Raw genomic sequence first — 56,372 nt, 5'->3', positions numbered from 1 at the left:
TAAGGAATGTAAATGATTATTCCCGCGTTAGATTTAATTGAAGGCCAAGTAGTTCGCTTATTCCAAGGAGACTACGGGCAAGTAACAGAATACAAAGTAGACCCAGCAGAGCAGTTTAATCTGTACCACCAAGCTGGCGCTGGCTGGCTGCACCTTGTTGACTTAACGGGCGCAAAAGACACAACGGCTCGTCAGTTAGACTTGATTGCTAAGCTCCTTGCTAGCACGCCTGCGAACATCCAGATTGGTGGTGGCGTGCGTAACGAACAAGATGTCTTTGATCTGCTAGAAGCTGGCGCACAGCGCGTTGTGGTTGGTTCTACAGCCGTTAAGCAACCTGAGTTGGTGAAAGGTTGGATGGAGAAGTATGGCGCGGAAAAAATCGTGCTGGCTCTAGACATCAACATTGATGAAAGCGGCACACGTAAAGTGGCGATTTCAGGTTGGCAAGAAGATTCAGGTGTGACTATTGAAGCGCTGATTGAAGACTACCTCACGGTTGGCCTTAAACACGTGCTGTGTACCGATATTTCACGTGACGGCACGCTAGAAGGATCAAACGTAGAGCTCTATGTTGATCTTTGTAAGCAGTACCCACAAGTGCAATTCCAATCATCGGGCGGCATTGGCAGCCTAGCTGATATCGAAGCGCTTAAAGGCAGCGGTGTTGCGGGTGTGATTGTGGGTCGTGCGCTACTTGATGGCAAGTTTACCGCAGAGGAGGCATTTGCATGTTGGCAAAGCGAATAATCCCTTGTTTGGATGTCCGTGACGGACAAGTGGTTAAGGGCGTTCAGTTCCGTAACCACGAAATTATTGGTGACATCGTTCCGCTAGCACAACGCTATGCAGAAGAGGGCGCCGATGAATTGGTATTTTATGACATCACCGCATCAAGTGATGGCCGTGTGGTCGATAAAAGCTGGGTGAAACGCGTAGCTGAAGTGATCGATATCCCTTTCTGTGTCGCTGGTGGTATTAAATCAGCAGAAGATGCAGCGCGCATTCTTGAGTTTGGTGCGGATAAAGTGTCAATCAACTCACCGGCATTGGCTAATCCACAGCTGATTACTGACCTTGCTGATAAGTTTGGCGTTCAGTGTATCGTTGTCGGTATCGATTCATACTTCGACAAAGAAACCGGTAAATATCAGGTTTACCAATTTACAGGCGATGAAGCGCGTACTAAAGCAACCAAATGGGAAACCAAAGATTGGGTGCAGGAAGTACAGAAGCGTGGCGCAGGTGAGATTGTGTTAAACATGATGAACCAAGATGGCGTTCGTAACGGCTATGATATCGATCAGTTAAACATGGTGCGTGAAGTGTGTAATGTGCCATTGATTGCCTCTGGTGGAGCTGGTGCAATGGAGCACTTTGCTGAAGCTTATAAAAAGACCAACGTGGATGGAGCACTTGCGGCTTCGGTATTCCACAAACAAGTCATCAATATTGGTGAACTTAAACAGTATTTAAAACAACAAGATGTAGAGGTGCGACTATGAGTTTTGAACCCGTAAGCTTATCAAAAACAGAAGTAGGCGCATTGTCAGAGCGTATTAACTGGGAAAAAGTAGATGGCTTAGTGCCAGCGATTGTTCAAGATTACCAGTCAAGCCAAGTGCTAATGATGGGATACATGAACCCAGCCGCACTTGAGAAAACGGGTGAAACTGGCAATGTGACGTTTTTCTCTCGCACAAAAGAGCGTCTTTGGACGAAAGGTGAAACGTCGGGCAATGTATTGCAACTGCAAAACATCGCCTTGGACTGTGACAGCGACACCTTACTGGTTAAAGTTAATCCCATTGGTCCAACGTGCCACACAGGTACAACAACGTGTTGGGATGGAGACAAGCAAGAAGAGTCTCAGATGGTGTGGCTTCATCAGCTTGAGCAGCTATTGGCTGCCCGCAAGGACGCCGATCCTGAATCTTCTTATACTGCCAGTCTATATGCCCGTGGCACCAAGCGTATTTCGCAAAAAGTGGGCGAAGAAGGCGTTGAAGTCGCGCTTGCGGCGACGTCGGGCGATAAGGCGGAGTTAGTGTGTGAATCAGCAGATTTGATTTACCACCTAATGGTTCTTCTTCAAGACCAAGGCTTATCGATGGATGATGTGGTAAACAAGCTGAAAGAGCGTCATAAGTAAGCTCTCTTTAGATTAATAGAACCGCGTAAAAGACAGACAAAAGCCCCGCAAACAAACATGTTTACGGGGCTTTTTAGTTTTTTAATTTTCAAGATTTCTAAGCCCTACGTCACTTTTCTAACCTCTGACTTTGCGTCATTCCGAGGAGCCTAAGCGACATCAGGAATCTCTTCTCTCAATCTGACTTCTTAGTCGAACGAGTTACCCGCAGCACTTCTTGTATTTCTTACCACTGCCACAAATACACGGATCATTACGGCCGATTTTAAAGCTCTCAACGGTTTGATTTAAGCGTGGGTCAATTTCTGGTTGTGTAGTTTGTTCCTGCTCTGGGAAGGTACCATCAATGTAGTACCAAAGACCGTCTTCACGTATAAAGCGAGAGCGTTCTTGCATGCAGTATTGTGCGCCTTCTTCATTGAAGTAAGCTTTAAACTCAACAAAGCCTTCGTCTTGGTGCGAGCCTACCGCAGTATCGATGACTTCTAGTCCTGCCCAATCACTGTTGATAGATTCGGCAATGCCTTCTCTTTGTGCTTCTGCATTGCAGCTAGGGTGGTAAGTCGCAACAACATAGTCAACCAAACCCAGCACGTGTGCTGAATAACGAGAGCGCATTAATTGCTCTGGTGTTTCAACGGCACTGTGGTTAAGGTGCGCTGATTCACAGCACTGTTGGTAAGTATTGTTGCTACCGCATGGGCATAAAGACATAGTCAGGTCCTGTAAAAATGGCCTCTATTAAGAGGCCATAAATGAATGCGTGGGAGTTTACCAAGAAACGATCGCTCACCAAAGCTTAGTTTCTATTGAAACTATTAAAGCTATAGTACGAAGTATGTTATTTCAGGGCTGGAGCCAATAGCTCTTGGGCCCAAGTTGTCGCTTCGTCATAAGCTTGACCAAGTTGAGCTTCACTCAGTTTGAGAAGCTGGCGAATACGAGTCGCTTCATCCCAACGAGCTTGTTCATAAGCAACGACCATCGCCAATACAGCACCTAACACGCCTTTACGTTGGATAAGGGCCTGTTTAATCTCATCGTCGATTGGCACTGAGTCCAGTACTTGCTTCAACGGTTGGTCAAACAGTGAATCCAGTAGCGAGAACATACCGGTCAAAAAGGCTTGTCCTGGCTCAACCTTCACATTCATCTTCTCGACTAAGAGCTCACATTGACGCGCGCGTAATACCGCTAAACCGTAGAGTGAGTCCGGCTTGTCTTCTTTCGCTGATGCGATCGCCACAAGTGAAACGAACTTACGCAGCTTTTGTTCACCAAGGTAAATAAGCGCTTGGCGGAATGAACGAATCGTTGTTGGTGAACCGCCAGCGGAGTTTACGTAGGTAAGTAGCTTATACGACATGGTCACATCGAGCGTAATCAAACGCTCTACTTCACCAAAGTCGATAGGGTCGTGCGCAATCTCTTTTAACAGCTGAACAGTCGTCAGGAATGCCGGGTTGAGCGCACGCGTTTGGATCATCTCTGGCTTGCTAAAGAAATAACCTTGAAAGTAGGTGAAGCCTGCTTTTTTCGCTTCTTGGTATTCTTCGTACGTTTCTACTTTCTCAGCAAGGAACTTGATATCTAGCCCTTTGAGAGAGTTCATAAACATCGCTGCTTTGGCAATTGGCGTCAAACGGATATCGAACTTGATAATTGAAACGTAGGGTAAGAAGCGCTTCCAAGCTTTACTTGGCACAAAGTCGTCTAGCGCAATGGTATAACCCGCGTCAAAGATGGTTTTGATTGCTTCAAGTAATTCGTCTGTTGGTTCGCAGTCTTCAAGAACCTCAACAACGAGGCTTTCTTTGGGGAACAGAGTAGGGACTAAGTTGATTAGGCTTGCATATGGGAAGTTCACGAACCCAAGCTTATCACCCAACGTATTATAGTGGGTCGATAAGAAGTGATCGGAAAGCAAACGGCTAGTAGCGAGCTCCGGCTCTACTTCAGGGAAAGTGTTCTTAGGACCATCCCTGAATAGCAACTCGTAACCTATGGTTTTCTTGCCTGTGTCGAGTATTGGTTGACGCGCTACGTATGAATATTTCAACTTGGTACTGTGTTCGGTTTATTTCTGGTAGAGAGATAATAGCTAATTCACTAGAAATTACCATACACTTTCTAAGAAAGTCTGACCGACAATAATAATCAAAGTGAAAGTTTAAGCGTGATGTTAAAAGCTATTGCTAAACGCTCGATTCTGTAGTTCAAAACTTTGCGGCGTGAACACCAGCACTGAGCCTTGCGTATACCAATCGCCAAGTACGATACGGGTTTTAGTGCAATTGTTAGCATTAAATGTATGGATGTCTGGGCGGTGAGTATGGCCGTGGATCATCAGATCGACATTGTTTCGTTCCATCACATCTTCGACTTCTTGCTGTGTCACATCCATGATGTCGAGAGACTTGGTCTGCTTGTCATCTTTGATATCTGATTGAACCTTTGAAACAATTTTCTTCTTGATGAAAAATGGAATTCGGTTGAAGACCCATTGTAACCATGGCTGATGCACTTTTTCGCGAAAGGCGAGGTACTTTACATCTTCAGTACATAGAGTGTCTCCATGCAATACTACCGCTTTTTGCCCGTAGATATCGATCGTAGAAACTTCGTCGAGAAGTTGTACGCCCGTTTGCTTAGCAAATTTTTTGCCGACTAAGAAGTCGCGGTTCCCTTGAGTAAAGTAACAAGGCACGCCTGTTTTCACTAAGTCGATAAACGCTTGGCGGATAGAAGTCGCGAATTCACTCTTATCATCGTCACCAATCCAGAATTCGAAAAGGTCACCTAATACGTAAAGTGCATCCGCTTCTACGGCTTCTTTCTTCATAAAGGTTAAGAAGCAGTCTGTGATGTCTTGTCGTGACGGAGAAAGGTGCAGATCTGATATAAAATATGTTTTCATAGGTCTAAAAAAAGGGAGCGATTCGCTCCCTATATCCTGATTTTATCGGCTCATCAATACTAACCGAAAGCGATGAATTAAGCTTCGATTGTAGTACCAGTGATGATCACTTCTTCTAGAGGTACATCTTGGTGCATACCCATAGAACCAGTGCTAACACCTTTAATCTTGTTTACGATGTCCATGCCTTCAACAACTTCTGCGAATACACAGTAGCCCCAACCGTCTAGGCTTTCGCTACGGAAGTTTAGGAAAGAGTTGTCGTTAACGTTGATGAAGAACTGAGAGCTGGCTGAATGCGGTTCCATAGTACGAGCCATTGCTAGCGTACCAACTTTGTTCGCTAGACCGTTGTTTGCTTCGTTCTTGATCGTTGCACGAGTTGCCTTTTCTTTAAGGCCAGAAGTCATGCCGCCGCCTTGAATCATGAAACCATCGATAACACGGTGGAATAGTGTGTTGTCGTAGAAACCGTCACGGCAATACTGTAGAAAGTTTGCGCTTGTTTCTGGTGCTTTTTCTTCGTTAAGTTGAACTTTGATATCACCAAAATTTGTGTGAAGGATGATCATGATTGTTACCTTACTGTCTTTTTAATATGAAGTTCGAATTCTAGCGCATGTTGGCGGACTTTCAAATCATCAAATCATTCACTTAACTCAGATGTTTAAAGTAATTCCTGCTTTTGGGGATTACCTATTAAGGTATGACTTGTTATACTGCGAGCTTATTTTGATTAATCCATAAAATAGATAGAGATCATGCTGAAGATATATAACACGCTCACAAGACAGAAAGAGGAATTCAAACCAATTACAGCTGGCAAAGTCGGCATGTATGTCTGTGGGGTAACCATATACGATCTCTGTCATATTGGTCATGGTCGTACGTTCGTTTCTTTCGACGTAGTAACTCGTTACCTTCGTTACCTTGGTTACGATTTGAACTTCGTTCGTAACATCACAGATATCGATGACAAAATCATCAAGCGCGCTAACGAAAACGGTGAGTCTTGTGACTCTCTGACTGAGCGTTTAATCGGTGAGATGCACGCTGACTTTGATGCATTGAACATGAAGCGTCCAGATGTTGAGCCTCGTGCGACAGAATACATCACTGAAATCATCGAGCTTGTTGAAAAGCTGATTGAACGTGGTTTCGCATACGTTGCAAGCAACGGCGACGTGATGTTTGAAGTAAAGAAATTCGACGAATACGGTAAGCTTTCTAAGCAAGACCTTGATCAGCTTCAAGCGGGTGCTCGCGTTGATGTTGAATCTGCAAAACGTAGTCCATTAGACTTCGTTCTTTGGAAGATGTCTAAACCAGGTGAACCTACATGGGAATCGCCATGGGGCCCGGGTCGTCCAGGTTGGCACATCGAATGTTCAGCAATGAACTCGTCTATTCTTGGTAACCACTTCGATATCCACGGTGGTGGTTCAGATCTGCAGTTCCCTCACCACGAAAACGAAATCGCACAGTCTTGCTGCGCGCACGGCACTCAGTATGTAAATACTTGGATGCACAGTGGTATGGTGATGGTAGACAAAGAAAAGATGTCTAAGTCACTAGGTAACTTCTTCACTATCCGTGACGTTCTAGCACATTACGATGCTGAAACGGTACGTTACTTCCTAATGTCTGGTCACTACCGTAGCCAGCTAAACTACAGCGAAGATAACCTAAACCAAGCTCGCGCATCACTAGAGCGTCTATACACGTCACTTCGTGGTCTAGACCTTACAGCAGCTCCTGCTGGTGGCGAAGAGTACGTGACTCGATTCTCTACAGCGATGAACGATGATTTCAACACACCTGAAGCTTATTCAGTACTGTTTGAAATGGCTCGTGAAATCAACCGTATCAAGCCTGAAAGCATTGAAAGAGCAAGCGGACTTGGTGCACTGATGCGTGAACTAGCAGACATCATCGGTATTCTTCACCAAGAGCCAGAAGCCTTCCTACAAGGCGATGCGGCAGGTAACGGCGACGAAGTGGCTGAAATCGAAGCGTTGATCAAACTGCGTAACGATTCTCGTGCTTCAAAGGATTGGGCAAACGCCGATCTTGCACGTGATAAGCTAAACGAGTTGGGTATTGTTCTGGAAGATGGCCCAGAAGGTACGACTTGGCGTCGTAAGTAAATCTTATAAAAAGGGCTGATTTTCAGCCCTTTTTTCTAGCACGAATTCTCTATTTTCACCTTTTCTATCTTCAACTTTTAATTAACAGGAATATTTCTGTGGCTCAGATGTATTTTTATTACTCGGCAATGAATGCGGGTAAATCAACAACGCTTCTTCAATCTTCATTCAACTACCAAGAACGTGGCATGACGCCAGTGATCTTTACGGCAGCGTTGGACGATCGCTATGGTATCGGTAAAGTGAGCTCACGAATTGGTCTGCAATCTGAAGCTCAGCTGTTTAAAAATGACACCAACATGTTTGATGCGATCAAAAAGCTCAATGAGGAAGAAAAGCGTCATTGTGTGTTGATCGATGAGTGCCAATTTTTATCGAAGGAGCAGGTGTACCAATTAACAGAGGTGGTTGATAAGCTGCATATCCCAGTACTTTGTTACGGCCTACGTACCGATTTCTTGGGTGAACTGTTTGAAGGTAGCCGTTACTTACTGTCTTGGGCAGATAAACTTGTTGAGCTTAAAACAATTTGTCACTGTGGCCGTAAAGCGAACATGGTCATTCGTACCGACGAGCATGGTGTGGCGATTGCTGAAGGTGACCAAGTAGCTATTGGTGGTAACGATAAATACGTTTCTGTTTGCCGTCTGCACTACAAAGAAGCGTTAGGTAAATAAGCTGACCTACAGATGCTGACATTGCTAACGCGAAAGAACGAAAAACGGTGACCAAGTGTCACCGTTTTTGTTTATTGGGCCTGTGTTTTGCTTTCTTCCAAGCCGAGCTTTTACTTTGTTCAAAATCTAACTTTTGCTTATTCGAAACCGAGCTTCTTCAATGCTTGATAGGCGTGGTCAACGTCGTCGGGGATCGGCATCTCAATCTGAAAGCCTTTCGCTGGGTAGATTTTGATTCGCTCATAATCAGCAATTAATGCGCCTAACACCATGTCTAACGGTAGCTCTTCGTTAAAGTAATCATCCCAAGTTTGCCATCGTGACGTCACGGTAATCTCGGAAGTTTCGTCAGGCCACTGTTTACTGAAGGTGGCGTAGGTACGTTTCTCCATGAAGGGCTTCTGAACTAAGGTTAACCTCTTCGGCGATAACCCTTTTTCTGTCAGCAACTCATGAGTGAATCGTACATTTTCCCCAGTATTTGTCGCGTGTTTCTCTATGATAATGTCAGAGTCAGGCACACCACAATCTCGTGCGATAGAAGCGAATGCTTCTGCTTCTGAGCGCTCAAAGCTTCCTTCGGTAAAGCGTCCAACACCGCCAGAAAAAACGATGTAAGGCGCGACCTTTTGGTGATAAAGCTCGGCTGCATATTCAGCGACGCGAGTATCGTTGCTACACAATACAAAGATACAGTCGGAAGGCGTAACCTTGTGACCCATAGACATAAAGTTCCAAAGGGTGTCGACTGAGCGATGCAGTTTTATGTTGGGATCTTTGTTAGCTATAGATTGTTCAGTCATGAAGTGCGTCCAGTGTGGATTCGAATTTAAATGAATAACCTAAGTCGAGAATCTTCTTCGAAGAGATTAACTTGTCTGGGGTATCAACAACAGCGGGCAGAGGCTCACTGCTGTTGGCGCTTTTCAGTGCCGCGGCATAAAACTCCGCCTTACTGACTGTATTTGGTGTGGTCACGTTAACTATTTCATTGTGCAGTTGACTGATAGCGAAATCGACAGCACCAATTGCATCATCAAGGTGCAGCATGTTGGCTGGAGCTTGAGTGCTGACTTGTTTTAACTTGCTTGCGAAGCGTGATGGGTGACGGCTTGGGCCGATTAAGCCACTAAAGCGAAGAATGGTGTAGTCGATACCGGAATCAATCACTGACTGTTCAGCTTGCAGCATGATTCGTGCGTTATCGGAAAATAAAGACGCGTGCTCGTTATCTGAGGTCGAAAGGGGGAGTGATGCATCCAGCTCGTTCAGCACACCCGGCTTAGTTGGGTATACCGTAGTTGAACTAACCATAATGAGCTTTTTAATGTTGGCCTTTTGGCATGCATTGGTGAGTTGCTGCCAGTAGTCGGCATACTCTTGTCCTGCTCCTTTTCTAAAGCCAGGAGGGAAGCTGCCAATCACAATTTCAGTGTTGTTTTCGAGTAACAATGAATAGAGTCGCCCGATAGTCTGTTGTGGATCGGATGAATCAAAGCTAAACACTTCACATGGAATTTGTTCGCTACCAATGGCATCTGCTCCCGCTTGGGTCGTTTTCGTGACCACTACTCGGTTACCATGTTTTTCTAAATGTTCAGATAAAGGTGCACCTACCCATCCTGCACCGACAATAAATATAGAAGCCATGTGTTCCTCACAACTGCAAATGACGAATTTACAATAAGCCTAACAAAGCTTTGCCCAAAAATGAAAAAACTCCACGGCCGAAGCAAGTGGAGTTTTTACTAGAACAATGGAGCTTTAGTTTAGTACGCGAAGAAGCTTGTCTGCGCGCTCTGCCATCTCGATACCTTCATCTGTTAGGTAACCGCCGTCTGGCTGAGTACAAAGGTTTTTTTCGAATAGGCGCTTAACAGCGTCTTGAGTTTCTTGAGCAGCCTCTTGATGGACTTTAATTCCAGTAGCTGCACTACTTACATCAAATTGAAGAAGGAGGTTTAAATCAGCAATATGTTCAGCGTTGTACTTCATAATTAACCTATATATTCATAACGTTCTCTACCTTCACCTTAGTGCGCATTCTCGGCTCAGGCAATAGCAAATAAAGAGAATTGATAAGTGATACCAAATTGATTGATTAATCATCGAGTGATGAGTTTATTTTGGTTATATTGGGTGATTTGCACCCACTTAAATCATCAGTGATGTTTATTGCTAAGTGGTTGTAATATATTGTGACTAGAAATAATTTGCATTGAGCGAATATTGTATAAAAAGGATATGCATAAGTGAGAGCGAACAAAGTAGCATTAACGATCAGTATGCTATTTGCTATCTCAGGTTGTCAAAGCACACCCTCAGAGCAGACAGACGCGAACCAAACCACAAACAACAATAATGAATCGACAATAGAGGTCCGTTCATTTCAGTCTGTCCAAAGCGTTTACTCCGAATGGGAAGTTAAGCTTGAAGATCATGATCAATTGTCTCTCTATGCACCAGAGAATTACAATGAACTATTAGACGCATGGGATGATGCTGAAAGCATTTATGCGGACTTACTTAAAGACGAAACTCGGATAACCAAGAGTTACTCCATTTTTTCGAGCCTAACTTACGCTGAAGCCTTCGATGAAAAAATCGCTTTGATCAAATCAAACTATGACTCGATCTTAGTGTTAAAGAAGAAGGCTGATCGAGTACTCGCGGATTCGATTGTCCAAATGGATTACCTGAAGTTTCTTGGCGCAGATACCATGTTTACCTCGAGCTACAAACGTTTGTATTCAGAATACAGCGAGTTGTTCGAGTATGTGCTGGTCGATGAGCTTGAATACGCTCAAGAAGCGCAGGTGGAATTTCTTAACAATGCTCGCTTATTAGAAGTTAAAGTGGCGCATAAGAAATACATCGAACCTTTGAAGAACGAATTAGAGTTCTTGGAAGATGAAGATTTTGATGACGTTGCTCCGCTTACCTTTGCTAAGGCAGCATCTCAAATTGCGTTGGCCGAAAGCCAAGTGAAAGCTAGCCCTCGTGAAAAGTCGATCATTGAAGACGCGGTTCACGCTGCAGAGTTTGAATTGAACCACGTGCGCAGTGTCGCTCATGAAGTCAAAGTGCTGGCGAGCGTAAAAGGCGACCAGTTCGAACAGTCGGTTTTGAATGCCGAGAACCAGCTACTGAGCATTTCACAAATCGTTAATGATGAAGATTACCGTGATGTTGGTTTACGTCAGCAATCACAGAAGATAGTAGCGAGTGTTAAGGCGTTAAAAAGCTCTGATATGACAGGGCTTTTAAAGTCAGAGATTGAAACTTTGACTGAGCAATTGGCTAAGCTGGAGTCTGAAAACCAGAAGCAAGCGCAGCAACTGTCTGAAGCAACCAAGCACAGTGAGTTGCTCGGTGAGCAGATTACCAAGAGTGATGCTCACATTAAAAGCTTAGAAGAGTTAGTGGATAGTTTGAAAAGCTTAGGTGGCAAAGTTGCCAACGAAAGTGACTCTGGTGTGATGTCCCCGGCTGTTGAATCTACTCTAGAGGATTCAACCCTAGAACAATCATCAGAAGAAGTGATTGAACCTTCGGTTTAGCATCACTAATTTCTTTATTTGTGATTGAGTTAAAAGCGCCTTAGGGCGCTTTTTTACGTTCTGTTGATCTATGTCAAAATCTAGAAATAAAAGCGCTCTGTGAGCCATTTTAGTGTACGTTATTCTTTTGGTTTTAACGTAACTTGTTGATATTTATAGGTGTGTTATTTTCTATGCTGATAACTAATCATTCAGCAGAGTTTTCTTTTTACTACTAAAGTCGTATGAATTTGGAATAACTCGGACTATTTGCTTTCAACAAGGCTGTTAGAGCTATTTTGTGCCTAAAATAGCTCTTGAATTCAGAAATGAAAGAGAGGATTATCGCGCTCCCGACGACATGTTTCAAAATGTAAATCATCATGAATCTAAACCAATTTGACTCATTATTACCGCCACAAATGGCTGAGCGCGCTGCAGATATTGGCGTAGGTAAAGCAACCAAAGATCCAATCAAATCTTTTCTCCTAGCGATTTCCGCTGGCATACACATCGGTATTGCGTTTGTGTTCTACACCATCGTAACGACTGGTGCTGGTGATTTGCCTTGGGGTATTACTCGCCTATTAGGTGGCCTTGCATTTAGCTTGGGTTTAATTCTCGTTGTTGTTACCGGTGGTGAGCTATTTACCAGTTCGGTGCTGACTCTGGTTGCTCGTGCAAGTGGCAAGATTAGTTGGCGCACGCTCGTTAAGAACTGGGCTACAGTTTATGTAGGTAACTTGATTGGCGCATTGCTGCTGGTGGCTTGTATGTTACTGACCAAACAGTACATGTTCGACCACGGTCAAGTGGGTTTGAATGCAATGGCGATCTCCCAACATAAGATGCACCACGATTTTATCCAAGCTATCGCGCTCGGCATCATGTGTAATGTATTGGTTTGTATCGCGGTATGGATGACGTTTAGTGGACGCACACTGACTGACAAAATTGCGGTAATGATTTTGCCTGTTGCGATGTTCGTATCGGCTGGTTTCGAGCACTGTATTGCGAATATGTTCCAAGTGCCTTTAGCTATCGGCATCAAAACATTTGCTCCGGCTGAATTTTGGACAATGACAGGCGCTAACCCAGCGGACTATGTTGATCTGAACATGGCGGACTTTTTGATGAACAACTTGCTGCCCGTTACCATCGGTAACATCATTGGCGGCGGTATCTTTGTTGGCATGTGGTACTGGTTGATCTACCTACGTGACTAATAAAGGTGGCGCTATCGACAAAGATGGCGTGACTAACTCAGTTGACGAGATGAGTTAAGGCGCAGTGAAAACACTGAACTGACTTATGACATTTACAAGACGGTCTGCATTGCAGGCCGTTTTTTATTTGTGGAAAACCTACTTCTTCATCTCTCTAATGATCATCTGAGTACGCAACAGCGCTGATTACCATGTGTGTATATGTCTTTGAAATCACCCAAAGATCAAAGGCGATGATCTTCCCTTGGGTCGAAATGGACAAAAAAGGATCTATATTGATTTGGTTATCCACAGTTTCTGTGGATAACCTGTCTCAAATTCAGTGAGTAACCAGATCTAAGTGGAGCAGGGAGGCTATTTCGAAGGCTGTATTTGAGCGAGAACTCGCCCTTCTTTGGTTAAAGATGTCTTCAATGAGAGGTGAAGTGCAAGTGCTAAAGAGCAGCTCATCATCACGAAAATCGCCAGCATGATCATCAGTTGATACTTAATCGCGATCATCGGTGAAGCACCACCTAAGATCTGTCCAGTCATCATTCCCGGCAGCGTTACTAAGCCTGTGGTTGCCATAGAGGCCATGATAGGGGACATCGCTTTCTGTATTGCATTACGTACAAAAGGCGCAGCAGCATAAGTAGGAGACGCGCCTAACGCGATTGCTGCTTCATATTCTGATTTCTGTGTTTCAAAGGCACCAAACAGGTTCTGCAATGCCACGATATTACTGCTTAAGCTATTACCCAATAACATCCCTGCGATTGGGATAAGGTACTGCGCGTTAAAAACCGGTGTCGGCTTAATGATGAAAAAGCAGATGAACAAGACAATAGGTACACAAGTTACCGCAAGGCTAACGGCGACAGGAGCCAAAAGTAGGTTTCTTGGCAGTCTAGATTTTTCAACAATCGAGCTTGCACCGACGATAATCATAGTAAATAACCACAGCAAATTGACCCAAAAACTATTCAAAGTGAACAAGTATTCTAGGTAAAGTCCCACCAGAAATAGCTGAATAACCATACGAATGATGCTGATAGAAGCCTCTTTGCCAAGGCCGAGTTTTAACTTGTGGTTGATGGTAATGGGTAGCAAGAGAAGTGAGCTGAAGAACAATAACTGCCACCAAGATATATCAATAACGTCTTGCATAATGTTTCCTTTTAAGTAGGTCCCCATCATATCTGAAAGTGCCAAATGATGCATTTCAGCTTCTCAGCCGTTGCTTTAAAAAATACTCAATAATTTAACAATCAAACCACAAAATATTGGTTTTTTGAGGCATTTTTGGCTACTACTTAGTAGGTAAAACGTTAAAATTGGTTACAATAAGGTTGCGCAGGTGTTGGAATTTAACATTTGTGAAATATACTTAATTCTTCACATTTGTTAATACTTTTTAATAACTTTGTTTAACTAAAAACAACTTTGGATGAGCTCAAAAAAGTATTGATTAGCAAGGGTTATAACGGGAGATTTGATTGAACCCTACTTTGAGTATGGTCTAAAATTTGTCGTTAGATACTTAAGAACTTTAGCCCCATAGAATGGGTTACTCGAAATTACTAAATACAAAATAGGCAAAATGTATGAGTGATGTTAATAAAATTGAAACTAGCGAAAAACATTCGCTGGAGTGGAAGTCTTTCCTCTTCATCGCGGTGGTTCTCTTCCCAATATTAAGTGTGGCTTTTGTAGGCGGTTACGGCTTCCTAGTTTGGGCACTGCAAGTGTTTGTATTCGGACCTCCAGGTGCTCACGGCGGCATGTAATGCCCTCTAGTAACAACATTTTTTAAAATCAATATTTAAGAGAGCTAAACATGAAATCATTTTTAGTTAAATTATGGCGCACAATGACTCGCCCAGCAGTACACATCAGTCTTGGTGTACTAACTATGGGTGGCTTTATCGCCGGTGTTATTTTCTGGGGCGGTTTTAACACAGCTCTAGAGCACACAAATACAGAAGAATTCTGTGTAAGCTGTCACACCATGCGTGACAACGTATACGTAGAACTACAAGAAACGGTTCACTGGAAAAACACTTCTGGTGTACGTGCTACTTGTCCTGACTGTCACGTTCCACATGAATGGACAGCAAAAATCGCTCGTAAGATGCAAGCTTCTAAAGAAGTATTCGCTCAAGTATTTGGTGACCTAGATACGCCTGAGAAATTCGAAGCTCGTCGTATCGAACTGGCTAAACACGAATGGGATCGCTTCTCTTCGAACAAATCTCTAGAGTGTAAAAACTGCCACAACTACGATTCAATGGATTTCGAAAACATGCGCCCAACAGCGCGTATCCAGATGAAGAACGCGGCAGAGCGTGATCAAAGCTGTGTTGACTGTCACAAAGGTATTGCTCACAACCTTCCATTAGATATGGCATCAGCGAGCGGTATTGTTGGCGAGCTAGAAAACGTAGCAAGCAGCACATCTTACGCAAATGGTTCAGACGTGATCTCTATTCGTCACCTACCAATGTACACAGATGAAACAGCTGAAGTTGAAGCGGGTCTATTAAGCCCTGCAAGTAAAGTTGCGGTTATCGACGAAAAAGGCGATATGATCAAGATTCAAATCGACGGTTGGCGTAAAGCGAAAGGCTTCGGACGTGTAATCCAAGAAGACTTCGGTATGAACATCTCAACTGCAATCTTGACGAAAGATGTATCTCAAAGTGACGTTATCACTGTTGGTGAGAAGAAAGAAGATGAGCTTACTGGCCTTCCATGGGAAGAAGTTAACCTAGCACTTTGGATGAAGAAAGAGTCTATGGTTGATAACTTCGATCCAATCTGGAACGCAGCGGGTCAAGCGTACCAATCTAACTGTTCAACGTGTCACTCACAGCCAGATGAAGCTCACTTCAGCGCTAACGGTTGGGTAGGCATGCTAGATGGTATGATTGCATTCGTTAACTTCGATACAGATACAGAAGCACTGGTTCTTAAGTATCTACAGAAGCACTCATCAGATTTTTCTGAAGGCCATCACTAATAAGACGTCAATTGGAGTAACACAATGGCAATTACAAGAAGAAGTTTTCTGAAAGGTGTCGCTACTACAAGTGCGGCATCGGTTATCGGTCCAAGCTTATTGGCGTCGGCATCAGCGTCTGCTGCAGAAACAGACGGCGCGTGGAAAGTCTCTGGTTCTCACTGGGGTGCATTCCGAGCTCGCGTTTACGCGGGTAAAGTACAAGAAATTAAACCTCTAGAAATCGATCAGCACCCAACTGAGATGTTGAAAGGTATTAAAGGTATTATCTACAGCCCATCACGTGTGCGTTACCCTATGGTTCGCCTAGATTGGTTGAAGAAGCATAAATACAGCGCAGACACACGTGGTAACAACCGCTTTATTCGTGTGACTTGGGATGAGGCACTAGACCTTGTTTACCGCGAGCTAGAGCGCGTACAGAAAGATTACGGTCCATGGGCGCTTCACACAGGTCAAACTGGTTGGAGACAAACAGGTCAGTTCCATAGCTGTACTAACCACATGCAACGTGCAATGGCACTTCACGGTTACTCTGTGAAGAAAATCGGTGACTACTCAACAGGTGCTGGTCAAACGATCATGCCTTACGTGCTAGGTTCTACTGAAGTTTACGCACAAGGTACATCTTGGGAACTTATCCTAGAAAACAGTGACAACATTGTTCTTTGGGGTAACGATCCAGTTAAAAACCTTCAAGTAGGTTGGACATGTGAGACTCACGAGTCGTTCGCATACCTAGAACAGCTGAAAGAAAAAGTTGCTAAGAAAGAGATCAACGTTGTTTCTGTTGACCCTGTTAAAAACAAAACAGGTCGTTACCTAGAAAACGAGCAAATGTACATCAACCCACAAACTGATGTGGCGTTCATGCTTGGTGTTGCTCACGTTCTTTACAACGAAGGCCTATACGACAAGAAGTTCATCGAAACTTACTGTCTAGGTTTTGAAGATTTCATCAAGTACGTTCAAGGTGAAACGAAAGACAGAGTTGAGAAGACGCCAGAATGGGCTTCTGCTATCTGTGGCGCAAGCGCGGACTCTATTCGTGACTTCGCTAAGATGCTGGTTAACGGTCGTACACAGATTCTTGTTGGTTGGAGTATCCAACGTCAAGAGCACGGTGAACAACCTTACTGGATGTGTGCAGTTATCGCAGCAATGGTTGGCCAAATTGGTCTACCGGGCGGTGGTATCTCTTACGGTCACCACTACTCTGGTATCGGTGTATCTTCAACTGGCTTCGCTGCTCCGGGTTCTTTCCCGCTGAACATCGACCAAGGTCAATCACCTAAGTACACCAACACAGATTACAACGGCTACAGCCGCGTAATCCCAGTTGCTCGTTGGGTTGATAGCTTGCTAGAGCCTGGTAAGAAGATCAAAGCGAATGGTTCAACGGTAACACTACCTGATATCAAGATGATGGTATTTAGTGGTAACAACCCGTGGCACCACCACCAAGATCGCAACAAGATGCGTAAAGCATTCAAGAGCCTACAAACTGTAGTGGCTGTTGATTTTGCTTGGACTGCAACTTGTCGTCACTCTGACATCGTGCTTCCTGCATGTACTCAGTGGGAACGAAACGATATTGATGGTTATGGCGCATACTCTGGCCGTGGTTTGATCGCAATGCACAAGCTAGTGGATCCTCTGTTCCAGTCTAAGACTGACTTCGAGATCATGTCTAGCCTAACTAAGCGTTGGGGTCGTTACGACGATTACACGCGTGGTATGGACGAAATGCAGTGGGTTAAATCACTGTACGACGAATGTCGCGCTTCAAATGAAGGCAGCTTTGAAATGCCTGAATTTGCTGAGTTCTGGGAGAAAGGTTTCCTAGACTTCGGTAAAGGTAAGCCATGGACTCGTCACGCTTCATTCCGTGAAGATCCAGAGATCAACGCACTAGGTACACCTTCTGGTTTCATCGAAATCACAAGCCGTACTGTTGGCAATATGGGCTACGAGCACTGTCAAGAACACCCAATGTGGTTCGAGAAATCTGAACGTTCACACGGTGGTCCAGGCTCTGACAAACACCCGTACTGGCTACAATCTTGTCACCCAGACAAGCGTCTTCACTCTCAGATGTGTGAATCTGAAGAGTGGCGTGCGACTTACGCGGTACAAGGCCGTGAGCCAATCTACATCAACCCAGTAGATGCTAAGAAGAAAGGCATCAAAGATGGCGATGTAGTACGTGTGTTCAACGACCGTGGTCAACTACTAGCGGGTGCTGTTCTAATGGATAGCTATGCTCCTGGTGTTGTTCGTATCGAAGAAGGTGCTTGGTACGGTCCGATCAACGAGAAAGTGGGCGCGCTAGATACATACGGCGATCCAAACACACTGACTCAAGATATCGGTACGTCTGAACTTGCTCAAGCAACGTCAGCAAACACATGTTTGGTTGATTTCGAGAAGTTCCAAGGCAAACTGCCTCCAGTAACTTCATTCGGTGGTCCAATCGAAGTTTCTTAAGTCTTGTCTTAAGAACCAAGATTAAAGCTTGAATTAAAGCCCCTGTAAGCACTCTTACAGGGGCTTTTTGTATTTTTGATATCAGTGTTGGTGTTTCTAAATAAGCATTATACAGGGCTAATAGAGGGCGTTTTTGAGACAGGCTGTAACGCGCTGTTTGAGAGAGGTGGTAGAAGCAGTGAAGCAGGAAGGGAATGTAAAAAGAACCTGTGGAAAGACTTAAGCAGGCGGAAACAAAAAGGCCGATACAAAGTACCGACCTTACAGAAGCCTATGGAGTTAACTCTACTCAAGTTAGATCTCAAATATAAACCAGTAGCTATAAGCACAGATTAGTGCGGGCACACTAGAGTATAAGGTCGCGACCAGTGCCGCTTTGGGAGCCATCGCAATCGCAGGGAATAGCGCGTCACCATCATTTGAAATTGCGTTACCTACCTGAGCCGAAAGTGGCAGGGCGCCTGAAAGGTATAAGCTAGTGACCAATAATTGCGGTCCACAGCCCGGTAGCAAACCCATCAACACGCCAGCCAGGGGGAGCATGATGCCCCAGCTTGAGAATAGCGTCGCAAAATCAACATTTGCTATCACAGAGCCAAATTCAAAGAAAAGAAAGGCAACCACAACCCACGCTGTCACAAAGTTGGTGTCTTGAGCGGTTTTTTGCAGTGGATGTGAGCCTAAACATTTCTCATCTTCACTTACTGCTGATTTGTAATCTTCAATTTCCCGAGTGAGGCCCCATAGAAACATCGAGCTAATCAATAAAATTGTTCCCGCCCATTCCATCGACATTTCAGGCAACGCGAGTAACTCGTTTACATCGACTTGAAAAGAGCCAAGTAGAGCTACTGCAGCGCCGGGAATAATCAGCACTGACCATAGGTAACCTTGCAGGTTGATCGCCTTTTTAGAGACGGATTCTTTGTCTTGGGATTGAGATGAGCAACTGTGAACGGCTTCATTTTTCTCTGCTTTTTTTGGGCGTAAGAAGTCGTCTGCGTGAAACAAGTTAATGATTCGGCCTGACGCAGTACCCACGATCACGCCCATCGCCATCATGGCTAAACCTGTCTTAGGCTCGCTCGCTATGAGCAGGAAGGCCGCATCACCCATGGTTGAGACGAGCACAGCAACAACTGCGCCGAATCCGAGTTTGCCCGAGATAAATTGTGTGGTAACCACTATCGCACCGCCACAGCCGGGCAACGCGCCCATGAGAGCCGCGAATACCACTTGGTTTGAACGAGATTGATGGACGAGCTTATTGAAGACGTTATCTTTGTTTATGTACAGACTTAACCAGTGGTAAATAGCCAAGGTTAAAGCAACATAACAAGACACTGCCCAAAACGCGTCTGACAAAGTAGTCACCGTCAGCTCTCGTGTAGCTGGGGCTGCAACCAAAGCTGCAAGTGAGACAGGCAAAAGCAGGCGCTTAAATGACAGTGAAAACTGAGTTGTTTTCGCAGCACTACTGCTTGGCAAAAAAGAGATTAGTCGATCCATAGGTGTTACTCAAAATTAGTGGCTTAAGATAAATATATACGAATGATAATAATTATCAATTGCATTTGTTGTTTTTTTATCTATTGTTACTATTGGCTAAACCCACGAAACATGACCAATCTAAAAAAATGAGGTAAAGTATGGCTAATAAAGAGAGGCTCTAAAGGTAGAGTCATAATTGTTAGTGTAATAGGAAGAAACATGATTTTAGTTGTTGGTCACAAAAACCCTGATAGTGACAGTATTTGTAGTGCGTTAGTTGCAACTGAGCTTCTTAAGGCTCGTGGCGAGGAAGCGACACCAATTCGCCAAGGCGAGATCAACCGCGAAACTCAACACATTCTAGAAGTCGCTGGTGCTGAAAAGCCAGAGCTTCGTACTTCTGTTGCTGGTGAGAAAATCTGGCTAGTAGACTACTCAGATCTAGCACAAGCACCAGATGATGTTGCTGATGCAGAGATCGTAGGTATTGTTGATCACCACCGTCTAGGCGACGTGATGACAGTAAACCCAATGGAAGCTTGGATCTGGCCTGTTGGTTGTACAAACACTGTACTTTTCAACATGTTCAAGATTGAAGGTCACGCAATCTCTCAACAAATCGCTAAACTAATGATGTCTGCAATTCTTTCAGACACAGTTGGTTTCGCTTCTCCAACATGTACTCAAAAAGACAAAGACGCGGTTGCTGAGCTTGCTGAAATTGCTGGCGTAACTGACGTTGATGCATTCATCAAAGCGCTTCTAATCGCAAAAACAAACATCGAAGGCCTATCTGCTGCACAGCTAGTAGAAAAAGACCTTAAAGGCTACCCATTCAACGGTCGTGATGTTGTTGTTGGTCAAGTTGAACTTGCGACTCTTGAGCAAGTAGACGGCATGATCGAAGCGCTAGAAGCTGATCTTGAAGAGCGTTGTGAGAAAGACGGTCTAGCGTTCGCTGCGGTAATGCTAACAGATATCACTACTGCTCAAACTCGTCTTCTATACAAAGGTGAGTGGGCTGAGAAATTGGTTAAGCACGAGAAAGGCGGCGTATTAATGATGGAAAATACACTAAGCCGTAAGAAGCAAGGCTGGCCTTGGCTACAAGGTGAGCTTGTTTAATCAAGTCGCTTAATATTAAACGCCTGCTTATTTAGCAGGCGTTTTTCTTTGAAGTAGACTTTCTTCTTCATCGATAATGTTTGAAGTTAACAACACTCGGCATAAAATAGCTTTAAGAGCAAAGTTACTGACTAAAGTAGGAAATTAAGATGACTACACAGCTAGACGATAAAAAAATCGCTGAAATCAACAAGTATACGGGCGAGCAACGCCTGAAATACTGTGTGAAAGAAATCGTAGCAAACCGTGAAGTATGGATCTTAACCGATGAACACGGTTGTGTAATGCTGAACACAGAAGATGAAGATTGTGTTCCAGTATGGCCAAACCAAGAGTTCGCAGAATCATGGGCAACGGGTGATTGGTCTGAGTGTAAAGCTGAGTCTATTTCGTTGAACAAATGGCACAGTCGCTGGACGAACGGTCTAGAAGACGACGAACTTGCTGTTGTAGTATTCCCGAACGAGCAAGAAGAAGGCGTTATCTTGTTCCCGGATGAGTTCGACTTCGAATTGAAAAAGCAGGCAGCTAAGCGCTAGTTCTTTCGTAATACAGTAACATCGTAAGTCAGCGTTGCCTTTCTTAGGCAGCGCTATCATTCAATTATCCCATCTAAGTTACTTCCAACGTATATTCGTCAATACCCAATCAACTGATACAAAGGCGCTTGCTGTGCGGCTTTAGAAGCTTGCTGAAGCACACCTGTTTTGCTGTATCTCTTGAGTATCTTTCGAACGATAGGTTTTACTTCAGATTTTGTCATTCCAGCTTTCAATTCTGGTTCATACAGCAATTGCAGTAGCACTACGTCTAACGGCGATAATAAGTCTTCTGGCGTGTGGTCGTTGAAAATAGAAGGGTAGGCTTTATCTGAATCATTCGGCAGGCCTAGAACTTGTGTGATCTCTTCCACGATACAGGCGACCAGCTTACCTCGCGATCTTGCCTGATCAACCGGGATTACAATCCCAGCGTATACAATCTCGCCTTTAGAATTGGTTCTATAGCCCGCCGTGCAGATGGCTCTATTTAAATGTTGAGTTGATTTGAGCTTGAGCACCGATTTCGCCTCAGATACCCACTGGCTCTGCCTTGTGTATATCCATTTAACGTTCGCTTCGGACTCTTTACTGACGATTGTTATTGGATGTTGGGTGACTTCAGATAAGTGTTTGATATGAAGCTCTGTGATCTCTTGATGCAGTTCCTCATCGCCCACTCGATGATCGATCCAAATCTTGATCGGTTGTTTCCACTTGGCGAGCGGTTTGTTGCCTTGGGAGTATTCGTGTTGAAGCGCGACGTTATAAAAGGCAGTTTCGACGAAGCTTCTATCTAGCCATGTGAGCGGTGTGCTTGTCGCGTTAAAGGACAACAGCACCAACAAGAGGGGAAGCATTGAAGCTGTTCGATACATACTTTTCCCCTCTGCTAAATGTAGCGTGATTCCAGGTTAGTGGTTCGGCGCTTTGGAGAAATGGCTCTCAACCAATCTTTGGGTGATTTGGTGAGTTGGATTGGTTAGCACTTGATCTGTTTCCCCACTCTCAACCACATTGCCTTCATGCATGACAATAATCTTGTCGGTAATGTGCTTAACAATACCGAGGTGTTGAGATACATAAACGAACGATACGCCCATCTCTTCTTGTAACTCTAAGAACAGATTGATGATTTGCGAGCGCATTGCCATGTCCAAACCATTTAAAGCTTCATCAGCAACAATGATGGATGGCTGAAGTATTAAGGCACGAGCCAAACAAACCCTTTGTTTCTGGCCTGCAGCAAGCATCTGAGGGTAGAAATACGCATGTTCCGGTAGAAGGCCTACGCGCAGTAGTGTGTCTTTCACACGACGCATACGAGCTTCTGGAGGCATGTTGGTGTTTCGCTTTAATGGACCTTCAAGAATTCGACCGATCTGAATGCGCGGGTTAAGTGACGTATTCGGATCTTGGAAGATCATTCGAATCAGCTTACAACGAGTCGAGTAGTCTTTGTGCTCTAGCTTTTCGCCATTCACGCGGATCTCGCCTGCGGTTGGCTCCACCATGCCTGCGAGCATTCTGGCTAATGTTGATTTGCCAGAACCATTCTGGCCGATAAAACCAATTGTCTGGCCTGCTTCAAGAGAAAAGCTAACTGGCTTCACCGCCTGATGAATCTTTTTACGGAAAAGACCAGAGCGAGTCGTAAAGTCTTTAGACAAATCACTGACTTCTAATAATGCACTCATGATTTCTTTTTCTTCTCCATATTCAGAGGGAAGTGACAGTTGAACTTATGGTTCTTGATACGTTTCGTATGTGGGATCTCGACACACTGCCTTTGTGCGTATGGGCAGCGAGGCCCTAATCGACAACCAATAGGAAGATGTTGCAGCGGTGGAATTGACCCCGGCAAAGACTGGAGCTTCTCCTTGTGGGGAATCCAGTCGTTAAAGTCTGGCATCGCTTTTAACAAAGCAACGGTGTACGGGTGCTTTGGTGCATCCAACAGCTTCGGTGTATCAGCGGATTCTACCGATTGACCACAGTACATCACGGTAATGCGAGTCGCCCATTGGGTAATGGTGGTTAAGTCATGGCCGATCAACACGATGGTGGTGTTATTGATCTGGTTCATACGACTCAAAAGACGCAATATTTGAGACTGTGTAATTGGGTCTAAATCGTTGGTTGGCTCGTCAGCAATCAAGACTTTTGGCTTGGCAGCGATCGCCATTGCGATCATGACTTTTTGACACTCACCATCTGTCAGCTCATAAGAGTAACTGTCCATTAGGCGAGAGTGGTCTTTGATGCCGACTTTGTGTAGTAATGCGATCGCTTGCTTCTTACGCCACTTAAATCGTTGCCACCAACGACCTTCAAACGAATGGGAAGGGATCGCTTCAACGAGCTGGTTACCTACTTTTTCAGAAGGGTCAAGGCACGTTGATGGCTCTTGGAAGATCATTGCGATATCGCGGGCGATCACTCGGCGTCTTTCTTTCGGCGTCAGTTGCAGTAGGTCGATATTACCTAAGCGCATTCGGTCTGCAGAAACCTTCCAGTTTTCTTTACATACTCCGACGATCGCTTTTGCAACCAAACTCTTACCTGAGCCTGATTCACCTACTAAGCCACGAATTTCCCCTTCATTGAGGGTAATACTCATTCGATCTACGGCTTTAACCATCCCTTGAGGGGTCTCAATCTCGATGGTTAGATGTCGAATATCAAGTAACGGCATTATTCGATTCCTGCATTTAGCGCTTGGCGAACACCTTCACCGACGAGGTTAATCACGATAACTGTAAACATAATAGCTAAGCCGGGTAGGGTAACTGTCCATGGCGCAAGGTAAATCAACTCGACCGAATCACCCAAGATGGAGCCCCATTCGGTACTCGGTGCTTGAGCGCCAAGCCCTAGGAAACCTAAAGCCGTGATATCAAGAATTGCGACTGACAGTGCCAGCGTAACTTCAAGAGCGATCACGGTAAGGATGTTCGGAAGGATTGAGTTCCATAGCAGGTAAAAATCGTTCGCACCATCAAGGCGAGAAGCCAGAATATAGTCTTTTTCTACTTCAGCATGCACGGCAATGTACACCGAGCGTATAAAGCGCGGGATCAGTGCCAAGCACAAGGCGAGCAAGATATTAAACTCCCCAAAGCCAAGGAATGCCACGAAGATAATCGCCAGCAGAAGAGATGGAATCGACATAACAGTATCAAGCAGGTGGTTTAGCGTGCTTGATAGTAAACCGCGCGTCATACCAGCAAGTACGCCAATCAGACAACCAATGACGGCTGCGATAAAGGTAATCACCACCGCGGCGCCGAAGGTTAACTGAGAGCCAATTATTAGGCGAGAGAGAATATCTCTGCCTAAGTCATCCGTACCCAAAAAGTATTCTACCGTTCCCGCAGGATCCCAAGAGGGCGGCGTTAATAGGTGACCGGTTTGTTCTTGTGCATCATGCGGGGTTAGCCACGGTGAAGTGACGGTGACCAGAATGATAAGCACCAAACACCACAAGCCAAACATAGCTAGATTATTGCTGCGGAAGCTGCGCCAGAAACGTTCGAACTGGGTTGGAATCTGTTCTTCTTGGTAGACGTTATTTGTTAGCATACCATTCCTTCCTTACCAGTGGATTGATCATCGCGCCCAGTAGATCGGACAGAATATTAGCGGTCAAAACTAAGGTAGCCACCACAATTACACCAGCTTGAATTGAAACGTAATCTTGATTCGATAAGGCATCCAATAACCAGCGGCCAATGCCCGGCCAGTTAAAGATAGACTCGGTAACAATAGCAAGCGTTAACATACTCGATAGCTGAACACCGACCTTAGGAATAATCGGAGGTATCGCGTTTCTTAGCACGTGCTGCGTGATGATCTCTCTAGTGGAAAGACCTTTAATTCGCGCAGCGCGGATGTAGTTTTGCGTCATTACTTCAGCCACTGACGCTCTCATCAATCGGATGACCTGAGTCGTTGGCGCCAGTGCTAAAACAAGACAAGGCAACGCCATGTGCTCGATAACACTTTGTAGTGCGTGCGCACGGTAGCGACCCTCGGCAAAAAAGGCGTCAATCATCGCGAATCCAGTCACGTGTTCAATCTCGTAAAGTAGGTCGTATCGGCCACCAACTGGGAACATTTCAAAGTGCAGTGAAAACACCATGATCATCAGCAACGCGACCCAAAATATAGGCGCAGAGTAACCGGCCATTGAGGTGAACGATATGGTGGTATCAACAAATTTACCTTGTCTCATACCAGCAATGGTGCCGAAAGGGATACCGATGATGAGTGCCAACACAAAGGCAAAGAAGCACAGCTCTAGCGTTGCAGGGAACACCAGGACCAACTCATCGATGATAGGCACACCGTGTTTGCTTAGGCCAAAGTTTAGCGTCGATAATTCAGTGATATAGCTAATCCAACCGGGCCAAAAATCTTGAATTGCCCAAGGTGAGGTTTGGTCTAATCGAAGCAGGGAAAAACCTACCAAGGTCAGAATTCCTAGCGTAATAACGAATAAGTTTACACGTCTTAATGTATACCAAAACATTACTGCACCTCTCTTCTGACTTGATCAAAAGGTTGGGCATTGAAAGGACTTGCTTTAAAGCCTGTTAGCGAACGATCGTGCACGCGAAATTGCACGCCATGAGCTAAAGGAATCACAGGAACTTCTTCATTGAGAATGTTTTGGGCTTGTCGGTACAAGTTCACACGGTGCCTTTGTTGATTGATCTCTAATGCTAAGTCGAGAAGGAAATCAAAGTCTGAATTACACCACATCGAGACGTTTAACCCTGCACGCTCAGAGCTGCATGAGAGCAGCGGACGTAAGAAGTTGTCCGGGTCACCGGTATTGCCTATCCAGCCTGTAAGCAACAAGTCTGTTGAGGAAATAGAGGACAACTGTGTGCGGTCAAATCGGTCGTCGGTATAGAGTTTCAATTCAATACCAATATCGGCTAAGTTTGCTTGGATAAGTTCTGCCGTTTTTCTTGGACTTGGATTGTATGCGCGTGGCTCTAGTGGTACCCACATTGAAAGCTCTAACCCAGGTTCAACGCCAGCTTCTTTGAGAAGCGCAACCGCATAGTTTCGGTCGTAGCGAACTTGAACGCTGTCTTTTTGGTGAGCCCAAGAAGTCGGAGGAAGCAAGGTGTAGGCTTTGGTTCCTGTACCGTAATACACAGAATCAAGAATGTTCTGACGATTGATAGCTAAGTTGAGCGCTTTACGAACTCGAGAGTCACGCAGTGCAGGGTGCTCAGTATTCAGCGCGATGAAAGAGACATTAACCGCCGGAGTAGCAGAAATCTTCAACTCTTCATGAGCCTGAATAATAGGGATTTGGCTAGAAATTGGTGAGTTGAGCACGTCACACTCACTACGCAGAAGCTTGGCAAGTGTGCCTGTTCCACGTTGCGAAGTATCGAACACAACTTGGTCCATTTGTACTTCACCCTTCCAGTAGTGCTTGTTCTTTTTCAAGCGCACTAGGTCGTTGATTTGGTATTCATCCAAGTAGAAAGGGCCAGTGCCGACTGGATTGGAATCGATTCGATTTTTCTCATCCGCTGCAATGAGCTGATTGGCATACTCTTTAGAGTGAATGACCGCATAGCTGGTGGCGATGTTATTGAGAAATGAATTGTCTGGGCGACTTAATTGGAATTTCACTGTTAGGTCGTCAACCGCGGTGATATCGACAATCAGGGTCTTGAAGTCGATTCCGGCAAACCACGGGTATAGGCCGCCACCCACATAATGAAATGGGTTTGAACTATCAATGACACGTTCAAAGCTAAACACCACATCTTGTGCATTCATGCTACGAGTAGGGGTGAACCAGTCTGTCGTTTGGAACGCAACATTTGGGCGCAGTTTGAACGTGTACTCTGTACCTGATTTATCAACAGACCAACTTGTCGCCAAGTTCTGTTTTGGTCGGTACGTCATCGGATCAAGAGTGAGCAGTGTATCGAAAATTTGAGGACTCAGCGATTCTGCGGTAATGCCACTATCAACCAGCTGTGGGTTGAAGGTACTAGGATTACCTTGGCCGCAATAAATGAAGCCTTTTTCACGGATTTGCTCGTGATTCACACTCTCACCACATCCAGCGAGAAAGCTCAGCGTACAGATGCTCAGTGATAGTCTTATTAGTGCTTTCATAAAAAGAAATACTTTTCGAAACGAGGCGTTAGAGGAGCCTCAAGATCCGGACAATTTAACATTTTATTTATTCGGCTCCAAATAATAATCAAGCGTGGACAGCTATTTATCGTTAGCTTGTCCGACAATCGCGTACTTCCTCACCATTCCACGTAATTGGTTGTAGGTTAACCCAAGTAATTCTGCGGCTTGTTTCTGGTTATATTTGCTCTGTTTGAGGGCTTGGTTGAGTAGCTTGATGTCTTGTTGTTCTTGCCATGCTTTGTAATCAAGCGGCAAAGAAAACAAGCTCTCTGATGAAGTATGGCTGTTAGACGGCTCATTGCCAGTTTCCGGAGAGGAATCTTGCTCTGTTTTCCATGCGGGTTTAAATGGGTTAAACACCAAATATTCAATAGGATATGGATCTTTTCCGTGCTGATAGATAGCTCGCTCAATGACGTTTTTGAGTTCTCGTACATTCCCTGGCCAAGAATAATCCAAAAGCGATTCAACGGCAGAGGGGGCAAAGCCAACAAACAACTCCAATTCCAATTCACGACACATCTTAATGGCGTAATATTCTGCCAGTAGCATGATGTCTTCTTTTCGCTCACGCAAAGGAGGGATAGTAATGACGTCAAACGCCAGTCTATCTAATAGGTCTGCTCGGAATTCGCCCTTTAATGCCATGTCTGGTAAGTCGGCATTGGTTGCACACACCAGTCTGACATTGGCACTTAGTGCCTTTTGCCCACCGACACGTTCATATTGCCCGTATTCAATAACGCGCAGTAGTTTCTCTTGAACCGCAAGGGGAGTGGTCGCCAGCTCATCCAGAAACAGCGTTCCGCCTTCTGCTCTTTCAAAACGACCTTGATGACGCCCTTTCGAACCCGTAAAGGATCCCGATTCATGACCAAACAGTTCTGAATCAATCAAACCTTCACTTAAGGTTGAGCAGTTCAATGAGATCAAAGGTTGATCCCAACGTCTTGAAAGGTAATGCAGTCTTTGTGCGATCAACTCTTTACCTGTGCCACGTTCGCCAATGATCAGAATGGGTCTTTCTATTGGTGCGAGTTGGGAAACTTTATCTAACACAGAGAGAAAGCTAGGTGATTCACCAATGAGGTTCTGCTGCATAGCGGGTCCTTGTATGAATTAATCGCTGGAGAGGTCATGTAAGAGCCATAGTGGTGAAAAATACCAATACTTGGCTAAATTCATCATAGCATGGTTCGAGTTAATCACCATTTTATTGTAAGTAACTGATAATAAATGGCTTAAAAGTTGGCACGCTACTTGGATTATTTATGGTAGGTTTAACAACAAACGTAAATTTTTGAGCAAGTGGATTGATAAAGTCGCACAACGATTTGAAACGCATTTGCCATCATTGTAATTAAGGAGTTCCTCATGGGTATTTTTTCTCGCTTTGCAGACATTGTAAATTCAAACATCAGTGCACTATTAGATAAGGCTGAAGATCCAGAAAAGATGATTCGTCTTATTATCCAAGAAATGGAAGACACCTTAGTTGAAGTTCGTACCAACTCAGCAAAAGCAATTGCTGACAAGAAAGAGCTAGCGCGTAAAGTAGAAGCTATCGAAACACAGATTCTAGATTGGCAAAATAAAGCGACACTTGCCCTGACCAAACAACGCGAAGATTTGGCGAGAGCGGCGCTAATCGAAAAGCAAAAACTGGAAGACATCATCAAGAGCCTTCACACCGAACAAACCTTGGTTCATGAAACCATCGAAAAATTGACGAGTGAAATTGGTAAACTTGAAACAAAAATCGCAGAAACTCGTGCAAAGCAACAAGCATTAATGATTCGTAACAATGCGGCAAGCAACCGTCGTGATGTTCAAAAACACCTGCACTCAAGCAAAACCAACGAAGCAATGGCGAAGTTTGAGCAATTCTCGCGTAAAGTGGATGAATTAGAAGCTGAAGCGGACGTTTACGCTAAGACTGGCAACGCAAAATCTTTAGACCAAGAGTTTGCCGAGCTACAAGCTCAAGATGAAATCGAAAAAGAGCTAGCGAAACTGAAGCAACAAGTTGAAAACCGCGATAAATAATCTAGGAGTTGTCTATGTCAACATTTCTAATTGCAGGTCCACTGATTGTCTTTTTAATCTTCGTGGCACCGCTATGGTTATTCTTACATTACCGCAGCAAGAAGAAATCCAGCAATGGTCTTTCTGAAACGGATCTTCAACGTCTGCATAAGCTTTCTGCGCAAGCCGAATCCATGCAAGACCGAGTGAAAACGCTAGAAAAAATACTGGATGCGGAGTCGCCTAACTGGAGACGAAACTATGAGTAGAGAACTGTATCGCGACACGATTAACGGCAAATTGTCTGGTGTGTGTGCAGGGTTAGCGAACTATTTTGGCCTTGAAGTGTGGTTGGTTCGCATCTTAGTTATCTCAGCAGCACTGCTTGGTGGTAGTTTTCTGGTGTTATTAGCGTATTTAGCTTTGACATTTATGCTTGAAAAACAACCACCTCAGTATGTCGACCAAATGAAGGCGAAACAAGAGCATACGCTGAAGCAAAAGCCTTGGGAAAAAGGGCAAACTGCAGAGTCGCTATTGAACACTTTAGAGGGTGATTTCCAGAAGTTAGAGACCAGTGTCCGCAACATGGAAGCTTATGTCACCTCAGATACGTTTAAAGTGAATCGTGAATTTAAGAACATGTAGTGGTAAAACCTAAAAAGGATTAGATAACGGTTTAGGAAAATTTATTCCAAGCCGTTATTTTTTTTAATAATTTTCTCTAAATAAATCTTACGCTGACTGGTAAGTTACATGTGATTAATCTATGTTATAAAAATATTTATAGATATGGATGATCACCAATGTATAGAGCCTCCCTTGTCCTATTGACTGCCTTAGCTGGGTTGTCTGGGTGTGGTAAGGAGCTTCCTCCCGTGCCTGAACCTGAGTCCAGACCCGCCAAACTCTTCACTGTCTCCGTCGGTAATAATGCCTTTGAGCGTAATTTCCCTGCTACCACAGAAGCTGGTGACAGAGCGGTACTCGCATTCCGTGTTCCTGGGTTATTGCAGAGCATCGATGTGACCGCTGGGCAGCACGTGTCTAAAGGCGACGAGCTTGCTAAGTTAAATCCCGATGAATATCAACTACTAGAGAAGCAAGCAAAAGCGAATTTTCAGCTAGCCGATGTTCAATATCAACGTGCGATCAAACTTCGTAAAGATCGTGTGGTATCAGAGCAAGATTTCGACCAAGCGAAAGCGAACCACAATTCAGCTCGCGCGGTGCTTAATCAAGCTAACGCGAATCTTCGCTACACCACTTTGGTTGCGCCGTATGACGGAACCATTTCCATCATTCCTGCTGAAAACCATGAATACATTGCGGCTAAACAAGGCGTGATGAATATTCAAACCAATCAAATTCTTAAAGTCGTCTTCTTATTACCCGACCAACTTATTACGCGCTTTTCATCAGGGGTCGAGATTGATGCAACCATGGTTTTTGATGCGTTTCCTGAAAACTCTTACGTTTTAACCTTCCAAGAAGTGGATACCGAAGCTGACCCGAAAACAGGTTCGTACAAAGTCACCATGGTAATGGAAAGACCCACCGATGTGGGTATTTTGCCCGGTATGTCTGGCTCGGTAAATCTCGTTTCATCGTTAGCGGCGGCCACCAAAATACCAACGTCAGCAATGATGACCGATGGGGATGATGTCTCTGTATGGCGTGTGAATAGCGACGGCATTGTTGAAAATGTTGCCATTGTCATCGATGAAAAACGCCATATCGTCTCTGGATTGAACGATGGCGATCGCATTGTGACTTCTGGCGTCAATGGTCTTGAGTCGGGCATTAAAGTTCGAGAGTGGATCAAGGAAAGGGGGCTATAACATGAAAACACTTAAAGTGGCTGCTGGCCTGTCGTGTTTAGCCTTACTGACGGCTTGTGAAGATAAGCAAGCTGTAGAAGTGAATAACACGCCCTTGGTTAAAGCTATCGAGATTTCAGTCATCGATTTTAGCGACAAACTCTATTTCCCTGCGGTAGCAAACGCTGCTGAGAAGGCTCACCTCAGTTTCCGAGTTGCGGGTGAAATCTTCAAGCTAGATGTGAAGGAAGGTGAACGAGTTGCCAAAGGGGACATCATTGCCGAGCTTGACCCTACCGATTATCAATTGGATGTGGACAATGCTCAAGCTCGTTACACGGTAATCAATAGTCAATACCGACGTTCGAGTCCGCTAGTGAAGAAAGGCTTATTGGCTAAGTCGCAATTCGATGAAATTGCCGCTCAACGCCAGATTGCTTATGCCGAGTTGGAACTGGCGAAACTGCGCTTATCGTTCACTATGCTTCGTGCGCCTGTTGATGGGATTATTTCTCGAGTCAGTGTCGACCAATATGAAAATATTCAGGTAGGCCAACAGATTGTGAACATTCACAGTGTTGAGGATGTCGAAGTTGTGATTCAGCTCCCTGACCAAATTTATGTGAATCAACCCAATGAAACGCTCCTCTCGAACGTGGAAGCTGTGGTGAGAGTGCCAAGCGGTAATGAATACACCGCAGGTATTAAAGAGTTCACCACTGAACCCGATCCAAGTACGGGTACCTTCACGGTTACATTAGCTTTGCCGATGCCAGAAGACGATTTGATTCTTGATGGTATGGCCGTTGATGTGACTTCAAACGGGCGGGATATCGGTTTGGAGCTAAAAGCTGGTGTACTTATTCCGATCGAAGCGGTATTCAATGCAGACGGTGATGAACTGGATCGTAAAAACTCTTATGTGTGGGTTCTTAACGACGACAAGACAGTCTCGAAACAACAAGTCGTGTTAGGAAAAGCAAACCAGGAAACATTGCAGGTAGTGAAAGGATTGGAAATGGGGCAGCATGTCGTTGTTGCAGGCGTATCGCGATTGCGAGATGGGATGACAGTGGAAGTATTGTCTCAGGAGACGAACAATGAGTGAAGTAAAAAACAAGCCCCAAAATGACGATCAACAGGGTGATGATCAGATCACAGGTGTTGCTTCTTACTTTATACGTAACAAAGTCATTAGCTGGATGCTATCTCTGATCTTTCTTATTGGTGGTGTTTCAGCATTCTTCGGTTTGGGGCGTTTAGAAGATCCTGCCTTTACCATCAAAGATGCAATGGTCGTGACTTCATACCCGGGGGCAACGCCTCAGCAGGTGGAAGAAGAAGTTACCTACCCACTAGAGAAAGCGATTCAACAGCTTACCTATGTCGACGAAGTGAACTCTATTTCAAGCCGTGGCCTGTCTCAGGTAACGGTAACGATGAAGAATAACTATGGTCCGGACGATCTTCCGCAAATTTGGGATGAACTTCGCCGAAAAGTGAATGATCTTAAGGTTGAACTGCCACCTGGGGTCAATGATCCTCAAGTCATTGATGACTTCGGTGACGTTTACGGGATCTTGCTTGCGGTGACGGGTGATGGTTATAGCTACAAAGAGCTGCTGGATTACATTGATTATCTAAGGCGAGAGCTGGAGTTGGTTGATGGGGTCAGTAAGGTCTCTGTTTCTGGTCAACAACAAGAGCAAGTATTCATTGAGATATCGATGAAGCGGATAAGCTCCTTAGGTCTGTCTCCAAGCACGGTATTTAATCTTTTATCGACTCAAAATATTGTATCAAGTGCAGGAGCGGTAAGGATTGGTGATGAATATATTCGAATCCATCCAACGGGTGAGTTCCAGAACGTTGAACAGCTTGGAGATTTGATTCTTACGGAAGGTGGCGCTCAAGGGCTTATCTATCTAAAAGATGTGGCGAATGTAACTCGTGGTTACGTTGAGGTACCGAGTAACATCATTGGTTATAACGGCGAACTCGCGCTTAACCTGGGTGTCTCTTTTGCGCAAGGCGTGAACGTGGTCGCAGTGGGTGAAGACTTTGATCGAAGACTCGCCGAGCTTAAATATCAACAACCCGTCGGTATCGACATCTCCGAGGTTTATAACCAACCTAAAGAGGTGAACAAGTCGGTAAGCGGATTTGTGGTGAGTTTAGGGCAGGCGGTTGCGATCGTAATCGTGGTGTTACTGTTCTTCATGGGAGTACGATCGGGTCTGTTGATTGGTTTGATACTGCTATTGACCGTATTCGGCACCTTTATTTTCATGCAGTACTTCAAAATCGACCTTCAACGTATTTCACTGGGCGCGTTGGTTATTGCCTTGGGGATGCTGGTGGATAATGCCATTGTGGTGGTGGAGGGGATATTGATCGGCACGCAGAAGGGGCGAACCCGGATGCAGGCCGCCACTGATATCGTGACCCAAACCAAATGGCCACTGCTCGGTGCAACGGTGATTGCGGTCACCGCGTTTGCTCCAATTGGTTTGTCTGAAGATTCAACGGGCGAATACTGTGGCACCTTGTTCACGGTACTATTGATTTCATTGATGCTGAGTTGGTTTACTGCTATCTCGATCACGCCGTTTTTTGCCGATATCTTCTTCAGAGGACAGAAGGTTGATCCCGATAACGAAGGCAAAGACCCATACAACGGGATGGTTTTTGTTATCTATAAAAACTTCCTTGAGTTCTGTATGAAACGCGCGTGGCTAACCATGATCGTTCTGGTGATTGGTTTAGGTGCGAGTGTGTACGGTTTTGGCTTTGTGAAACAAGCATTCTTCCCATCTTCAACTACTCCGATGTTCCAAGTGGATGTTTGGATGCCAGAAGGTACGGATATTCGAGCAACTAATACCAAGTTGAGAGTGCTTGAGAGTTGGTTGTCGGAACAAAGTGAAGTTGAACATATCACGACCACGGCCGGTAAAGGTCTGCAGCGTTTCATGTTGACCTACTCACCCGAGAAGAGTTATAGCGCGTATGGCGAAATCACGGTTCGTGTGACAGATTATCAGGTACTTGAAGGGCTGATGCGTCGCTTCCGTGAACACGTTGACAGTCAGTTCCCTGAAATTGATTACAAACTTAAGCAAATTGAATTAGGCCCTAGTGGCGGTGCGAAAATTGAGGCTCGAATCGTCGGTTCAGACCCAACCGTGCTACGTTCAATCGCAGCTCAAGTTATGGACATCATGCGTGCTGATGACGGAGCATTTAACGTTCGTCATGATTGGCGTGAAAGAACTAAGGTATTAGAGCCTCAGTTCAATGAAAGCCAAGCGCGTCGTTATGGTATTACCAAGTCTGACGTTGATGATTTCCTAGCGATGTCTTTCTCTGGTAAGTCGATTGGTGTGTATCGTGATGGTACTACGTTGATGCCTATTGTGGCTCGTTTACCTGAAGATGAGCGAGTTGATATTCGCAACATCGAAGGTATGAAGATTTGGAGCCCGGCATTAAGCGAATATATTCCGTTGCAGCAAGTGACGCTTGGCTACGAATTGGAATGGGAAGATCCACTTATCATCCGTAAGAACCGTAAGCGTATGCTGACGGTAATGGCCGACAACGACCTATTGGGTGAAGAAACGGCTTCGACGTTACAGAAACGCTTACAGCCACAAATTGAAGCGATTGAGATGCCACCGGGTTATTCGTTGGAGTGGGGTGGTGAATATGAGTCATCTGCTGATGCACAAGCGTCTCTGTTTACCACTATGCCGATGGGTTACCTGTTCATGTTCTTGATTACCGTGTTCTTGTTCAACTCGGTCAAAGAACCGCTAATTGTTTGGCTAACGGTTCCATTAGCGCTAATCGGGGTAACGACAGGCTTATTAGCCTTGAATACACCATTTGGCTTCATGGCATTGCTAGGCTTCTTGAGTTTATCCGGGATGCTACTTAAGAACGGTATCGTACTGCTTGACCAAATTGAGATTGAGATGAAGTCCGGTAAAGATCCATATGTAGCGGTTGTTGATGCGGCACTGAGTCGTGTTCGTCCGGTATGTATGGCTGCGATCACCACCATTCTTGGTATGATCCCTCTACTACCGGACATCTTCTTTAAACCAATGGCAGTAACCATCATGTTTGGTTTAGGCTTTGCGACTGTACTCACGCTAATCGTAGTACCTGTGCTGTATCGTTTATTCCATAAAATTGAAGTGGCTTAACGTCAACTAACCTTTGAAATAATGCCCCTAATTGGGGCATTATTTTTATGTACGATTACTAAAAGAGACTATCGAAATGGAAGCGAATACAGTGGATAGAACGTGTGCATGGGCGCTTAAACATGAGCTTGAAAGGGAGTACCACGATGCAGAGTGGGGCGTGCCTGTTTATGATGACCAAGTTCTGTTTGAGTTCATTACTTTAGAAGGTGCTCAAGCCGGTCTGAGTTGGATTACGATCCTTAAAAAGCGTGAAGGCTATCGTGCCGCGTTCGATGATTACGATCTAAACAAGCTAGCTGAGCTGAATGAAGACAACGTGCCGCACATCATTGAAAACTTCGATGTGGTTAAACACAGGGGTAAGATTGCTTCGGTATACAACAATGCACGAGCAACGCTTGAATTACAGAAAGAGTTCGGCTCTCTTTCTAATGCCTTATGGCAATTTGTTGATAATGAAGTGATCGTGAATCAATGGACTGAGATGTCTCAAGTTCCCGCTTCTACCGAGCAATCTAAAGCGATGAGTAAGTTTTTGAAGAAGAGAGGCTTTAAGTTTGTAGGAGAAACAATCTGTTACGCATTTATGCAAGCAACAGGTATGGTCAATGATCATTTAGTCGGTTGCCCACACAAATAAAGTGTTATTTATTTCAGCGGAACAATCACTTAGAAATTGAAAAATTCATAGCCATTTTTTCATCGATCTGAGATCTTTAAGTGGATGTGCTTTAAGGTTCAATATTGGCTTTGAAAGCTTCTGGACTATGAGCGGTTTGTATTATGAGCTGAAGTATCTGAATATGAGTATTTTGAGTTATGCTTTAAACAGAAAAAGGCAGGAATATCCTGCCTTTTTTGCATATTAGACCTATCGTCTCAGATTAAATCAGAGCGCTATAACGTTCTAATCCCGCCTCTAGATCAGCAATCAGGTCATCAACATCTTCTAACCCAATATGAACACGTATCAAGGTACCTTCGAAATTAGGATTGGCAACAGTTCTCAAGCTGTCAAAACTGCTTGGTTCGTTAGCTAGAATCAAACTTTCAAATCCACCCCAAGAGTAACCCATACTAAAATGTGTCATTCCATCAAGTAACGCTGTCGTCGCTTTGATATTAGAGTTGTTTAGTACAAAAGAGAACAAGCCATTACCGCCAGTAAAATCTCGTTTGAAGAATTCATGGCCTGGGCAAGACTCAAGAGCAGGGTGACGAACGTGGTTAACTTCAGGACGAGTCTCTAACCATTTTGCGACCTTCAAGCTGCTTTCTGCGTGTTGGCGTAGACGCACATCAAGAGTACGAATGCCGCGAAGCCCTAAATAAGCATCATCAGGTGAGACACATTGCCCCATCAAGTAACTTTGCTCTCTTAGTTGATCCCAGCATTTCTCATTGGCGACTGCCGTACCTAGCATCACATCAGAGTGACCCACGATGTATTTGGTCGCTGCTTGAATCGAGATATCAACACCAAAATCAAACGGTGAGAAGTTCACGCCAGCCGCCCAAGTATTGTCTAGCATAACGATGATGTCATGTTCATGAGCGATACGCGCTAGTGTTGGAATATCCTGCACTTCCATGGTGACAGAGCCTGGAGACTCAGTAAACAGCACCTTAGTGTTTGGCTTGATAAGGTCTTGGATACCTTCACCAATCGTTGGCTCGTAGTAAGTTGTCTCTACCCCCATCTTTTTCATGATGGTGTCACAGAAATCACGAGTAGGTTCGTAGCAGGTGTCAACCATTAAAATATGATCACCTGTTTCTACAAAAGAGAGAATGGCATTCGAAATTGCTGCTGTACCACACGGGTACAGTGCACAACCCGCGCCGCCTTCTACTTCAACCATCGCATCTTGGAAGGCAAAATGAGTGTTGGTTCCACGACGTCCGTAAAAAAGGGTCTTGTTAGCGCGGTTAATCGTAGCTTTACGCTTCTCTTCTACTGAGTTAAATACGACAGTTGAAGCGCGTTGTACTGGTGGGTTAACAACACCATTGGTCCACTTCTTATCACGACCGGCAGTGATAAGTTTAGTGGTTTTGTTCTCGGACATGCTGTGAATTCCTTATCAATCGGTTATGTCCTATTTAAAACATGCCAAGAGTGTTCAAAGCAAGAGCGGAGCGGGGATTTTTGCGCTTTTCTTACGATTTTTAACCTTTCACTCAGTTAACAGTGAAAGGTTAAAAATGATCGATGGGGAAACAACGAGCCATAATCGACTCATTGCTGGAATTATAGGAGTGGGTTGAACAAGTAGAACAGCCTCTCAAAGAAGCGATTACTAAGGTTTCTTTGCTCCCACTGTTCTAACTCTACAGAGTGGGATGAAGCGATATAAGATTTCTGCAGCTCAGACAGTTTTTGCGTGAAATGCACATCATCCACAGCCAGAGTCACTTCAAAGTTGAGCCACAAACTGCGCATGTCGATATTGACGGTTCCGATCAAGCAAAACTCTTCATCGATCACTACCGATTTGGTATGAAGAAGGCCACCGTAAAATTCATAGATCTTCACGCCAGCTTCAAGCAACTCGGTATAAAACGCACGAGAAGCCCATTTAACCATTAGTGAATCGTTATTGTGTGGAATGATCAGTTCTACAGTTACGCCGCGTTGAGCTGTCATCTTAAGTGTTTCGAGTAAGTCAGCACTTGGCACAAAATAAGGTGTAGTAATACGTACAGAATGATTCGCTTGATTGATGGCGATGGTCAGTACTTGTAAGATCAAATATTCCGGCATGCCAGGGCCAGACGGCACTACTTGAACCGGATGATGTGTCATGATTTCTTCAACTGGGCATTCAGGTATATCAGGGAGAATGCGTTCACCAGTCTCAACTTCCCAATCCCAGCCATGAATAGCGGATAACACATTAACGGTTGGCCCAGTCACTCTGACCATTACATCAATCCACTGACCAACGCCGGAACTTTGTTTGAAGTGAGCAGGATCGACCATGTTCATTGAACCCGTATAGGCGATAGTCTCGTCAATCACAATGATTTTGCGGTGTTGTCTTAAATCTAGGCGACGTAAAAAAATACGCCATGGGCTCACTTCTAGTGCTTGTACGACTTGAACGCCTGCGTCCTTCATCATTGACTGCCAGTGGCTTTTGAAAAAGCGAGGGCTACCGGCTGAATCGAGCAAAACTTTAACATCTACGCCACGTTTTGCAGCGCGAATCAGCGCAGAGGCAACCGAATCGGTCAGGCCACCTGGATGCCAAATATAGAAAACCATCTTGATACTGGTTTGTGCATTTTCTATATCTTCGATAATTGCGTGTAGGATCTCGTTTGGTGAAGATTGCAGCGATAGAGTGTTTCCACTGAGTGCAGGGATGCCCATTCGATTGTTACAAAGCTCGTCAATCTTATGGATAGGGGAGCCGACTTTCCCTGGTTGGTGAAGTTGGCAATCATTCAATTGACGGAACCAGTCGCCGAAAGGGGTAAACATACGATGAGCGCGTTCAGCCCTTTTTCTGCCTAGGTTTAGCTCACCAAAAAGGAAGTAACAAGCTACACCAACAATCGGGATAATGTAGATAACCATTAGCCAAGCAAGAGAAACGCTGACAGAGCGTCGTTTTAGTACAACACGAAACGTCACACCGGCTACGAGAACCCAGTACAAAACAACAGAGGCCAAAGTTAAAAAATGATAAAGCTTATCCACATTGAATACTCGAAAAAAGAGACACTTAGATAGTAATGCTATTTAACGGATATGGGAATTTAAGGATTCAACTATTTACAAAATAGAGCAAAAGATGTAAATAGGTTAAAGTTGTTAAGTTTTGGTCAACTTAAGAAGAAAACGATTGTTTTGTATGAAAAGTCGGCATTTAACCATAAAAATTTACATCTTTAACGAAATTTGTACGGTGTGCTCTTCCAATTTTATTCTTAAACTGGTTTACTTGCTAGACAACGAGCGTCAATCAAACCTTTTAGGTGTGTAAATTTATTTATACACCTTCCTTTTAAAGACGCCACCCAAAGCAAAACACAACATCACATAACACAAAAGTTTGGAGTACACGTGGCTACTAGTAATACAACCACAACACCCCGCGATACCTGGGGTTCGAAGTTAGGATTCGTAATGGCTGCAGCAGGTTCTGCTGTTGGCTTAGGTAACATTTGGAAATTCCCATACACAGCAGGCGAAAGTGGCGGTGGTGCATTCGTTGCCATTTACCTGTTTTTTGTAATTTTTATTGGTTTCAGTGTCATGCTGACTGAATTTGCGATTGGCCGTCATACGCAAAAATCAGCAGTAGGTGCATTTAAAACAACTGACCGTCGTTGGACGTTCGCTGGCGTTATCGGCGTATTCAGTGGTCTACTTATCATGGGTTTCTACCCAGTAGTAGGCGGTTGGTCAATCGCATACATCGGTAAAATTGCAGGTGGTCTTCTAGACGCACCAGAAGCAATTGGTGATAGCTTTGGTGGCTTTATCTCAAACCCAGTTCAACCACTAATGTGGATGGGCTTATACCTACTACTTAACGTTGTTATCGTTATGAAAGGTATCTCTGGTGGTATTGAGAAAGCAGGTAAGATCCTGATGCCGCTTCTTTTCATTATCCTTATTGTAGTATCAATCAAAGGCATTATGCTTCCGGGCGCGATGGCTGGTCTTGAGTTCCTATTCAGTCCTGACTTCTCTAAAGTAGACAGCAATGTAATCCTAGCCGCTCTAGGTCAAGCATTCTTCTCTCTAAGTCTTGGTATGGGTTGTATGATGACATACGGTTCTTACCTTAAGAAGAAAGAGAACCTAGTTCAGACAACAGCAATGGTAACCGCAATGGATACTGGTGTTGCTATTCTAGCTGGTGTTGCAATGTTCCCTGCAATGTTCGCGTTCGGTATGGAACCTGCAGCGGGCCCTGGTTTAGTATTCGTTGTTGTTCCTCAGCTATTCGCTGAAATGGGCGGCGTAATCGGTCTTCTATTTGCTCTTATGTTCTTCGTTGGTTTGAGTGTTGCGGCACTAACATCTTCAGTATCTCTACTTGAAGTTGTGGTTTCTTACCTAATCGATGAGAAAGGCATGAAGCGTGTAACAGCGGTACTGTCTGCAAGTGTTGTAATGGCGATTCTATGTATCTTCGCTTCTCTATCACTTGGCGGCTTCGGTCCAACACTGTTTGATACTGGCGCGTTCGACATTTTCGACCTACTAACGGATAAGATTTTCCTAGCGGTTGGCGGTATGTTGGTATGTATCTTCGCTGGTTGGAGACTAAACCGTGCAGACCTAGAGAAAGAAATCACTAACGACGGTGAAGTCTCTTTCCCACTATTTGGTCTATGGTACACACTAGTTAAGTACATCATCCCTGTAGCTATCGCAATCGTTGCGTTCATGGGTATCTCTTCTGGCTTCGATAGCGGTAAAGGTGCAATCATGCTACTAGGTATTGGTATCATTGCCGGTTTTGCGCTGATTTCTAAGAAGTTCTAATCGCAAGATAAAGTAATTTGATAAACGGGAGCTCATTAGCTCCCGTTTTTTTATGTCTGGAACTTAATTATCTAAGAAAAATAACCATTAAAGGTATCCGTCTGATAGCCGATATAAATGGAACGAATAGCTGTTAGAGCTATATTTTGATTTAGGTAGGTGTTGTTTGAAATTGTCAGTGAGAAAGAAACTGTATGCCGGTTTTGGCTCTATATTGGCGGTGCTTGTCACGTTAGTCGGTATTGTATGGATGGAAGTTATTGGCGCTCATAAGAGCGCCGATGAGATTAGATTAGATGATGTACCGGGTACCGTTACCTACCTTGTTTTGATCGATGAAGCTGGAGATGTCTATCGAGATGCTCTGGGTGCAATCACTCTGGTCGATAATGCACTCAATGATTATCGAACCAACAAGAACGAATTTGCTCAAGCTATCGAGCAGGCTAAGTGTTTGGAGAGTAGAGGTTCGGAAGACCACCGCCGTATTCAGCGAATTGAAGACCTGATGGGGCGTTTCACTCAAGAGTTTGAATCAAAGCTTGTGCCGAAGATCAATGATGAAGCTGCGCTACTAGCCAATATTCAACAGCTACGATCTTTGTATGAGAGCAATCTTATCCCTATTGAGAACTTACTGGATCAAGCGTCAGCAAGTGAGCGCGCAGATACAGAACAGTCACTACTGACACTAACCGACACGTTTATTACCATCGAGCGCACTATCATGGTGTTGTCTGCGATTGCTATCGTCTTCGGTTGTGTGATTGCATATATGTTGTCGAGTTCTATTACTAATCGCCTGACTCGTGTTGAACAAGTAGCACGCCGCGTGGCAAATGGTGATTTAACCGCAGGTGACATTACCGATGAGTCTGGTGATGAACTGGCTGATCTTGCTAGTTCGATTAACCAGATGCAGAAGTCGTTAGTGGACTTATTAGGTTCTATCTCTTCTGTGACCCATGAAGTTCAATCTGTTACGGGCGAACTATCTTCTATTAGTCAAGACATCGTAACGGGCGCTTCTGCTCAAGCTGATAAGGCCAACTTAATTGCAACGGCTGCTGAAGAGTTAAGCTTGACCATTTCAGAAGTGGCGCAGCAAGGTACTTCAACTTATGAAGAAGCACGTCGCTCAGAAACCTCTGCAGAAGATGGCCGCAACGTGATTGTTGAGATGGTGGTGAGTATTCAACAAGTGTCGACTCAAATGAGCGATATGTCGTTGCAAATGAATACTCTAGGTTCTCACGGTGAGCAGATTGGTAGCGTTATCAAGGTAATCGAAGACATTGCTGAGCAAACTAACCTGTTAGCTCTTAACGCTGCAATTGAAGCGGCACGTGCAGGCGAGTTTGGTCGTGGTTTTGCTGTGGTAGCCGATGAAGTGCGAGCGCTAGCAGAAAGAACAACCAAAGCGACACGAGAAGTCTCGGGCATCATTCAATCGATTCAATCGGGCACTCAAGAAGCGGTGACTTACACTCAAGATAACTGTCGTTTAGTTGAGATTGGTGTTGAGCAAAGCTCAGGTGCGGTTTCGGCTCTAGAAGCGATTGTGAGCGGTGCGGGCAATGTACAAAGCATGGTTAACTCTATTGCGACTGCGGCAGAAGAACAGACGGCTGTGACCAAAGAAATTGCAGCGGACATTGCCGCGATTAGCGATATCTCTGAGCAATCTCTGCAGCTAGCAACTCGTAGCTCCGAAAATACATCAGGCTTGAACGCTAAGGTTGCTGAGCTAGAAGCATTAGTTGGTAAGTTTAAACTGGGGTAAAGCGGTAGCTTGGTTCTATTTACCTATTGGTAATCGAGTAAAGACCACGCACTGATCGCTAGTTGCTGAAAAGAAGCCCAACGATTCAATATTTATTGAGTGAGTTGGGCTTTTTCGTAGCTGGAATCTGGGTTCAGACGAGGTATACTCCACGTTCTACAATGGAGCTAGCCTTTACATGTTCGATATTCTTCTGAACCACTCTGATTTTTTACTTATCAATAAGCATCCTGGAGTCAGCGTCCACAAAGACGATGGCGATACCATGTTGCTTCAAGAAGTTGCTAAGGCAATTAATGAGCCTAAGCTGTATCTCGTTCATCGACTAGATAAAATGACTTCGGGCATTCTGCTGCTGGCAAAAAATGCGTCGGCGGCGAGCGAGCTTTCACAGCTATTTGCAAAGCGTGAAGTAGAAAAATACTACCTTGCGATTGGCTCTAAGAAGCCAAAGAAAAAGCAAGGTTTGATCTCAGGAGACATGGAGCGTTCACGACGCTCAAGTTGGAAACTTCTGACATCCAAAGAGAACCCGGCGATTACTCAGTTTTTATCAGCAACGGCTGAACCCGGTGAGCGTCTGCTGTTATGCAAACCCTATACAGGGCGAACTCACCAGATCCGTGTCGCGATGAAGTCGATCGGCTCAGCCATTGTTGGTGACCCTATTTATAATCCATCGAGTGAGGCTGACAGAGGTTATCTACATGCCTTCGCGATTCGATTTGCCTATCAATCACAAGCCTACGAATATGTCTGCGACCCAAGGAGCTTAAACTCTTTGGGTGAGAAGTGGCATCAGGAAACCGTGTCGAACGGTTTGGACAGTTGGCTTGAACCTTGGTCATTAACTTGGCCAAAGCTAAACACTAAGTGAGTGAAATAATGGAAGCATCAGCTTTACCTCTGTTTTTTAGTCATATTGAACAGCAACTTAATGAAGTACCAAACGAACTACGCCGTATTTTCCACGGGCGCGGTAAGTTTTGGCCTGGTCTAGAGCAACTGACATGTGACTGGGTTGATGGACAGCTACTGGTTAACGTGTTTAAAGAAGTCAACGATGAATTCTTGTCATCTCTTAAAGCTGGATTGGTTGAACTCACCAACAAAGATATCTGGCAATCAAAGCAGGGCACAAGCATTGTTCTGCAACACCGTTATGCCGATGGTGCGCCTTCAGAGGTTCTATGGGGTGAGTTGAATGACTCTCCGGTTGTGGTTGAGCATGGCCTTAAGTACCAATTAGACATTGGCCGTAATCAGAACTTCGGTTTGTTCCTAGACATGCGTAATGGTCGTCAGTGGGTACAAGATAATGCCAAGGATAAGAACGTTCTTAACCTGTTTGCATACACTTGTGGTTTCTCTGTCGCGGCTATCGCTGGTGGCGCTCGTCAATGCATGAACGTGGACATGTCACGTGGCTCGCTAAACAAAGGTCGCGATAACCACCGTCTGAATGAACACGATATGCGCTCGGTTAACTTCCTTGGCTACGATATCTTTAAGTCGTGGGGGAAAATCAAGAAGGGCGGCCCTTACGAGCTAGTGATCATCGATCCACCTTCGTTCCAAAAAGGCAGCTTCGCCCTAACTAAAGATTACAAAAAGATCTTACGTCGCTTGCCTGATCTTCTAACAGAAGGCGGAGAAGTGATTGCTTGTGTTAACTCACCAGCAGTATCGCCAAACTTCCTAATCGAGACGATGGTAGAAGAAGCGCCAAGCGTTGAATTCATTGAGCGTCTGGACAACCCACCTGAGTTTGTCGATGTCGACCTTGATTCAAGCCTAAAGGTATTGAGGTTTAAAATCACGGCTTCAGCTGAAGCTTGATGTCATGATTTAGCGGGCATTATCCATACTAATATAGAAAACGCCGCTCACAATGAGCGGCGTTTTTATAGGTGCAAGAAACTAACTCATTTATTAACTAGCTTGGTTTTTTAGTGTCTGAAAACCAAAATAAATACGCATGAACGTGGTTAGCCAACAAGCTGCACCAAAGGTGTAAGCGATAACCGCAAAGTGTTGAGGCCAAATACAAAACGCGATGAAACAAGCGATGGTTTCAGTGCCTTCGGTTAGCCCTGACATGTAGTACAGAGACTTATGCTTATAGACTGGGTTTTCAATGCCTCGCTTGCCTGCCATAACCGCAAACGCTAAAAAGCTGCTGCCTGTGCCGATAAAAGAGAAGATCAAAAATGCACCGGCAATGGCGTTGTGTTCTGGGTTGGCAATGACAAATCCAAAAGGGATCAGCGAGTAGAATAGGAAATCTAGGCTGATATCGAGGAAACCGCCCGCATCACTAATGCCTTGGATTCGAGCCAAGGCTCCATCAAGCCCATCACATACTCTATTAAACACAATGAAGCCTAACGCCCACTCATATTGTTGAAATGCCAACGCTGGAAACGCTAAACACCCAATCAGAAATCCGAATAACGTGGTTTGATTGGCCGTGATACCCAATTGGTTTACTAACTTAGCAGACTGATTTAATGGCCACTTAATGACCTTAATGGAGTACTTATCCAGCATGGTTACTTCTCCATGGCCAAGACAGTACTTCTGCCCCTTGAGGTACATCGGCTTCGTCGTGCGTGACCATTAATGTAGGGATATTCGCTTTGGTCAGCTGTTCGAAGACCCAATCGCGAAATTGTGCTCTGAGCTCTTGGTCTAACTTACTGAACGGTTCGTCAAGCAGGGCGAGTTTAGGCTTGGCTAACAACATACGAGTCAAGCTTATTCTTGCGCGTTGACCGCCGGATATTTGATCCGGGAAAGATTCAGCTAAGTGAGTTAGCTCTATGTCTTTTAGTGCAGCCATTGCTTGTTTTTGGCGAGCGGAACCTTTAACAGAGTTCGGTAACGAAAAGGCCAAGTTTTCCCATACTTTGAGGTGCGGAAACAACAAGTCATCTTGAAACAAAATACCGACTTCACGCTGATGTGATGGAAGCTCGTCGAGCTGAATATTGTTCAACACAACGGTGCCAGAGTACGAAAAATCTTCACTTAAGTGACCAGCAATCGCATCCAGTAAGGTCGACTTTCCGCAGCCACTCGGCCCCATCAAAGCCAGTATTTGGCCAGATTCTAATGTGACGTTTAGCGCTGAGAACAGCGAATCTCCATCGGTTTTACGGATGGCGAGGTCGTTGAGGTACAGACTCATTACTTAGGAAACCTTTAAAAGTAAGGCGGCGATATCTCAGTTGAAGTCGGCTGACTAATATCGCTAAAGAGAAAAAGAACAGAGGCAATAGGGCCTGCCAAATGGCATAGATTGCTGTCACCCTGCGGTCGAAACCACTGGTAAGTGCAACGGCTTCTGTGGTGATCGTGCTAATACGGCCTGCGCCGAGCATTAATGTTGGAAGGTATTGGGCCAAACTCACGCTGATCCCGACCGCCCAAGCAAAGGCAATCGCAGGAAGCAAGATTGGTAGTTTGATCGAATACCAACTCTGAAATGGCGATTTACCTAGGCTCAGCGAGGCTTTAATCAACCCATCATTGAAGCTTTTCCACGGGCCATCCAAAGACAGGTACACAAACGGGAAAGCAAAGAAAACATGCGCCCAAATCACCCAGAACTCATAGGCACTACTGCCGATGTAGAGGGTCGTGACTTGCATACCAAACAACACTGAAAGCTGTGGTATTAGCATTGGAATAGCGATAATGAAGCCCGGAACTTGCCACTTGTATTTGATTCTGTATTCGTGAGCAACCAGCGCAAGCAACAAAGCGATTGAAGCAGCAATCAGACCAATCCATAAGCTTTGACCAACGGTGCTCATGATGCCTTCCCACTCGAACTCCCAGAAGCGCGTGCTGTAGCGGCTCGGCAGTAAATCAGGGAAGCGCCAACGCTGAGCAACGCTCCAAATTACCATTAAAGGAATGATCAGCAGTGAAAGGCTAGCAAGGACAGTGAATACCGTTTTCCCCGGAAGGTTTGCCCCTGTTCTTCCGGAATACTGCCAAGTTCGAAAGTACTTAAGAACCGCCCATTCAACTAAACGCGCCAAGGCGATGATCAACGAAGCTAAACCAAACAAAACGATGGCACCAGCAGCAGCTCGCGGAAGTAGGTTAAGATCCGGATCGTTGAACCATTGCCATACCAAAACGGCAAAGGTCGGCGGGTTGGTTGGGCCTATGATCAAAGCAATATCGACAACCGAGACACTGTAAGCGAGTACCGCCAGCATTGGGAAACGAAGCTTGGTAAACCATTGTGGGAAAATACATTTCCACCAGATCTGAGCGCGGCTGTAACCGAGCGATGCACTGACCTTGGTGATACGCTCTACATCAATTTGCTGAAGTATCGAAATGCTCATCAGCAATAAGAAGGGGACTTCTTTGAGTGCGAGCATAATAATTAAGCCGAACGCGTATGGGTCTTTCACCAATAACGCCAATTCAGAGCTGGTAGCCGATTCGCCGAGCAAGTGATGTACCGCTCTTGCGCCAAGCCCCGTTGGACTAAACAGAAAAGCAAAGCCGATAGCGAAAGCTACATGTGGAATGGCAAGCATTGGCGATAGCGTAAACTCAATCTTTCTCCAAAACTTGTTTCCCCAAGAGGCTTGAAGAATACAAAAGGTCAGGAAGCAGGCTATATAGCTGCTTGCAATTGCTGAACCTAGGCTTAAGCCAATAGAGTGCCAAGCCCCTTCCCATTGAAAGACTTGGCTAAAACCGTTGAGTGTCGGCTCCTCTAAACCAAGGGGCGGGATGAAACTCAGTGACGAAGCCACGACTCCCGCTACCCCAGGAATGGTCGGGATAATGCATACAGCTATAACAACAAAATATAGAGCGCGTAGCATGAAGACTAGTTACCGTATCGCTTAAGCCACTCTTTCTCGAGCGCGTTTTGCCAGCTAGGGTGTGGTTCATCAACCGATTTAAATTGCTGGGTGTTTTTAGCGCTGCCAGTGAGGTACTTGCTGCTCAGAACCGAAGGATCGCCCCAAACATTGAGGTCCCCCTTGCGAGACTGTGCTTCAGGGCTCAGTAAGAAGTTAATGGTCACTTGAGCACCCGCGGTTGCATTGGCGTTCCAAGGAATCGCAAGGAAGTGAATGTTAGATAGAGCGCCGCTTTCTAGAGCATAAGCCTTAGTGGTTTCGGCTAAGCGACCACTGGCTTGTGCTGAATAAACAGAGTTTGGATTAAACGTAATCGCGAGATCGATCTGTCCGTCATCCAGAAGTTGGATGCTTTCCGATGTGCCTGCTGGGAATTGTTTGCCACCGCGCCAAGCCACTTTATGGAATTTATCTAAGTAAGCCCACAGTGGTGCCGTCACTTCTTGGAAGTTGTCTTCTGAAACCGGCTGAGCCAGTGCAGGGTTATTGTTTGTTAGTTCAATCAATAGAGACTTAATGAAGCTCGTGCCATGAAATTCTGGTGGGTGAGGGTAGCTTAAGCGATTTGGGAAAGCTTGAGCGTAGCTCAACATCTCTGAAAACGATTGTGGCGGGTTGTGTAGTGTCTCTTGATCGTGAATGAACACAAGTTGTCCCACGCCCCACGGTGCTTCCAAGCCTTCTGTCGGCTCTGAGAAATCAACATCAATCGGCAGAGACTTATCGACATACTGCCAATTTGGAAGTGACTCTGTAAATGGCCCAAACAATAGCGCGTTGTCTTTCATCGAGCGGAAGTTCTCGCCATTAATCCAGACGATATCGACGCTGCCTTCACTGTTCTTTCCTGCTGCTTTTTCAGCAAGCAGTCGAGTGGTGGTTTCCGCAATATCGGTCACTTTCACATGCTTTAACGTGACACCGTAGTCACTTTGTAATTTCTTGCCTGCCCACTGTAGGTAACGATTGATCTCTTGGCTTCCGCCCCAAGCGTGAAAGTAGACAGTTTCTCCCTCTGCCTGCTGTTCTATTTGGTTCCAGCTGTCGGTGGATGTTGCTTCATCAGCATAAATGGTTGCGCTGTATGCAACGGTTGCCATGATTCCTAACGTACTTACTATCTTGTTCATAAACTTTTCCATTTGGTAGTGAACGGGCAAGAGCATTGTATTTTCGAACTCCCTAGTGCGTATTGACCCTTCGTGGTTAACGAAAGATCAACATGCCCTAATAGTTATTCTATCTGTTTCTGAAATAAATTCTAATTCAACAGTAAATTCAATCAATTACTTGAGAATAAGCAGGGAGTTCGCGGTCGAGTTTTGTTCGATACGTAATCATCTCGAAAACTCGACAGACTCTAGGCTTTTGCCATCCTAGCAACAGACCGCTGAACCGTTGAATTTATTGCATCTAAATGAGAGATTTTTGAGGTTTATTGGAGGTTGGTACGAAAAGTCGGCGATGAGCGTCAATTTTGAAGAAGTAGTGAGGGCAAGCTGACAATAAAAAAGGAGCCATCAGGCTCCTTTAATCAGTATTTGGTTTCGATGACGGATTAGTTTACCCAGTCACGAATTGTGTACGTTAGCGTGTGTACATCGTTTTTCAGTACTAGCGTATCGTTTGTTAGCGTTACGTCGCTCCACTCGCTTAGAGTAGCAGAAACCGATTGTTCGATTTCCATCGCAGAGCCGTGACACATTTTCATTGTCATGCCCATTTGCTTGATACGGAATTGACCGTCTTTCAGCTCGCCTTGACCGAAGAAGTTGTTACAACCAGCCATGCCGTTTGCAGTCATCTTTTCGCCGATCTCTAGACGAGGAGCTGCTTGGTCTTCGCTTTTCACAATGTCCTTGCCATCAATTTGCGCAAGTTCCCAATTATGGTGCTGTAGATCGGTTGGTGTTACTTGCATCGCGTTGTCACCTGTTGTTGTGCATGCTGCTAGCATCATAGGTAAAGCGGCTACTGCTAGTAATTTTTTTGAACTAAACTTCATATTATAAGGCTCCAAAGGAAAGAACGAAGTTACCGGATAAGTGTAACTTGATGGGTTCAAAGTATAGTTTACAAAACACTATATGTGTCAGTATAAGGTCATAGTTTAGTATGGATTTCACGAGCCAGGCGACAAATTAATCGCTTATTTTTGAGAGAGTAAGCGTAATTTTGAATGTGTAAGGAGGCATGGTGGAGCAGTTAGAGTTTTTCCAAGTTCCAAGCCCTTGCGTTGGGGTTTGTTCAAGCGATGACAAAGGCTATTGCAACGGTTGTATGCGCAAGAGAGAAGAGCGCTTTAATTGGATGTCGATGACACCGTCAGAACAATTGCACGTGATAAAGCTGTGTCGTCAGCGCTATAGAAGAAAAATAATGAATCAAAAAAACTTGATTGGTAAGCAGGTCGATGAAGAGGGAAATACCAGTCCCCAAAGAGATCTTTTTGGCTAAAGAGGAAGTATTTAGATTTTATTTAACTCCGAAGTAACTATTACTTTACATAATGGTTGGGGTGTAATATTAAAGTAGGTACCTTTGTACCTGAAGGAGTGGTGTCGGTATGAATAAAAAGAACGTAAAAATCAAAAAAGAGCCAGTCAAAGCACTTGACCGAAAACCGATCGGGGCAAAAGATGACCCTGAAGAGACTCCGCGTGATTGGCATTCGATGTCAGAAGAAGAACGAATGGAAATCCTTTCTCACCTCTCAGACATGCCTTTCCAATAACACCACTGGTTCTTCAGAGCCTTTCTTAAAGCTCAGTTTTCAGAAACAAAAATGTGATTAAACAAACATGTGATTCGCTTTCGTTACACCACGATGGTACGTGCAAAATGTATCATCGGCCTCGGTGGTTTTACTGTGAATCTTAATGTTTGTGATCACTTCTACCGCCCCTGCATCGTAGCAAGCTTGTTCTGCTTTTTTAACGATATCGAGTAATTGGTTGAGTTCACCTTTCATCGTAGTTTCCATCGCACCGACTTGGAAAGGCACATCGGCAGCTTTCACAACTTCAATGGCTTTATCAACCACTTCGAAGTTGTTGCCTTCTTTAACGCGAGGTATCACTTGGAAGGCAACCATCACTTCTTTTTCTCTTTTTAACTCAGACACTTTCTGCTTACTCTAGGATAGGGAATTGTTGCAGATGATAGGTTAATTCGGAGACGAATTCTACAGCGATTATGCTGGTTGGATTACTCTCTTTGTCCTACTTGTTACCCCAGTGGTCACTTACCCAACCACCTATGTGCTCATCAAAATGACTGCCACTGAACCTCTGGTTGCGTTCAACCGAAGTATCACAATCATCTTTATTATCTATTAGGCTTTGTATGTAGTTTGCCATCGGGTCATTGGAACGTTGACGATCTCGGCGAGTTGCCACTTCCTTAATCAGTTGTAATCGATATGTAGAGCTAGCACGTTTCATTTCAATGACCTCCTGTTGTAGACACTAATAGAAAAATCTAGTTGCTAGATATAGGGGCGTCAACGTGATTTAAGAGTATTTTTTTTGAGCAACCAAGAATCAATACGTTGGCATCATAATTCACAAAAGTGTCATTTAAGTTGGCAACTTTAGGGAAGTTTTTGGGTGTGAATTTGTATTTTGTTGCATATAAAAAAGCCCAGTACAAACTGAGCTGACCATTCTATTTCTGGTTACTTAGAGTTATTTCTGGTTACTTAGAGCTATTTGGTTTGCTTTTAAATTGCTTAATGCTTTTCTTTTTAGCTGTTCTTCGATTGGCCATTTTATCTTTAGGTGGACGCTTGCGAGCGGTCGTTTCAGATGCAGGTTTGTCGGTAACCGGGAAACCCTCTAATGGTTGCAGCACTAACGGCTTATTGGTCAAGGTGCGAATCGCATTGAGGTAGTCAGTTTCGCTGTGGCTAACCAGAGAGACCGCGCAGCCAGTACTTCCTGCTCTTGCTGTACGACCAACGCGGTGTACGTAAGTTGCTGAGTGAGAAGGTAATTCGAAGTTAATTACGACAGGTAATTGATCAATATGAATGCCTCTAGCCATCACGTCTGTCGCGATAAGCACACGAGTCTCGCCATTTTTGAAACTTTCTAATGCTTGCTCTCGTTCTTCTTGGCTCTTATTTCCATGTAACGCACTCACACTGATTTTGGCTTTATTCAATCGTTTGGTTAATGCATCGGCATTGTCTTTTGCGCCAATAAATACCAATACTTGCGGCCATGTGTGTTGATTGAGTAGTGCGATGAGCGCTTGAGCTTTACTGCCTTTGTTCACTAAATACAGGGTTTCTTCAATAGCCGCGACCACGCTGTTTTCTTGATGTGTCGTGACCTTAACTGGATTTGAAAGAAGCTCTTCAGCCTGACCTACTAATTCGGGCGGAAGTGTCGCAGAGAACAACAGTGACTGACGTTTGCTCGGTAGTGCTGAAGTAATCGCTTGAATATCTGGCCAAAATCCCATGTCGATCAGGCGGTCGGCTTCATCAAGAACCAATGATGAACACCGAGCTATATCCAGTTCATCACTTTTGATTAAAGCAAGTAGGCGGCCCGGTGTGGCGATGGCTAATTGTGGTTTAGTCGATAATTGTTGCTGTTGATCATCAGTATTTACGCCGCCCGTTAGCGTTACCAATTTGATATTGAGCGTTGTCGCGATCGGTTCTAAAGATTTGGTCACTTGAGATGCAAGTTCACGGGTTGGAACAATGATCAGTGCTTGCAGTTCATTCACATCTTGGTTGATGTTATTCAGTAAAGGTAAGCCGAACGCCAATGTTTTACCGCTGCCCGTTTGAGCCAATGCGAGTACGTCTTTCCCCGCAATAATGGTAGGAATTACCGCTTGCTGTATCTCTGTCGGCTTATTGAATTGAGATGAGAGCGCGGAGACGGTTTTTGCGTTAAGGGTTAGGCTATCAAATGACATAAATGAACCAAGTATCAAAAAGGAGGTGGAGTCTATCAGGGCTACAAATGTTAGAGAATCAGTTTTGTATGTTAGACGATAAACACATTCATTATACGCGCGAATTATGTCTGTTAGCTATACGCGATAATTAAGCGTTTATCATATTGTAATGGCACTGAATGGACGTACAATGTCCGCCCTAAAAATGTTCATGAAATGAGATCGAAATGAGTTGGGACAGTATCTGGCTGTTTATCGTTATCGTGTTTTTTATTGCCATTATCCCGGGCCCAAATGCGCTGTTGGTATTAAGCACAGCCTTAACTCAAAGGAAGCTGTTCGCATTTGTGGACGTGTTGGGCGTGTCATGTGGTTTCTTTTTTCATGCCTTTATCTCGGCTAACGGCATAAGCTTATTACTGTCGAACACTCCCATGGCCTTTGAAGGGCTAAAGTGGGCTGGGGTTTTGTATCTTGTCTGGCTTGGGTATAACCATTTTCGTGCGGCGCTGCGCGCTCAAGAGGGCGTGCTCTCTGTGGTCAGTGCATCGGGAAGTAAGCTTTATAAGCAATTTTTCAAAGGGCTTCTCACTAATCTACTGAATCCTAGAATTGTCCTGTTTTATCTTTCTATATTCCCTCAATTTGTTTCAACAGATGCGATTGTGACAGACAGTTTGATACTTGGTGCAATTCAAGCGTCAGTGGTGTCGATGTGGTTCTTAGTTGTGATCTTAATGGCGGATACCTTTAAGCGCTTGTTAGTTCAAAAGCGCACCTCGCAAATGATGAACATTGTGTGTGGGATTCTATTCGTGGGCTTCAGCATTCAGTTGGCATTGTTTCAGCTTTAGGGTGCGATGCGAAGAATTGGGTTTTTAGCTATTGGTTCGGTTCATTTCCGGCTTAGTTCTCGTTTCCATCTTAGTTTTCATTTCCGATTCAGTTCTCATTTTTTACTGAATGCTAAGCAATCAGTGTTTCTCTGTATAAATCTCTAAAGCATTAGCTCGGGAAGTCGATATAATTATTAGCTATCAATTTGGTGAATGTGTTTATTTGAGACCAATTGAAGCTACAGCCTATTGCTTGACCGAAATAACAGAGACAGGGAGTCACCAATGCGTGAAGATTCATTCACCCAGAAACGCAAATATTACCGCTTAAAGTACCCTCAAAAGGCTCGTCCGGTGATGCGAATTAAGGATGAGCTTTTTCATGTCAGCGAAGTTTCTGAAAAGGGTGTACGCCTGATGATGCGTAACATCATTCCGGTTTATCGTGGCTTTTCAATGGCCGGCACCTTGAGGTTGCATGACAACAACAGTATCGATATTAGCGGTGCTGTATTGCGACAAGAAGGTGACGAAGTGATCGTTCAGTTATCACAAGGTCCGAGCTTCAAAGATATGGTGTCTGAACAACGCCACATTAGGCAAAGATACCCAGTGTTTTTTGCTAGCCTCAGAGTGGCATAGAAAGCTTTTAAAGTTAGATTCACTCATCCAAGCCGATATTAAAAAGCCCAGCACTTTCACAAGTGCTGGGCTTTGTTCTATCTATAGCCCAGATTCTTATAAACCAAAGGCGATACAGGTAAAGCTAATGAGCTTAGTTCGCCTTATAGTTCGTCTACTGTAGCCCAAACTGCGGCTAGCATATCGTGACCAAACGCGACACTTCGTTCTGGAGACCAGCCGTAAAGTTCGTCAGCGTGACTGATGTGATCTTTAAATGGCATCTCGACGGTGTAAGCCAAACACTTGAATTGCTCACCAATCCAGTTTGTGCCAACTGTCATGTTTGCTTTGCCTGGTTCGTCTTTATCGTAACCAAATTCATCTTGGAACTCTGGCGTGATAGTGAGCAGTGCTTGCTTGAAGTGGCTCTCTAGCTTCGCGATGCGCTCGTTGTAAGAAGGTGTGCCTTCGCTACCTGCTACAAAGTTATATGGAATCGCTTCGTCGCCGTGAATATCTAGACACAGGTCAACGCCCGTTTCCAGCATACGCTCGCGAACAAGGAATACCTCTGGGCTGCGTTCCATAGAAGGTGATTGCCATTCGCGGTTCAGGTTTACGCCAATCGCGTTAGTACGCAGGTGACCGCGGATGCTGCCATCTGGATTCATGTTTGGTACAACTCTGAACACAACGCTGTCTAGAAGAGAGCGACCAACCGTATCTGTTTCATCAAGTAGGCGTTGTAGCAGGCCTTCGATCAGCCATTCAGCCATCGTCTCGCCAGGGTGTTGGCGACCAATAACCCAGATGTTTTTCTTCTCTTCACTTGGCTCGCCGATGGTTAGCAAAGTGATGTCGTTGTTGTCTAGCGTCTGACCTAGAGTTTCAAGCTTACAAGCAGGGTGCGTTTGAGCATTGTGCAGAAGATCTTGGTGACGATCGTATGAGTACGGCGCGAAGTACGCGAAGTACATTGAATCGTGTTCAGGGATGATATCGAAGCTTAATGTATCGCCATCGAACTGAGATGGGATACGGAACCACTCTTCACGGTCATACGATGCAACTACATCGTAATCTTTCCAGCCTTCAGGGTAGGCAGATGTTGCCAATTGACCGATTTCAAAGTGGTGAGATTGTTGAGCTTCACTTTCTAAGCGGAAGTGAAACCACTGAGAGATTTCAGTTTGGTAGTCTGCTGGGATCGTCAGTTGAATGTTTTGTGGTGAATCTGCAGAAACGACGTGAATGTTGCCGCTTTCGAAATTGCTGAAAATTTTCATTGTAGTTTTTATCTCGTAGTTGAGTTGCCGTAAGACTAGCACACTTTTTTTCGAGCAAACCACTAACTAAATCGTAATGAGATGTTATTTCAACTATCTACTTTTTAGTTCTCTACTTTGAGCAGTACTTCCTATCTATCGACGCTGACAAGTTGTACACCCACGACAGGCTGAACGTGTGTGGCGATCTAACTTGCTGCGTTGAACCTTACAATAAGCGTTTTTCAGCGCTCTTCTTCCTGAGAACCAATCATCGGGTTTTGACAGGATCAGATAACCATTAAAGCGTTTCATAAGCTCGACTCTATTTTGGTTGATGAACTTGCTATCAAACCCAATTTCGAAGTAATCAAGCGCTTGTTCAATCGAGGTGAAACTCGCCATTTTTTGTTGGAATTCTGTTTGGTTCATTGAGTGAGGAGTTTATGAAAAATAGATAGCCAATATTGTAATAGATTTACAATTTACTTCTTTGACTTAGAAAGCCGTTTTGTCTCGTTGATGTTGGATTAATCAATAATGAATATTTAACCGCTGCCTCTTATTTGGTGGGTGATTGTATCTGGTGGGGAATAATTTCGTGAAGTGACCTTGGGTTCTCATAAAGGTTCAATTTTTGTTCCTCAGAATGCGATTTATGATCCAAATCAAACTGATCTACCCCTAAAGTACTATTCTGATCTTAATTGTAACCAATTGTTGAAGATGATTAAGAATTATGACAATAAAAAAACGTTATATCGCACTAATAGCGGCGGTTGGTATAGGTATTGGCTGGTTAACCTTAGGGGGAACTGCAGCCGTTATGCACTATACATCGAGCACTGAGTTTTGTGTTTCTTGCCACACAATGGAAGCACCCCACAAAGAATACCAAGGTTCTGTACACTTCAGTAACGCAAAAGGCATTCGAGCTGAATGTGCCGATTGCCACATTCCAACTGATCCGATTGACTACGTGATCACCAAAGTAAGAGCGTCCAAA

56 protein-coding genes (1 of these 56 only partly in view) are annotated in these 56,372 nt (G+C 44.6%); 28 read left to right on the top strand and 28 right to left on the bottom strand.

Annotated elements, in window-relative coordinates:
* Positions 1-12 precede the first annotated feature (12 nt).
* Genes hisA through hisIE form a run of 3 tightly spaced genes read left to right on the top strand, consistent with a single transcriptional unit; the run spans position 13 to position 2,152 of the window.
* Positions 13-750: a 1-(5-phosphoribosyl)-5-[(5-phosphoribosylamino)methylideneamino]imidazole-4-carboxamide isomerase gene (gene hisA / locus AB4384_RS04155; protein ID WP_372128940.1), complete on the top strand. Its 738-nt coding sequence runs from the start codon at positions 13-15 to the stop codon at positions 748-750.
* Positions 732-1,505 (top strand): imidazole glycerol phosphate synthase subunit HisF, encoded by a 774-nt coding sequence (gene hisF, locus AB4384_RS04150; protein ID WP_017060270.1) that lies wholly within the window; start codon positions 732-734, stop codon positions 1,503-1,505. The genes hisA and hisF overlap by 19 nt, the downstream gene beginning before the upstream one ends.
* Positions 1,502-2,152, top strand: coding sequence for a bifunctional phosphoribosyl-AMP cyclohydrolase/phosphoribosyl-ATP diphosphatase HisIE (hisIE, locus tag AB4384_RS04145; RefSeq protein ID WP_017060271.1), 651 nt, complete (start codon positions 1,502-1,504; stop codon positions 2,150-2,152). The genes hisF and hisIE overlap by 4 nt, the downstream gene beginning before the upstream one ends.
* 201 nt (positions 2,153-2,353) lie before the next feature.
* Here hisIE and AB4384_RS04140 read toward each other — a convergent pair whose 3' ends face one another.
* The 4 genes from AB4384_RS04140 to AB4384_RS04125 form a co-directional block, all read right to left on the bottom strand.
* Positions 2,354-2,866 carry a YchJ family protein gene (locus AB4384_RS04140; RefSeq protein WP_102319771.1) on the bottom strand — a complete coding sequence of 171 codons (513 nt, stop codon included), beginning with the start codon at positions 2,864-2,866 and terminating at the stop codon, positions 2,354-2,356.
* Positions 2,867-2,993: 127 nt separating this feature from the next.
* On the bottom strand, positions 2,994-4,211 hold the full coding sequence (locus AB4384_RS04135) for an EAL and HDOD domain-containing protein (RefSeq protein ID WP_102319772.1): 1,218 nt from the start codon (positions 4,209-4,211) through the stop codon (positions 2,994-2,996).
* A gap of 123 nt (positions 4,212-4,334) precedes the next feature.
* The gene (gene lpxH, locus AB4384_RS04130) at positions 4,335-5,069 is read right to left on the bottom strand and encodes a UDP-2,3-diacylglucosamine diphosphatase (RefSeq protein WP_065675744.1); all 735 of its coding nucleotides are present in this window, start codon (positions 5,067-5,069) and stop codon (positions 4,335-4,337) included.
* Between the two features lie 77 nt (positions 5,070-5,146).
* A complete protein-coding gene (locus AB4384_RS04125) occupies positions 5,147-5,641 on the bottom strand; it encodes a peptidylprolyl isomerase (RefSeq protein ID WP_017060275.1) in 495 nt (164 codons plus the stop codon).
* A gap of 189 nt (positions 5,642-5,830) precedes the next feature.
* On the opposite strand from AB4384_RS04125, the gene cysS reads away from it, so the two are divergent.
* Complete coding sequence (cysS, locus tag AB4384_RS04120; RefSeq protein WP_102319773.1) at positions 5,831-7,216, top strand: cysteine--tRNA ligase; 1,386 nt, start codon at positions 5,831-5,833, stop codon at positions 7,214-7,216.
* A gap of 98 nt (positions 7,217-7,314) precedes the next feature.
* Positions 7,315-7,893 carry a thymidine kinase gene (locus AB4384_RS04115; RefSeq protein WP_017060277.1) on the top strand — a complete coding sequence of 193 codons (579 nt, stop codon included), beginning with the start codon at positions 7,315-7,317 and terminating at the stop codon, positions 7,891-7,893.
* Between the two features lie 137 nt (positions 7,894-8,030).
* On the opposite strand, the gene AB4384_RS04110 is transcribed toward AB4384_RS04115, so the two are convergent.
* The 3 genes from AB4384_RS04110 to AB4384_RS04100 form a co-directional block, all read right to left on the bottom strand.
* Positions 8,031-8,696, bottom strand: coding sequence for a YdcF family protein (locus tag AB4384_RS04110; protein WP_102319774.1), 666 nt, complete (start codon positions 8,694-8,696; stop codon positions 8,031-8,033).
* Positions 8,689-9,543 carry an NAD(P)H-binding protein gene (locus tag AB4384_RS04105; RefSeq protein WP_017060279.1) on the bottom strand — a complete coding sequence of 285 codons (855 nt, stop codon included), beginning with the start codon at positions 9,541-9,543 and terminating at the stop codon, positions 8,689-8,691. The genes AB4384_RS04110 and AB4384_RS04105 overlap by 8 nt, the downstream gene beginning before the upstream one ends.
* A 114-nt stretch (positions 9,544-9,657) precedes the next feature.
* Entirely contained in the window at positions 9,658-9,888 is a 231-nt protein-coding gene (locus AB4384_RS04100) for a TIGR02647 family protein (protein WP_017060280.1), read from the bottom strand.
* Positions 9,889-10,145: 257 nt separating this feature from the next.
* Between AB4384_RS04100 and AB4384_RS04095 the strand changes: the two genes are divergently transcribed.
* Positions 10,146-11,453, top strand: coding sequence for an ATPase (locus AB4384_RS04095; protein ID WP_372128937.1), 1,308 nt, complete (start codon positions 10,146-10,148; stop codon positions 11,451-11,453).
* Positions 11,454-11,815: 362 nt separating this feature from the next.
* Positions 11,816-12,658 (top strand): formate transporter FocA, encoded by an 843-nt coding sequence (gene focA, locus AB4384_RS04090; protein ID WP_017060282.1) that lies wholly within the window; start codon positions 11,816-11,818, stop codon positions 12,656-12,658.
* Positions 12,659-13,012: 354 nt separating this feature from the next.
* Here focA and AB4384_RS04085 read toward each other — a convergent pair whose 3' ends face one another.
* Positions 13,013-13,807, bottom strand: coding sequence for an ABC transporter permease (locus AB4384_RS04085; protein ID WP_372128935.1), 795 nt, complete (start codon positions 13,805-13,807; stop codon positions 13,013-13,015).
* A 437-nt stretch (positions 13,808-14,244) separates the two neighbouring features.
* Between AB4384_RS04085 and torE the strand changes: the two genes are divergently transcribed.
* From torE to torA, 3 genes are read left to right on the top strand one after another with little or no spacing between them, the layout of a single operon-like run.
* Entirely contained in the window at positions 14,245-14,427 is a 183-nt protein-coding gene (gene torE, locus AB4384_RS04080) for a trimethylamine N-oxide reductase system protein TorE (RefSeq protein WP_017060298.1), read from the top strand.
* A 50-nt stretch (positions 14,428-14,477) separates the two neighbouring features.
* Positions 14,478-15,659, top strand: coding sequence for a pentaheme c-type cytochrome TorC (torC, locus tag AB4384_RS04075; RefSeq protein WP_102320261.1), 1,182 nt, complete (start codon positions 14,478-14,480; stop codon positions 15,657-15,659).
* A 24-nt stretch (positions 15,660-15,683) separates the two neighbouring features.
* Positions 15,684-18,146, top strand: a complete 2,463-nt coding sequence (gene torA / locus AB4384_RS04070) for a trimethylamine-N-oxide reductase TorA (RefSeq protein WP_102320260.1) — start codon at positions 15,684-15,686, stop codon at positions 18,144-18,146.
* A gap of 294 nt (positions 18,147-18,440) precedes the next feature.
* Here torA and AB4384_RS04065 read toward each other — a convergent pair whose 3' ends face one another.
* Positions 18,441-19,655, bottom strand: coding sequence for a putative manganese transporter (locus AB4384_RS04065; protein ID WP_102320259.1), 1,215 nt, complete (start codon positions 19,653-19,655; stop codon positions 18,441-18,443).
* A gap of 201 nt (positions 19,656-19,856) precedes the next feature.
* On the opposite strand from AB4384_RS04065, the gene AB4384_RS04060 reads away from it, so the two are divergent.
* Positions 19,857-20,762, top strand: a complete 906-nt coding sequence (locus AB4384_RS04060) for a manganese-dependent inorganic pyrophosphatase (protein ID WP_017065328.1) — start codon at positions 19,857-19,859, stop codon at positions 20,760-20,762.
* Between the two features lie 149 nt (positions 20,763-20,911).
* A complete protein-coding gene (locus AB4384_RS04055) occupies positions 20,912-21,301 on the top strand; it encodes a DUF2750 domain-containing protein (protein WP_004734596.1) in 390 nt (129 codons plus the stop codon).
* A gap of 98 nt (positions 21,302-21,399) precedes the next feature.
* On the opposite strand, the gene AB4384_RS04050 is transcribed toward AB4384_RS04055, so the two are convergent.
* The 7 genes from AB4384_RS04050 to pspF all read right to left on the bottom strand — a co-directional run bounded on the left by AB4384_RS04050 (position 21,400) and on the right by pspF (position 28,579).
* A complete protein-coding gene (locus AB4384_RS04050; RefSeq protein WP_102320258.1) occupies positions 21,400-22,179 on the bottom strand; it encodes a DUF2927 domain-containing protein in 780 nt (259 codons plus the stop codon).
* Between the two features lie 36 nt (positions 22,180-22,215).
* Positions 22,216-22,998 carry an ATP-binding cassette domain-containing protein gene (locus AB4384_RS04045; RefSeq protein WP_017060304.1) on the bottom strand — a complete coding sequence of 261 codons (783 nt, stop codon included), beginning with the start codon at positions 22,996-22,998 and terminating at the stop codon, positions 22,216-22,218.
* Positions 22,995-23,996 (bottom strand): oligopeptide/dipeptide ABC transporter ATP-binding protein, encoded by a 1,002-nt coding sequence (locus AB4384_RS04040; RefSeq protein ID WP_017060305.1) that lies wholly within the window; start codon positions 23,994-23,996, stop codon positions 22,995-22,997. The genes AB4384_RS04045 and AB4384_RS04040 overlap by 4 nt, the downstream gene beginning before the upstream one ends.
* Complete coding sequence (locus AB4384_RS04035) at positions 23,996-24,883, bottom strand: ABC transporter permease subunit (RefSeq protein ID WP_102320257.1); 888 nt, start codon at positions 24,881-24,883, stop codon at positions 23,996-23,998. Before AB4384_RS04035 ends, AB4384_RS04040 begins: the two co-directional genes overlap by 1 nt.
* Positions 24,870-25,832, bottom strand: a complete 963-nt coding sequence (locus AB4384_RS04030; RefSeq protein ID WP_017060307.1) for an ABC transporter permease subunit — start codon at positions 25,830-25,832, stop codon at positions 24,870-24,872. Before AB4384_RS04030 ends, AB4384_RS04035 begins: the two co-directional genes overlap by 14 nt.
* Positions 25,832-27,454 carry an ABC transporter substrate-binding protein SapA gene (sapA, locus tag AB4384_RS04025; protein ID WP_017060308.1) on the bottom strand — a complete coding sequence of 541 codons (1,623 nt, stop codon included), beginning with the start codon at positions 27,452-27,454 and terminating at the stop codon, positions 25,832-25,834. The genes AB4384_RS04030 and sapA overlap by 1 nt, the downstream gene beginning before the upstream one ends.
* Positions 27,455-27,556: 102 nt before the next feature.
* The gene (gene pspF, locus AB4384_RS04020) at positions 27,557-28,579 is read right to left on the bottom strand and encodes a phage shock protein operon transcriptional activator (protein ID WP_017060309.1); all 1,023 of its coding nucleotides are present in this window, start codon (positions 28,577-28,579) and stop codon (positions 27,557-27,559) included.
* A 273-nt stretch (positions 28,580-28,852) separates the two neighbouring features.
* Between pspF and pspA the strand changes: the two genes are divergently transcribed.
* The 7 genes from pspA to AB4384_RS03985 all read left to right on the top strand — a co-directional run bounded on the left by pspA (position 28,853) and on the right by AB4384_RS03985 (position 36,177).
* Complete coding sequence (gene pspA, locus AB4384_RS04015; protein WP_010440091.1) at positions 28,853-29,524, top strand: phage shock protein PspA; 672 nt, start codon at positions 28,853-28,855, stop codon at positions 29,522-29,524.
* Positions 29,525-29,538: 14 nt separating this feature from the next.
* Positions 29,539-29,772 (top strand): envelope stress response membrane protein PspB, encoded by a 234-nt coding sequence (pspB, locus tag AB4384_RS04010; protein ID WP_004734605.1) that lies wholly within the window; start codon positions 29,539-29,541, stop codon positions 29,770-29,772.
* Positions 29,765-30,151 (top strand): envelope stress response membrane protein PspC, encoded by a 387-nt coding sequence (gene pspC / locus AB4384_RS04005; RefSeq protein ID WP_017065334.1) that lies wholly within the window; start codon positions 29,765-29,767, stop codon positions 30,149-30,151. The genes pspB and pspC overlap by 8 nt, the downstream gene beginning before the upstream one ends.
* A 158-nt stretch (positions 30,152-30,309) precedes the next feature.
* Positions 30,310-31,344, top strand: a complete 1,035-nt coding sequence (locus AB4384_RS04000) for an efflux RND transporter periplasmic adaptor subunit (RefSeq protein ID WP_029235302.1) — start codon at positions 30,310-30,312, stop codon at positions 31,342-31,344.
* Between the two features lies 1 nt (position 31,345).
* Entirely contained in the window at positions 31,346-32,431 is a 1,086-nt protein-coding gene (locus AB4384_RS03995) for an efflux RND transporter periplasmic adaptor subunit (protein WP_017060312.1), read from the top strand.
* A complete protein-coding gene (locus AB4384_RS03990) occupies positions 32,424-35,534 on the top strand; it encodes an efflux RND transporter permease subunit (protein ID WP_102320256.1) in 3,111 nt (1,036 codons plus the stop codon). Before AB4384_RS03995 ends, AB4384_RS03990 begins: the two co-directional genes overlap by 8 nt.
* 76 nt (positions 35,535-35,610) lie before the next feature.
* Positions 35,611-36,177 carry a DNA-3-methyladenine glycosylase I gene (locus AB4384_RS03985; RefSeq protein ID WP_102320255.1) on the top strand — a complete coding sequence of 189 codons (567 nt, stop codon included), beginning with the start codon at positions 35,611-35,613 and terminating at the stop codon, positions 36,175-36,177.
* Between the two features lie 244 nt (positions 36,178-36,421).
* Here the strand turns inward: AB4384_RS03985 and AB4384_RS03980 are convergent, their stop codons facing one another.
* The gene (locus AB4384_RS03980; RefSeq protein ID WP_017065338.1) at positions 36,422-37,606 is read right to left on the bottom strand and encodes a cystathionine beta-lyase; all 1,185 of its coding nucleotides are present in this window, start codon (positions 37,604-37,606) and stop codon (positions 36,422-36,424) included.
* A 182-nt stretch (positions 37,607-37,788) separates the two neighbouring features.
* Positions 37,789-39,243: a cardiolipin synthase gene (gene cls, locus AB4384_RS03975; RefSeq protein WP_017065339.1), complete on the bottom strand. Its 1,455-nt coding sequence runs from the start codon at positions 39,241-39,243 to the stop codon at positions 37,789-37,791.
* 366 nt (positions 39,244-39,609) lie between these two features.
* On the opposite strand from cls, the gene AB4384_RS03970 reads away from it, so the two are divergent.
* The 4 genes from AB4384_RS03970 to AB4384_RS03955 all read left to right on the top strand — a co-directional run bounded on the left by AB4384_RS03970 (position 39,610) and on the right by AB4384_RS03955 (position 44,665).
* Positions 39,610-41,043, top strand: coding sequence for a sodium-dependent transporter (locus AB4384_RS03970; RefSeq protein WP_050543975.1), 1,434 nt, complete (start codon positions 39,610-39,612; stop codon positions 41,041-41,043).
* Between the two features lie 166 nt (positions 41,044-41,209).
* The gene (locus tag AB4384_RS03965) at positions 41,210-42,826 is read left to right on the top strand and encodes a methyl-accepting chemotaxis protein (RefSeq protein ID WP_372128934.1); all 1,617 of its coding nucleotides are present in this window, start codon (positions 41,210-41,212) and stop codon (positions 42,824-42,826) included.
* Positions 42,827-43,004: 178 nt separating this feature from the next.
* Positions 43,005-43,703: a TIGR01621 family pseudouridine synthase gene (locus AB4384_RS03960; protein WP_017060318.1), complete on the top strand. Its 699-nt coding sequence runs from the start codon at positions 43,005-43,007 to the stop codon at positions 43,701-43,703.
* 8 nt (positions 43,704-43,711) lie between these two features.
* Positions 43,712-44,665, top strand: coding sequence for a class I SAM-dependent methyltransferase (locus tag AB4384_RS03955; protein ID WP_102320317.1), 954 nt, complete (start codon positions 43,712-43,714; stop codon positions 44,663-44,665).
* Positions 44,666-44,758: 93 nt separating this feature from the next.
* Here the strand turns inward: AB4384_RS03955 and AB4384_RS03950 are convergent, their stop codons facing one another.
* From AB4384_RS03950 to AB4384_RS03930, 5 genes are all read right to left on the bottom strand, one after another.
* Positions 44,759-45,376 (bottom strand): CDP-alcohol phosphatidyltransferase family protein, encoded by a 618-nt coding sequence (locus AB4384_RS03950; RefSeq protein ID WP_102321515.1) that lies wholly within the window; start codon positions 45,374-45,376, stop codon positions 44,759-44,761.
* On the bottom strand, positions 45,366-46,016 hold the full coding sequence (locus AB4384_RS03945; protein ID WP_017068056.1) for an ATP-binding cassette domain-containing protein: 651 nt from the start codon (positions 46,014-46,016) through the stop codon (positions 45,366-45,368). The genes AB4384_RS03950 and AB4384_RS03945 overlap by 11 nt, the downstream gene beginning before the upstream one ends.
* Positions 45,982-47,682: an ABC transporter permease gene (locus AB4384_RS03940; protein WP_017065762.1), complete on the bottom strand. Its 1,701-nt coding sequence runs from the start codon at positions 47,680-47,682 to the stop codon at positions 45,982-45,984. Before AB4384_RS03940 ends, AB4384_RS03945 begins: the two co-directional genes overlap by 35 nt.
* A gap of 5 nt (positions 47,683-47,687) precedes the next feature.
* Positions 47,688-48,854, bottom strand: coding sequence for an ABC transporter substrate-binding protein (locus AB4384_RS03935; RefSeq protein WP_102321517.1), 1,167 nt, complete (start codon positions 48,852-48,854; stop codon positions 47,688-47,690).
* A gap of 428 nt (positions 48,855-49,282) precedes the next feature.
* On the bottom strand, positions 49,283-49,729 hold the full coding sequence (locus AB4384_RS03930) for an META domain-containing protein (RefSeq protein ID WP_004734625.1): 447 nt from the start codon (positions 49,727-49,729) through the stop codon (positions 49,283-49,285).
* Between the two features lie 188 nt (positions 49,730-49,917).
* Between AB4384_RS03930 and AB4384_RS03925 the strand changes: the two genes are divergently transcribed.
* Both AB4384_RS03925 and AB4384_RS03920 read left to right on the top strand, forming a co-directional pair.
* On the top strand, positions 49,918-50,181 hold the full coding sequence (locus AB4384_RS03925) for a DUF1289 domain-containing protein (protein ID WP_017060324.1): 264 nt from the start codon (positions 49,918-49,920) through the stop codon (positions 50,179-50,181).
* A gap of 109 nt (positions 50,182-50,290) precedes the next feature.
* Positions 50,291-50,458, top strand: a complete 168-nt coding sequence (locus tag AB4384_RS03920) for a hypothetical protein (protein WP_017060325.1) — start codon at positions 50,291-50,293, stop codon at positions 50,456-50,458.
* 57 nt (positions 50,459-50,515) lie between these two features.
* Here AB4384_RS03920 and AB4384_RS03915 read toward each other — a convergent pair whose 3' ends face one another.
* From AB4384_RS03915 to AB4384_RS03905, 3 genes are all read right to left on the bottom strand, one after another.
* Entirely contained in the window at positions 50,516-50,818 is a 303-nt protein-coding gene (locus AB4384_RS03915; protein ID WP_017065764.1) for a thiamine-binding protein, read from the bottom strand.
* A gap of 127 nt (positions 50,819-50,945) precedes the next feature.
* On the bottom strand, positions 50,946-51,167 hold the full coding sequence (locus tag AB4384_RS03910; protein WP_372128932.1) for a hypothetical protein: 222 nt from the start codon (positions 51,165-51,167) through the stop codon (positions 50,946-50,948).
* 253 nt (positions 51,168-51,420) lie between these two features.
* Complete coding sequence (locus tag AB4384_RS03905) at positions 51,421-52,659, bottom strand: DEAD/DEAH box helicase (protein ID WP_017071932.1); 1,239 nt, start codon at positions 52,657-52,659, stop codon at positions 51,421-51,423.
* A 209-nt stretch (positions 52,660-52,868) separates the two neighbouring features.
* On the opposite strand from AB4384_RS03905, the gene AB4384_RS03900 reads away from it, so the two are divergent.
* Both AB4384_RS03900 and AB4384_RS03895 read left to right on the top strand, forming a co-directional pair.
* Positions 52,869-53,495: a LysE family translocator gene (locus AB4384_RS03900; protein ID WP_372128931.1), complete on the top strand. Its 627-nt coding sequence runs from the start codon at positions 52,869-52,871 to the stop codon at positions 53,493-53,495.
* A gap of 267 nt (positions 53,496-53,762) precedes the next feature.
* Complete coding sequence (locus AB4384_RS03895) at positions 53,763-54,119, top strand: hypothetical protein (protein WP_017060329.1); 357 nt, start codon at positions 53,763-53,765, stop codon at positions 54,117-54,119.
* Between the two features lie 143 nt (positions 54,120-54,262).
* Here the strand turns inward: AB4384_RS03895 and AB4384_RS03890 are convergent, their stop codons facing one another.
* The gene (locus AB4384_RS03890) at positions 54,263-55,387 is read right to left on the bottom strand and encodes a M14-type cytosolic carboxypeptidase (RefSeq protein ID WP_017060330.1); all 1,125 of its coding nucleotides are present in this window, start codon (positions 55,385-55,387) and stop codon (positions 54,263-54,265) included.
* A gap of 135 nt (positions 55,388-55,522) precedes the next feature.
* Positions 55,523-55,798 carry a nitrogenase-stabilizing/protective protein NifW gene (locus AB4384_RS03885; RefSeq protein WP_017060331.1) on the bottom strand — a complete coding sequence of 92 codons (276 nt, stop codon included), beginning with the start codon at positions 55,796-55,798 and terminating at the stop codon, positions 55,523-55,525.
* A 307-nt stretch (positions 55,799-56,105) separates the two neighbouring features.
* Here AB4384_RS03885 and AB4384_RS03880 point away from each other — a divergent pair, with 307 nt between their 5' ends.
* Positions 56,106-56,372 carry the 5' end (the start) of a NapC/NirT family cytochrome c gene (locus AB4384_RS03880; protein ID WP_372128928.1) on the top strand. Its footprint extends 828 nt past the window's final position, so the window shows 267 of its 1,095 coding nt (coding positions 1-267); the start codon lies at positions 56,106-56,108; its stop codon lies beyond the right edge, outside the window.

The sequence above is a fragment of the Vibrio sp. 10N.261.51.A4 genome, from assembly GCF_041471945.1.
GTDB classification, from domain to species: domain Bacteria; phylum Pseudomonadota; class Gammaproteobacteria; order Enterobacterales; family Vibrionaceae; genus Vibrio; species Vibrio crassostreae_C.
Note: the sequence above shows the minus strand (reverse complement) of the source record. Positions and strands in the feature narration are given on the sequence as shown.

What these genes read in the sequence shown, in the direction of transcription:
- hisA (WP_372128940.1), top strand. Translation starts at nt 13, where the DNA reads ATGATTATTCCCGCGTTAGATTTAATTGAAGGCCAAGTAGTTCGCTTA.
- hisF (WP_017060270.1), top strand. Translation starts at nt 732, where the DNA reads ATGTTGGCAAAGCGAATAATCCCTTGTTTGGATGTCCGTGACGGACAA.
- hisIE (WP_017060271.1), top strand. Translation starts at nt 1,502, where the DNA reads ATGAGTTTTGAACCCGTAAGCTTATCAAAAACAGAAGTAGGCGCATTG.
- AB4384_RS04140 (WP_102319771.1), bottom strand. Translation starts at nt 2,866, where the DNA reads ATGTCTTTATGCCCATGCGGTAGCAACAATACTTACCAACAGTGCTGT.
- lpxH (WP_065675744.1), bottom strand. Translation starts at nt 5,069, where the DNA reads ATGAAAACATATTTTATATCAGATCTGCACCTTTCTCCGTCACGACAA.
- AB4384_RS04125 (WP_017060275.1), bottom strand. Translation starts at nt 5,641, where the DNA reads ATGATCATCCTTCACACAAATTTTGGTGATATCAAAGTTCAACTTAAC.
- cysS (WP_102319773.1), top strand. Translation starts at nt 5,831, where the DNA reads ATGCTGAAGATATATAACACGCTCACAAGACAGAAAGAGGAATTCAAA.
- AB4384_RS04110 (WP_102319774.1), bottom strand. Translation starts at nt 8,696, where the DNA reads ATGACTGAACAATCTATAGCTAACAAAGATCCCAACATAAAACTGCAT.
- AB4384_RS04105 (WP_017060279.1), bottom strand. Translation starts at nt 9,543, where the DNA reads ATGGCTTCTATATTTATTGTCGGTGCAGGATGGGTAGGTGCACCTTTA.
- AB4384_RS04100 (WP_017060280.1), bottom strand. Translation starts at nt 9,888, where the DNA reads ATGAAGTACAACGCTGAACATATTGCTGATTTAAACCTCCTTCTTCAA.
- focA (WP_017060282.1), top strand. Translation starts at nt 11,816, where the DNA reads ATGAATCTAAACCAATTTGACTCATTATTACCGCCACAAATGGCTGAG.
- AB4384_RS04085 (WP_372128935.1), bottom strand. Translation starts at nt 13,807, where the DNA reads ATGCAAGACGTTATTGATATATCTTGGTGGCAGTTATTGTTCTTCAGC.
- torE (WP_017060298.1), top strand. Translation starts at nt 14,245, where the DNA reads ATGAGTGATGTTAATAAAATTGAAACTAGCGAAAAACATTCGCTGGAG.
- torC (WP_102320261.1), top strand. Translation starts at nt 14,478, where the DNA reads ATGAAATCATTTTTAGTTAAATTATGGCGCACAATGACTCGCCCAGCA.
- torA (WP_102320260.1), top strand. Translation starts at nt 15,684, where the DNA reads ATGGCAATTACAAGAAGAAGTTTTCTGAAAGGTGTCGCTACTACAAGT.
- AB4384_RS04065 (WP_102320259.1), bottom strand. Translation starts at nt 19,655, where the DNA reads ATGGATCGACTAATCTCTTTTTTGCCAAGCAGTAGTGCTGCGAAAACA.
- AB4384_RS04060 (WP_017065328.1), top strand. Translation starts at nt 19,857, where the DNA reads ATGATTTTAGTTGTTGGTCACAAAAACCCTGATAGTGACAGTATTTGT.
- AB4384_RS04055 (WP_004734596.1), top strand. Translation starts at nt 20,912, where the DNA reads ATGACTACACAGCTAGACGATAAAAAAATCGCTGAAATCAACAAGTAT.
- AB4384_RS04050 (WP_102320258.1), bottom strand. Translation starts at nt 22,179, where the DNA reads ATGTATCGAACAGCTTCAATGCTTCCCCTCTTGTTGGTGCTGTTGTCC.
- AB4384_RS04045 (WP_017060304.1), bottom strand. Translation starts at nt 22,998, where the DNA reads ATGAGTGCATTATTAGAAGTCAGTGATTTGTCTAAAGACTTTACGACT.
- AB4384_RS04040 (WP_017060305.1), bottom strand. Translation starts at nt 23,996, where the DNA reads ATGCCGTTACTTGATATTCGACATCTAACCATCGAGATTGAGACCCCT.
- AB4384_RS04035 (WP_102320257.1), bottom strand. Translation starts at nt 24,883, where the DNA reads ATGCTAACAAATAACGTCTACCAAGAAGAACAGATTCCAACCCAGTTC.
- AB4384_RS04030 (WP_017060307.1), bottom strand. Translation starts at nt 25,832, where the DNA reads ATGTTTTGGTATACATTAAGACGTGTAAACTTATTCGTTATTACGCTA.
- sapA (WP_017060308.1), bottom strand. Translation starts at nt 27,454, where the DNA reads ATGAAAGCACTAATAAGACTATCACTGAGCATCTGTACGCTGAGCTTT.
- pspF (WP_017060309.1), bottom strand. Translation starts at nt 28,579, where the DNA reads ATGCAGCAGAACCTCATTGGTGAATCACCTAGCTTTCTCTCTGTGTTA.
- pspA (WP_010440091.1), top strand. Translation starts at nt 28,853, where the DNA reads ATGGGTATTTTTTCTCGCTTTGCAGACATTGTAAATTCAAACATCAGT.
- pspB (WP_004734605.1), top strand. Translation starts at nt 29,539, where the DNA reads ATGTCAACATTTCTAATTGCAGGTCCACTGATTGTCTTTTTAATCTTC.
- pspC (WP_017065334.1), top strand. Translation starts at nt 29,765, where the DNA reads ATGAGTAGAGAACTGTATCGCGACACGATTAACGGCAAATTGTCTGGT.
- AB4384_RS04000 (WP_029235302.1), top strand. Translation starts at nt 30,310, where the DNA reads ATGTATAGAGCCTCCCTTGTCCTATTGACTGCCTTAGCTGGGTTGTCT.
- AB4384_RS03995 (WP_017060312.1), top strand. Translation starts at nt 31,346, where the DNA reads ATGAAAACACTTAAAGTGGCTGCTGGCCTGTCGTGTTTAGCCTTACTG.
- AB4384_RS03990 (WP_102320256.1), top strand. Translation starts at nt 32,424, where the DNA reads ATGAGTGAAGTAAAAAACAAGCCCCAAAATGACGATCAACAGGGTGAT.
- AB4384_RS03985 (WP_102320255.1), top strand. Translation starts at nt 35,611, where the DNA reads ATGGAAGCGAATACAGTGGATAGAACGTGTGCATGGGCGCTTAAACAT.
- AB4384_RS03980 (WP_017065338.1), bottom strand. Translation starts at nt 37,606, where the DNA reads ATGTCCGAGAACAAAACCACTAAACTTATCACTGCCGGTCGTGATAAG.
- AB4384_RS03960 (WP_017060318.1), top strand. Translation starts at nt 43,005, where the DNA reads ATGTTCGATATTCTTCTGAACCACTCTGATTTTTTACTTATCAATAAG.
- AB4384_RS03955 (WP_102320317.1), top strand. Translation starts at nt 43,712, where the DNA reads ATGGAAGCATCAGCTTTACCTCTGTTTTTTAGTCATATTGAACAGCAA.
- AB4384_RS03950 (WP_102321515.1), bottom strand. Translation starts at nt 45,376, where the DNA reads ATGCTGGATAAGTACTCCATTAAGGTCATTAAGTGGCCATTAAATCAG.
- AB4384_RS03945 (WP_017068056.1), bottom strand. Translation starts at nt 46,016, where the DNA reads ATGAGTCTGTACCTCAACGACCTCGCCATCCGTAAAACCGATGGAGAT.
- AB4384_RS03940 (WP_017065762.1), bottom strand. Translation starts at nt 47,682, where the DNA reads ATGCTACGCGCTCTATATTTTGTTGTTATAGCTGTATGCATTATCCCG.
- AB4384_RS03935 (WP_102321517.1), bottom strand. Translation starts at nt 48,854, where the DNA reads ATGAACAAGATAGTAAGTACGTTAGGAATCATGGCAACCGTTGCATAC.
- AB4384_RS03930 (WP_004734625.1), bottom strand. Translation starts at nt 49,729, where the DNA reads ATGAAGTTTAGTTCAAAAAAATTACTAGCAGTAGCCGCTTTACCTATG.
- AB4384_RS03925 (WP_017060324.1), top strand. Translation starts at nt 49,918, where the DNA reads ATGGTGGAGCAGTTAGAGTTTTTCCAAGTTCCAAGCCCTTGCGTTGGG.
- AB4384_RS03920 (WP_017060325.1), top strand. Translation starts at nt 50,291, where the DNA reads ATGAATAAAAAGAACGTAAAAATCAAAAAAGAGCCAGTCAAAGCACTT.
- AB4384_RS03915 (WP_017065764.1), bottom strand. Translation starts at nt 50,818, where the DNA reads ATGGTTGCCTTCCAAGTGATACCTCGCGTTAAAGAAGGCAACAACTTC.
- AB4384_RS03910 (WP_372128932.1), bottom strand. Translation starts at nt 51,167, where the DNA reads ATGAAACGTGCTAGCTCTACATATCGATTACAACTGATTAAGGAAGTG.
- AB4384_RS03905 (WP_017071932.1), bottom strand. Translation starts at nt 52,659, where the DNA reads ATGTCATTTGATAGCCTAACCCTTAACGCAAAAACCGTCTCCGCGCTC.
- AB4384_RS03900 (WP_372128931.1), top strand. Translation starts at nt 52,869, where the DNA reads ATGAGTTGGGACAGTATCTGGCTGTTTATCGTTATCGTGTTTTTTATT.
- AB4384_RS03895 (WP_017060329.1), top strand. Translation starts at nt 53,763, where the DNA reads ATGCGTGAAGATTCATTCACCCAGAAACGCAAATATTACCGCTTAAAG.
- AB4384_RS03890 (WP_017060330.1), bottom strand. Translation starts at nt 55,387, where the DNA reads ATGAAAATTTTCAGCAATTTCGAAAGCGGCAACATTCACGTCGTTTCT.
- AB4384_RS03885 (WP_017060331.1), bottom strand. Translation starts at nt 55,798, where the DNA reads ATGAACCAAACAGAATTCCAACAAAAAATGGCGAGTTTCACCTCGATT.